The sequence below is a fragment of the Litoreibacter sp. JB4-2 genome (assembly GCF_055693445.1).
Genome location: NZ_CM146334.1, coordinates 1,800,692 through 1,857,405, shown reverse-complemented (window position 1 = coordinate 1,857,405; position 56,714 = coordinate 1,800,692). Strand labels below are relative to the sequence as shown.

Annotated in this window: 51 protein-coding genes, 1 tRNA gene and 1 pseudogene (2 of these 53 running past the window's edge); 20 read left to right on the top strand and 33 right to left on the bottom strand. The window is 58.6% G+C overall.

What is annotated here, in order from left to right:
* Positions 1–3,062, top strand: partial view of a hybrid sensor histidine kinase/response regulator gene (locus tag ACZ1G7_RS09235; protein ID WP_472663523.1) — the 3' portion only. Its footprint begins 268 nt before the window's first position; only the last 3,062 of its 3,330 coding nucleotides appear in the window; the start codon falls outside the window, past its left edge; it ends in the stop codon at positions 3,060–3,062.
* Positions 3,049–3,954: a response regulator gene (locus tag ACZ1G7_RS09230; RefSeq protein ID WP_472663522.1), complete on the top strand. Its 906-nt coding sequence runs from the start codon at positions 3,049–3,051 to the stop codon at positions 3,952–3,954. Before ACZ1G7_RS09235 ends, ACZ1G7_RS09230 begins: the two co-directional genes overlap by 14 nt.
* A gap of 863 nt (positions 3,955–4,817) precedes the next feature.
* On the opposite strand, the gene ACZ1G7_RS09225 is transcribed toward ACZ1G7_RS09230, so the two are convergent.
* From ACZ1G7_RS09225 to ACZ1G7_RS09185, 9 genes are all read right to left on the bottom strand, one after another.
* Positions 4,818–5,384 (bottom strand): hypothetical protein, encoded by a 567-nt coding sequence (locus ACZ1G7_RS09225; RefSeq protein ID WP_472663521.1) that lies wholly within the window; start codon positions 5,382–5,384, stop codon positions 4,818–4,820.
* A 221-nt stretch (positions 5,385–5,605) separates the two neighbouring features.
* Complete coding sequence (locus tag ACZ1G7_RS09220) at positions 5,606–6,787, bottom strand: VWA domain-containing protein (RefSeq protein ID WP_472663520.1); 1,182 nt, start codon at positions 6,785–6,787, stop codon at positions 5,606–5,608.
* A complete protein-coding gene (locus tag ACZ1G7_RS09215) occupies positions 6,780–9,002 on the bottom strand; it encodes a DUF5682 family protein (protein WP_472663519.1) in 2,223 nt (740 codons plus the stop codon). Before ACZ1G7_RS09215 ends, ACZ1G7_RS09220 begins: the two co-directional genes overlap by 8 nt.
* Complete coding sequence (locus ACZ1G7_RS09210; RefSeq protein ID WP_472663518.1) at positions 9,002–10,081, bottom strand: ATP-binding protein; 1,080 nt, start codon at positions 10,079–10,081, stop codon at positions 9,002–9,004. The genes ACZ1G7_RS09215 and ACZ1G7_RS09210 overlap by 1 nt, the downstream gene beginning before the upstream one ends.
* 11 nt (positions 10,082–10,092) lie before the next feature.
* Positions 10,093–11,448: a DUF5691 domain-containing protein gene (locus ACZ1G7_RS09205; RefSeq protein WP_472663517.1), complete on the bottom strand. Its 1,356-nt coding sequence runs from the start codon at positions 11,446–11,448 to the stop codon at positions 10,093–10,095.
* Positions 11,441–12,817, bottom strand: a complete 1,377-nt coding sequence (locus tag ACZ1G7_RS09200) for an SWIM zinc finger family protein (protein ID WP_472663516.1) — start codon at positions 12,815–12,817, stop codon at positions 11,441–11,443. Before ACZ1G7_RS09200 ends, ACZ1G7_RS09205 begins: the two co-directional genes overlap by 8 nt.
* Before the next feature lie 343 nt (positions 12,818–13,160).
* Positions 13,161–13,826: a hypothetical protein gene (locus ACZ1G7_RS09195; protein ID WP_472663515.1), complete on the bottom strand. Its 666-nt coding sequence runs from the start codon at positions 13,824–13,826 to the stop codon at positions 13,161–13,163.
* Positions 13,827–14,154: 328 nt separating this feature from the next.
* Positions 14,155–15,501 (bottom strand): ATP-binding cassette domain-containing protein, encoded by a 1,347-nt coding sequence (locus ACZ1G7_RS09190; RefSeq protein WP_472663514.1) that lies wholly within the window; start codon positions 15,499–15,501, stop codon positions 14,155–14,157.
* 753 nt (positions 15,502–16,254) lie between these two features.
* Positions 16,255–16,833, bottom strand: a complete 579-nt coding sequence (locus tag ACZ1G7_RS09185; protein WP_472663513.1) for a LuxR C-terminal-related transcriptional regulator — start codon at positions 16,831–16,833, stop codon at positions 16,255–16,257.
* Positions 16,834–16,883: 50 nt separating this feature from the next.
* Here ACZ1G7_RS09185 and ACZ1G7_RS09180 point away from each other — a divergent pair, with 50 nt between their 5' ends.
* From ACZ1G7_RS09180 to ACZ1G7_RS09165, 4 genes are all read left to right on the top strand, one after another.
* Positions 16,884–18,785 carry a sensor histidine kinase gene (locus tag ACZ1G7_RS09180; protein ID WP_472663512.1) on the top strand — a complete coding sequence of 634 codons (1,902 nt, stop codon included), beginning with the start codon at positions 16,884–16,886 and terminating at the stop codon, positions 18,783–18,785.
* Between the two features lie 297 nt (positions 18,786–19,082).
* A complete protein-coding gene (locus tag ACZ1G7_RS09175) occupies positions 19,083–20,672 on the top strand; it encodes a hypothetical protein (protein ID WP_472663511.1) in 1,590 nt (529 codons plus the stop codon).
* A 259-nt stretch (positions 20,673–20,931) separates the two neighbouring features.
* Entirely contained in the window at positions 20,932–21,384 is a 453-nt protein-coding gene (locus tag ACZ1G7_RS09170; protein ID WP_472663510.1) for a VPLPA-CTERM sorting domain-containing protein, read from the top strand.
* 211 nt (positions 21,385–21,595) lie between these two features.
* Complete coding sequence (locus ACZ1G7_RS09165; RefSeq protein ID WP_472663509.1) at positions 21,596–22,330, top strand: hypothetical protein; 735 nt, start codon at positions 21,596–21,598, stop codon at positions 22,328–22,330.
* Between the two features lie 156 nt (positions 22,331–22,486).
* On the opposite strand, the gene ACZ1G7_RS09160 is transcribed toward ACZ1G7_RS09165, so the two are convergent.
* A tRNA-Gln gene (locus ACZ1G7_RS09160) sits at positions 22,487–22,561 on the bottom strand.
* Between the two features lie 91 nt (positions 22,562–22,652).
* Between ACZ1G7_RS09160 and ACZ1G7_RS09155 the strand changes: the two are divergent.
* Positions 22,653–23,830, top strand: a pseudogene (locus ACZ1G7_RS09155) (BaiN/RdsA family NAD(P)/FAD-dependent oxidoreductase).
* A gap of 184 nt (positions 23,831–24,014) precedes the next feature.
* Here the strand turns inward: ACZ1G7_RS09155 and kdsA are convergent.
* The 5 genes from kdsA to ACZ1G7_RS09130 all read right to left on the bottom strand — a co-directional run bounded on the left by kdsA (position 24,015) and on the right by ACZ1G7_RS09130 (position 28,815).
* A complete protein-coding gene (gene kdsA / locus ACZ1G7_RS09150; RefSeq protein ID WP_472663508.1) occupies positions 24,015–24,848 on the bottom strand; it encodes a 3-deoxy-8-phosphooctulonate synthase in 834 nt (277 codons plus the stop codon).
* A gap of 12 nt (positions 24,849–24,860) precedes the next feature.
* On the bottom strand, positions 24,861–26,576 hold the full coding sequence (locus ACZ1G7_RS09145; RefSeq protein WP_472663507.1) for a KpsE/RkpR family capsule polysaccharide export protein: 1,716 nt from the start codon (positions 26,574–26,576) through the stop codon (positions 24,861–24,863).
* Positions 26,554–27,213 (bottom strand): ABC transporter ATP-binding protein, encoded by a 660-nt coding sequence (locus ACZ1G7_RS09140; protein ID WP_472663506.1) that lies wholly within the window; start codon positions 27,211–27,213, stop codon positions 26,554–26,556. The genes ACZ1G7_RS09145 and ACZ1G7_RS09140 overlap by 23 nt, the downstream gene beginning before the upstream one ends.
* Positions 27,214–27,458: 245 nt before the next feature.
* Positions 27,459–28,487 carry a permease gene (locus tag ACZ1G7_RS09135; protein WP_472663505.1) on the bottom strand — a complete coding sequence of 343 codons (1,029 nt, stop codon included), beginning with the start codon at positions 28,485–28,487 and terminating at the stop codon, positions 27,459–27,461.
* Positions 28,480–28,815, bottom strand: a complete 336-nt coding sequence (locus ACZ1G7_RS09130) for an ArsR/SmtB family transcription factor (protein ID WP_472663504.1) — start codon at positions 28,813–28,815, stop codon at positions 28,480–28,482. The genes ACZ1G7_RS09135 and ACZ1G7_RS09130 overlap by 8 nt, the downstream gene beginning before the upstream one ends.
* Positions 28,816–28,888: 73 nt before the next feature.
* On the opposite strand from ACZ1G7_RS09130, the gene ACZ1G7_RS09125 reads away from it, so the two are divergent.
* Both ACZ1G7_RS09125 and ACZ1G7_RS09120 read left to right on the top strand, forming a co-directional pair.
* On the top strand, positions 28,889–29,482 hold the full coding sequence (locus tag ACZ1G7_RS09125) for a uracil-DNA glycosylase family protein (RefSeq protein ID WP_472663503.1): 594 nt from the start codon (positions 28,889–28,891) through the stop codon (positions 29,480–29,482).
* Positions 29,483–29,511: 29 nt separating this feature from the next.
* A complete protein-coding gene (locus tag ACZ1G7_RS09120) occupies positions 29,512–30,243 on the top strand; it encodes an SseB family protein (RefSeq protein WP_472663704.1) in 732 nt (243 codons plus the stop codon).
* A 107-nt stretch (positions 30,244–30,350) separates the two neighbouring features.
* On the opposite strand, the gene ACZ1G7_RS09115 is transcribed toward ACZ1G7_RS09120, so the two are convergent.
* The 6 genes from ACZ1G7_RS09115 to ACZ1G7_RS09090 form a co-directional block, all read right to left on the bottom strand.
* Positions 30,351–31,280: a 2-hydroxyacid dehydrogenase gene (locus tag ACZ1G7_RS09115; protein WP_472663502.1), complete on the bottom strand. Its 930-nt coding sequence runs from the start codon at positions 31,278–31,280 to the stop codon at positions 30,351–30,353.
* Positions 31,281–31,287: 7 nt separating this feature from the next.
* The gene (gene rodA, locus ACZ1G7_RS09110) at positions 31,288–32,427 is read right to left on the bottom strand and encodes a rod shape-determining protein RodA (RefSeq protein ID WP_472663501.1); all 1,140 of its coding nucleotides are present in this window, start codon (positions 32,425–32,427) and stop codon (positions 31,288–31,290) included.
* On the bottom strand, positions 32,424–34,367 hold the full coding sequence (gene mrdA / locus ACZ1G7_RS09105) for a penicillin-binding protein 2 (RefSeq protein WP_472663500.1): 1,944 nt from the start codon (positions 34,365–34,367) through the stop codon (positions 32,424–32,426). The genes rodA and mrdA overlap by 4 nt, the downstream gene beginning before the upstream one ends.
* Positions 34,364–34,900: a hypothetical protein gene (locus tag ACZ1G7_RS09100; RefSeq protein WP_472663499.1), complete on the bottom strand. Its 537-nt coding sequence runs from the start codon at positions 34,898–34,900 to the stop codon at positions 34,364–34,366. The genes mrdA and ACZ1G7_RS09100 overlap by 4 nt, the downstream gene beginning before the upstream one ends.
* Positions 34,893–35,816, bottom strand: a complete 924-nt coding sequence (gene mreC, locus ACZ1G7_RS09095) for a rod shape-determining protein MreC (RefSeq protein ID WP_472663498.1) — start codon at positions 35,814–35,816, stop codon at positions 34,893–34,895. The genes ACZ1G7_RS09100 and mreC overlap by 8 nt, the downstream gene beginning before the upstream one ends.
* A 71-nt stretch (positions 35,817–35,887) precedes the next feature.
* Positions 35,888–36,925 (bottom strand): rod shape-determining protein, encoded by a 1,038-nt coding sequence (locus ACZ1G7_RS09090; RefSeq protein ID WP_472663497.1) that lies wholly within the window; start codon positions 36,923–36,925, stop codon positions 35,888–35,890.
* Positions 36,926–37,080: 155 nt separating this feature from the next.
* Between ACZ1G7_RS09090 and ACZ1G7_RS09085 the strand changes: the two genes are divergently transcribed.
* Positions 37,081–37,851, top strand: coding sequence for a 23S rRNA (adenine(2030)-N(6))-methyltransferase RlmJ (locus ACZ1G7_RS09085; RefSeq protein WP_472663496.1), 771 nt, complete (start codon positions 37,081–37,083; stop codon positions 37,849–37,851).
* Between the two features lie 155 nt (positions 37,852–38,006).
* On the opposite strand, the gene ACZ1G7_RS09080 is transcribed toward ACZ1G7_RS09085, so the two are convergent.
* Positions 38,007–39,563 carry a 2-isopropylmalate synthase gene (locus ACZ1G7_RS09080; protein ID WP_472663495.1) on the bottom strand — a complete coding sequence of 519 codons (1,557 nt, stop codon included), beginning with the start codon at positions 39,561–39,563 and terminating at the stop codon, positions 38,007–38,009.
* A gap of 212 nt (positions 39,564–39,775) precedes the next feature.
* On the opposite strand from ACZ1G7_RS09080, the gene ACZ1G7_RS09075 reads away from it, so the two are divergent.
* Together ACZ1G7_RS09075 and ACZ1G7_RS09070 are read left to right on the top strand one after the other, a co-directional pair.
* Positions 39,776–40,429: an SDR family oxidoreductase gene (locus tag ACZ1G7_RS09075; protein ID WP_472663494.1), complete on the top strand. Its 654-nt coding sequence runs from the start codon at positions 39,776–39,778 to the stop codon at positions 40,427–40,429.
* On the top strand, positions 40,423–41,949 hold the full coding sequence (locus ACZ1G7_RS09070; protein ID WP_472663493.1) for a cryptochrome/photolyase family protein: 1,527 nt from the start codon (positions 40,423–40,425) through the stop codon (positions 41,947–41,949). Before ACZ1G7_RS09075 ends, ACZ1G7_RS09070 begins: the two co-directional genes overlap by 7 nt.
* Before the next feature lie 17 nt (positions 41,950–41,966).
* On the opposite strand, the gene ACZ1G7_RS09065 is transcribed toward ACZ1G7_RS09070, so the two are convergent.
* Positions 41,967–43,379: an MORN repeat-containing protein gene (locus ACZ1G7_RS09065; protein ID WP_472663703.1), complete on the bottom strand. Its 1,413-nt coding sequence runs from the start codon at positions 43,377–43,379 to the stop codon at positions 41,967–41,969.
* 184 nt (positions 43,380–43,563) lie between these two features.
* Here ACZ1G7_RS09065 and ACZ1G7_RS09060 point away from each other — a divergent pair, with 184 nt between their 5' ends.
* Complete coding sequence (locus ACZ1G7_RS09060; RefSeq protein ID WP_472663492.1) at positions 43,564–45,222, top strand: NAD+ synthase; 1,659 nt, start codon at positions 43,564–43,566, stop codon at positions 45,220–45,222.
* 44 nt (positions 45,223–45,266) lie between these two features.
* Here the strand turns inward: ACZ1G7_RS09060 and ACZ1G7_RS09055 are convergent, their stop codons facing one another.
* Both ACZ1G7_RS09055 and ACZ1G7_RS09050 read right to left on the bottom strand, forming a co-directional pair.
* The gene (locus tag ACZ1G7_RS09055; protein ID WP_472663491.1) at positions 45,267–46,280 is read right to left on the bottom strand and encodes an alpha/beta hydrolase family protein; all 1,014 of its coding nucleotides are present in this window, start codon (positions 46,278–46,280) and stop codon (positions 45,267–45,269) included.
* 15 nt (positions 46,281–46,295) lie between these two features.
* Positions 46,296–46,673 carry a nuclear transport factor 2 family protein gene (locus ACZ1G7_RS09050; protein ID WP_472663490.1) on the bottom strand — a complete coding sequence of 126 codons (378 nt, stop codon included), beginning with the start codon at positions 46,671–46,673 and terminating at the stop codon, positions 46,296–46,298.
* Between the two features lie 100 nt (positions 46,674–46,773).
* Between ACZ1G7_RS09050 and ftrA the strand changes: the two genes are divergently transcribed.
* Positions 46,774–47,751 carry a transcriptional regulator FtrA gene (gene ftrA, locus ACZ1G7_RS09045; protein WP_472663489.1) on the top strand — a complete coding sequence of 326 codons (978 nt, stop codon included), beginning with the start codon at positions 46,774–46,776 and terminating at the stop codon, positions 47,749–47,751.
* Positions 47,752–47,769: 18 nt separating this feature from the next.
* Here ftrA and ACZ1G7_RS09040 read toward each other — a convergent pair whose 3' ends face one another.
* Positions 47,770–48,732 (bottom strand): acetyl-CoA carboxylase carboxyltransferase subunit alpha, encoded by a 963-nt coding sequence (locus ACZ1G7_RS09040; RefSeq protein WP_472663488.1) that lies wholly within the window; start codon positions 48,730–48,732, stop codon positions 47,770–47,772.
* Positions 48,733–48,854: 122 nt separating this feature from the next.
* On the opposite strand from ACZ1G7_RS09040, the gene ACZ1G7_RS09035 reads away from it, so the two are divergent.
* Positions 48,855–49,703, top strand: coding sequence for an AraC family transcriptional regulator (locus ACZ1G7_RS09035; protein WP_472663487.1), 849 nt, complete (start codon positions 48,855–48,857; stop codon positions 49,701–49,703).
* Positions 49,704–49,803: 100 nt separating this feature from the next.
* On the opposite strand, the gene ACZ1G7_RS09030 is transcribed toward ACZ1G7_RS09035, so the two are convergent.
* Both ACZ1G7_RS09030 and ACZ1G7_RS09025 read right to left on the bottom strand, forming a co-directional pair.
* Positions 49,804–50,763, bottom strand: a complete 960-nt coding sequence (locus ACZ1G7_RS09030; protein ID WP_472663486.1) for an L-malyl-CoA/beta-methylmalyl-CoA lyase — start codon at positions 50,761–50,763, stop codon at positions 49,804–49,806.
* Between the two features lie 111 nt (positions 50,764–50,874).
* The gene (locus ACZ1G7_RS09025) at positions 50,875–52,044 is read right to left on the bottom strand and encodes a MalY/PatB family protein (protein ID WP_472663485.1); all 1,170 of its coding nucleotides are present in this window, start codon (positions 52,042–52,044) and stop codon (positions 50,875–50,877) included.
* Between the two features lie 94 nt (positions 52,045–52,138).
* Between ACZ1G7_RS09025 and def (ACZ1G7_RS09020) the strand changes: the two genes are divergently transcribed.
* From def (ACZ1G7_RS09020) to ACZ1G7_RS09000, 5 genes are read left to right on the top strand one after another with little or no spacing between them, the layout of a single operon-like run.
* Positions 52,139–52,657 (top strand): peptide deformylase, encoded by a 519-nt coding sequence (def, locus tag ACZ1G7_RS09020; RefSeq protein ID WP_472663484.1) that lies wholly within the window; start codon positions 52,139–52,141, stop codon positions 52,655–52,657.
* A complete protein-coding gene (gene def, locus ACZ1G7_RS09015; protein ID WP_472663483.1) occupies positions 52,654–53,112 on the top strand; it encodes a peptide deformylase in 459 nt (152 codons plus the stop codon). The genes def (ACZ1G7_RS09020) and def (ACZ1G7_RS09015) overlap by 4 nt, the downstream gene beginning before the upstream one ends.
* Positions 53,109–53,600, top strand: a complete 492-nt coding sequence (def, locus tag ACZ1G7_RS09010) for a peptide deformylase (RefSeq protein WP_472663482.1) — start codon at positions 53,109–53,111, stop codon at positions 53,598–53,600. The genes def (ACZ1G7_RS09015) and def (ACZ1G7_RS09010) overlap by 4 nt, the downstream gene beginning before the upstream one ends.
* A 22-nt stretch (positions 53,601–53,622) precedes the next feature.
* Positions 53,623–54,522, top strand: a complete 900-nt coding sequence (gene fmt / locus ACZ1G7_RS09005; protein ID WP_472663481.1) for a methionyl-tRNA formyltransferase — start codon at positions 53,623–53,625, stop codon at positions 54,520–54,522.
* The gene (locus ACZ1G7_RS09000) at positions 54,522–54,761 is read left to right on the top strand and encodes a hypothetical protein (RefSeq protein ID WP_472663480.1); all 240 of its coding nucleotides are present in this window, start codon (positions 54,522–54,524) and stop codon (positions 54,759–54,761) included. The genes fmt and ACZ1G7_RS09000 overlap by 1 nt, the downstream gene beginning before the upstream one ends.
* A gap of 67 nt (positions 54,762–54,828) precedes the next feature.
* On the opposite strand, the gene ACZ1G7_RS08995 is transcribed toward ACZ1G7_RS09000, so the two are convergent.
* The 5 genes in view from ACZ1G7_RS08995 to ACZ1G7_RS08975 are tightly spaced (at most 17 nt apart) and all read right to left on the bottom strand, a layout consistent with a single transcriptional unit that may run on beyond the window.
* A complete protein-coding gene (locus ACZ1G7_RS08995) occupies positions 54,829–55,212 on the bottom strand; it encodes an NUDIX hydrolase (protein ID WP_472663479.1) in 384 nt (127 codons plus the stop codon).
* A 17-nt stretch (positions 55,213–55,229) separates the two neighbouring features.
* Positions 55,230–55,679 (bottom strand): ribonuclease HI, encoded by a 450-nt coding sequence (rnhA, locus tag ACZ1G7_RS08990; RefSeq protein ID WP_472663478.1) that lies wholly within the window; start codon positions 55,677–55,679, stop codon positions 55,230–55,232.
* Complete coding sequence (locus tag ACZ1G7_RS08985) at positions 55,672–56,262, bottom strand: class I SAM-dependent methyltransferase (RefSeq protein ID WP_472663477.1); 591 nt, start codon at positions 56,260–56,262, stop codon at positions 55,672–55,674. Before ACZ1G7_RS08985 ends, rnhA begins: the two co-directional genes overlap by 8 nt.
* Positions 56,259–56,696 (bottom strand): DUF3429 domain-containing protein, encoded by a 438-nt coding sequence (locus ACZ1G7_RS08980; RefSeq protein ID WP_472663476.1) that lies wholly within the window; start codon positions 56,694–56,696, stop codon positions 56,259–56,261. Before ACZ1G7_RS08980 ends, ACZ1G7_RS08985 begins: the two co-directional genes overlap by 4 nt.
* A protein-coding gene (locus ACZ1G7_RS08975) for a LysE family translocator (protein ID WP_472663475.1) crosses the window boundary here: on the bottom strand, positions 56,693–56,714 show its 3' portion. 593 nt of this gene lie beyond the right edge of the window; the window shows 22 of its 615 coding nt (coding positions 594–615); the start codon falls outside the window, past its right edge; its stop codon occupies positions 56,693–56,695. The genes ACZ1G7_RS08980 and ACZ1G7_RS08975 overlap by 4 nt, the downstream gene beginning before the upstream one ends.

Genomic DNA, 56,714 nt, shown 5'->3' with positions numbered 1-56,714 from the left:
TCTCTTACTATGCCGCGCGCTACGGGCTGGACATTGACCTCATGACCCGGGGGGCGGGCTTTGGCTATATTGGATCAACGCTGACATCTCTGATCTACGCGTCTTTCACCTTCATATTCTTCGCACTGGAGGCAGCGATCCTAGCTTTGGCGTTGGAATTCACTCTCGGGGTGCCGCTTTTCTTTGGCTATGTGGCAAGCTCTCTGGTGGTGATCCCGCTTGTGATCAACGGGTTTTCAAAGATCTCGACCTTTCAAACCTGGACCCAGCCGCTTTGGGTCCTTCTGCATATTCTGCCTTTCGTTTTTCTGGCCTTCGCAGGCTATGATATCGACAATTGGACATCGTTTTCCGGGCCAGAGGAAGCCTCCGACGCGTCCCGGCTTTTGATGTTTGGTGCGGCCTCGGGCGTGGTTTTCTCGCTCGTCGCGCAAATCGGGGAGCAAGTGGACTTCCTGCGGTTTCTGAAAGAACCCAAGACGACGTCAGAGAAACGCAAATGGTGGCTTGCCCTGCTTGCTGCGGGGCCCGGCTGGTCGATCCTGGGTGTGCTGAAGATGGTTGCGGGCTCCTACCTCGTCACGCTCGCCATTCGGGAGGGTGTGCCGAGTGAGGACGCCTCCGACCCGACCCGCATGTATCATGTGGCATTTGACCAGCTGATCAATTCGCCCTTCCTAGTGCTCGCGCTGACAGGGCTTTTCGTGATCTTGTCGCAGCTCAAGATTAACGTCACCAACGCCTATGCGGGATCAATCGCTTGGTCGAATTTCTTCTCGCGGCTGACCCACTCTCACCCGGGCCGCGTGGTCTGGCTGGTCTTCAACGTCTGCATCGCGCTGATGTTGATGGAGTTGGGCGTCTTCACCGGACTCGAGCATGTTTTGGGTGTCTATTCGCACGTCGCCGTTGCTTGGATTGGCGCCCTAGTTTCCGATCTGATTGTCAACAAACCGCTAGGCCTCAGCCCCAAAGGTATCGAGTTCCGGCGTGCTCACCTCTATGATATCAACCCAGTTGGCATCGGCTCTATGCTTGCTGCCTGCCTTTTGGCGTTCTTGTCCTACGGCGGCGTTTTTGGCCCGATGCTACAGGCTTTTTCCTCTTTCGTGGCGCTTGGATCGGCATTTGTGCTTGCCCCAATTCTCGCTTGGGCCACGCGGGGCAAATACTACATCGCGCGGCCCAGCGAAGACCTTATCCCCGAATTGCACTCCTGCACCGTATGCGAATTCCGCTTCGATGCCGAGGATATGGCAAATTGCCCCTTCCATGCTGGCCCGATTTGCTCGCTCTGCTGCACGTTGGAGACCGCGTGCCATGATGTGTGTAAGCCGCATGCAAGGATCGACTACGTCGTCAAGAACTGGTTATTTTCCTACCTTCCGGCCCAAGTTGCGCGCGCGCTGATGACGCGACACGCGCATTTCGTAATTGCAACAATTGTGATCTCACTGGCCTTCGGCGCTGTGCTTGGCCTCGTGCGCAACTTTGCAAATGCCCCCAATTTCGACGGCGTTCTGACGGTAATCTTTGGCACAGTCAGTATCGTTATTGGCATTTCTGTGTGGATGTACCTTCTCAGCGGTGAAAGCCGCCGAAATGCGACGGCGGAGGCAGAACGCCAGACTGAGCGCCTGCTAAAAGAAATCCGTGCCCATGAGCGCACCGACCGCGCTTTGCAACAAGCAAAGGACAAAGCTGAGGCGGCAAATCTAGCCAAGACGCGCTACATGTCAGGTCTCAGCCATGAGCTGCGCACGCCTTTAAATGCGATCTACGGTTTCGCTCAACTTCTCGAAAAAGACGCGGATCTGGAAAATTGGCGTCCCTCACTGACCAGCATCCGCCGCTCCAGCGAGCATCTTGCCGGGCTGATTGACGGTCTGCTTGATATCGCCCGGATCGAAGCCGGACGGCTGGAGATTATGCGTGACCAGATCAATCTGCGGGTCTTGCTGGCACAGGTGGCCTCGATCTTCGAGGAAGAGGCGCACAAAAAGAGCATCAATTTCGAACTGCGCACCGAAGGGCTTCTGCCAGCTTTCGTCCGCTCTGACGAAAAGCGCCTGCGCCAGATCATCATCAACCTGCTTTCAAACGCGATCCGCTACACCGAGGAAGGCGCGGTGACATTCAAGCTGACCTATCGCAACGAGGTCGCGATCATCGAAGTCGCCGACACTGGTATCGGCATCGCGCCTGAGCATATTGATCGCATCTGGCGCCCCTTTGAACGGGGGGAACGTCGTGACATCCAAGGCTCCGGACTTGGTCTAACAATCACCAAGCTGTTGGTCGAAATACTAGGGGGCGAAATCGACGTTGAAAGCGCAGTCGGCGTCGGTAGCACCTTCCGCGTCCGCCTGATGCTACCTTCCGTTACGCCAAGCGTATTCGACCCCGATACTATGGGACTCGAAATCAATGCCCTGCCCATCAACGGCTATGAGGGCCCGCGCAAAACGATTCTGGTGGTCGATGACGATTTCAACCACCTTGCGCTAGCTGAAAATTTCCTGACCAAATACGGCTTCGTCGTCCTCTGCGCTTCCTCTGTTGATATGGCGGAAACGATGTTGGGGGACGCGGTCCCAAACATCCTGCTGCTCGATATAGATATGCCAGGTCGCGATGGTTGGAGCTTCGCGCGCGACCTACGTGCGGGTCGCCACCAAAACACCCCCATCATCATGATCTCCGGCCACGCCAATGAGGAAGGTCTGCACCGCACCGAAATCGGTCTGCATGACGCGTTTTTCGCCAAACCCTACAATCTGGACGAGCTTCTTTTGCAAATTGCCGAGCTGCTCAAAGTCAAGCTGATCATCGACAAAAATCAGGCGGCTCCCGTCCTCAGAAGCCTCACTGGAAACGAGCGCAAGACCCTGCTTGATGCCGCAGAGATCGGCCATGCTAGCGCGCTTCGTGCAGCCCTTGATGATCTGCGAGTAGCAGGCGTTGGGCCGGTGTCGCTGATGCGCGCCCTCGATGCCTGTTTGGAACAATTCGACTTGGAGGGCCTCGCGCGCCTGCTTGAGGATCACCATGAAGACGCTTGAAACAGGGGATAAAAGCATCGCGCTCGTCGTCGACGACAACCCGGATTCTCTGGGGATGGTCTCAAGCGCGCTAGAGGCGCAAGGCATGACCGTATTGGTCGCGCGCGACGGACACTCGGCCATCAAGCTAACCCACCGGGTGCAGCCAGATGTCATCCTCATGGATGCTCTGATGCCCGATATCGACGGGTTCGAGACATGCCGCAGGCTCAAATCTGGGCCCAACCCGACCCTGGCTCCGATCATATTCATGACAGGGCTTTGTGATCAGGAACATGTGGTCAAAGGCCTGCAAGCGGGCGGCGTGGACTACATCACCAAACCTGTGGTGATAGAGGAAATGATTGCTCGCCTCAGCACCCACGTCGTAAACTCCCGCATGCTTCAAAGCGCACGAGAGGCGATTGACGCCTTTGAACGACCGGTCCTCGCTTTCGACGAGGGTGCAGAATTTGTCTGGGGCTCCAAGACCGCAATGAAATTATTGGAAAGCAGCGACTTTAACCTTAATTCCCCAGATTTATTGGCTTGGCTGCTCAACTGTGTCGCGCGGCCCGTCTCAGAGATCAGCCCACATATAGGCGATGGTGTCGTCGCTCACTTCATGGGGCTTTCCGCCACGCGGGAGATTTTGATCAAACTTGTTGTTGAAGATGGCCCCACCCGCGGCGATCTCTTGCAGAGCGCCTTCAACCTCACGGCGCGCGAGGCAGAGGTGTTGTACTGGCTCACACTCGGTAAAACCAATCGCGACATAAGTGCCATCCTCGCGCTAAGCGCGCGAACAGTGAACAAGCATCTTGAGCAGGTATTCCAGAAAATGGGCGTCGACAACCGCACATCCGCCGCAGTTCTTGCCGACCGCTTGCTCCACACACGCGCATCGTTTTAGAGCACGTCAAAACCAATTGTCGACCAACTTAAGCATCCGACAGTCAATCTATGAACCCAGTGTTGTTCGCCTAGGACGGGCCAAAAGAAACTAGCTGTTTATGTGTTGGATTAAATTGACGGCAGGTCGATCGAAAGGCTCCCTTTTCAAAAACAACACTTATTGTCTCAAGGCTCCTCGGGCGAGCACTTGCTTCTGAAGAGTAGCTTTTAAGCCAAAATGACCGACTCCAGCCCAGTCCGTCAACGCCCATGCGCCCGTCCGATCGCGCGTCGACTCTTTCGCCAATGTCCGCATGCGCAGGTGCTGTCCTTAAAATTCGCGAGCGCCGCTAAGGTCCGCTTTCCGCCCTGGGTGCCGAATCGAAGACCGACTGGCTGCACTGTTCTGGGGCAACTTTTCGAAACTAACAAATGGGCCACTTCTGTAAACGGAAGGCTCCCAAACTCACCCAAAATGATGAAATTTCCATTCTTGCCCGGCAAAATTGCCAACTCTCACCAGACGTCACATTAAGCGGTGGTTGGCTGTGCGCGCAGTTCCAAGCTAACCAGTCTCGACTACCAATTCCCTGTTTTTAGGGAATTTACAGGGAAAATTGCCGATTTGGCTGATATCCGACTCAATTGCCCAGCTTACTACAATAAAATCAGCGCCTTGGACGCGATTTCCCTAAGTTCGTTAGCAGGGAATTTTATTTTGATATCAGAGAATTAATAGGGACGATCAGGGAAGAATGACTGCACCTAGTCTTTTCAACACAGAGACATAGAGGATGACTTTCCTAAATTTTCAGAAGCCGTCATTCGAATGAAGTGCAACGAAGGTCTCCTGTGAGCCCGTTCCGACCATAACTGTCATACCTAAAGTTTGGTGGTTCGCCTTGTTGCTGCCTTTCGATAGGCACCAAGACCAAACAAACCACTGACGAGTAAAATTCCACCGGCTGGCAATGGAACAGTCGGCAGCTGTGGGGGGCCAGAATCGAATGGTCCATCACCACCATTCTCAATTGCACTGAAAAGTAGTGAGCCGGCTAAGTCAGTTGCCTGCAGCGCACCGAAGCGTTCAATCTCGGTGGGGCCGAACCCAAGTGTCAAAGAAAGCCTGCCTGGTAGTGGTGTGCTGTTGACTACATTGGCTGAAAAACTTGCGGACGTGATCTGGCCATCAACAACCGAGAACGCGTTATTTGTTACGCTGGTAGGGACAGTTAGGAACTGTACTGTATCCAACCCAAATGCGACGGAAGACACCGTGATCGCGGTGGCGGCCTGATCGTTGGTGTCGTCGGATAGGCCAGAAATTGTTCCGAAAACATCCACGAACCCATCCGAAAAGGAAAAGCCGAAATCCAAAGTTGCAGCGAAACTTGATGTAGCCGTTACGAATGCGATGCAAGCTGCACTTGCGAGCTTCAAAAGTTTCAAATGAGCATTCCTTCTGTTCCAAAATGTGAGAGAGTCGCGCGACGTTTCAAAAAATTAAAATTTTCGAACTGGGTGAGCTTAGCTTCTTTAAATCATTGAGTCCATTCAAGGTCAGGTTTGTCCCGCTTTTGGTGCATTGCGTGGCTATGGTTGCATCTTGGGGGTGACGGTCCTGGGTTTTGAGACAACACGCAGAAAGGTCTTCGATGGAAACCGGTGGATTATGGCGTGGGTTCGACCTCTCGGGAGATTGCTTTGATGTCTTCGGATGCGGCCCAGTTGTGAATGTCGTCGCGTCTGAGTGCTGTGGCCATGAGGTCGGGGAACTGATCGGGTGTGCAGGCAAAGACGGGTGCGCCAAGGGAGGCGATCTTGCCTGACAGAATCGGGTCGTAGAAGGGTTTGCCTTCGTCCGACAGCGCCAGCAGCACGATCACATTCACGCCCGAGGCGATCAGGCGCGCGACGCGGGCCACCAAGGCTTGAGCATCGCCGCCCTCATAGAGGTCCGTGATCAGGATCAAATGGGATTTTGAGGGGGCTTCGATCTTGTCTTCGCAATAGGCCACCGCTTGGTTGATATCAGTGCCGCCGCCCAGCTGGACCCCGAAGAGAACCTCGACGGGGTCCTCCAATTGTTCGGTCAGATCTAAAATGGCGGTGTCGAAACAGATCAGTTTGGCCTTCACCACCGGGAGGGACGCCATCACGGCTGAAAAGATCGAGGCATAGATGACCGAGCGCGCCATTGATCCCGATTGGTCGACGCAGAGGATCACCTCATCAAGGTCTACGATGCGCCGTTGCTTGCGCATGAAACCTACGAGCCTTTCGGGAATGACGGTTTGGTGCTGGGGCTGCCAGGTGTGCAGGTTTTTCTGGATCGTGCGGGGCCAATCGATGTCGGAAAACCGTGGGCGATTGGTGCGACGGGATTTGTCCAGCGCGCCGCGCAACGCCTCGGAGGTTTTGCGTTCAAGCCGTTCCATGAGCTCGGCCACGACTTTGGCGATGACAATTCGGGCGGTGTCTTTCGTCTTGGCGGGCATGACATTGCGCAAAGAAATCAGGTTTGCCACCAGGTCGATATCCGCCTCGACGGCTTGTAGGAATTCAGGCTCCATCAACATTTGCTGAAGGCCAAGGCGCTCGAACGCGTCTTTTTGGACCACCTGGACAACCGGGGATGGGAAGAATTCGCGAATGTCACCCATCCATTTGGAGACCGCCGGGGCAGAGCGTCCTAGCCCACCCTTTCGCCCGTTGCCTGGGCCGCCCGGATCACCATCTGGGCCGCCATAAAGCAGCGTGAGCGCGGCTGAGAGGCGTTGGTCGGATGGCTCGAGTTGATCCTCTTCGCCGCCAATGGCCAGGCGCCAGCGCCGTTCGCGTGGGTCATTCATGGCGTGCCCCTTTCGCGAGGAGGTCTTTGAGAAGGTCGAAATGCGCGGGCCAGAGTGCTTCGGCATGCTCGGAGAGGACCCGTCCGGTGCCGGAGGGTTTGCGCCCGAACAGGGTATCCAGCAGGCGTTGCCGTTCGGTTTTGTCCAAGCCGGAGAGCACCCGGCGCAAGAGCGGCAAATGCTCTGTGAAGGTCTCATCGTCTAATGCGATGAGCCAGGCGTCCACGCAATCGCGCAGGGTTTGATCATAGAGCAATCGTTGGCCTGCGCCCTCAAAGAAGCCTTCGAAGAAGGCGGCGGCATCGGCCACGGCAGTGCCCGGAGACAACATACGCCCCAGAAGTGCGGTGGCCGCATCTGGTGTGAGAATGTCGGCCTCATACAGCAGACGGGCGGCTGTCCCCATGACCAGGCGGGACGCTTTGTCATCATGGGCCAGTTTTCTGAGCGCCGCGGTCCAGCCGTCATTGAGCGCAGGGGTGAGGTCTGCCAGCTGGATTGCCCCATGGGCGCGGGTGACGATGCCGGCAAAGTCCCGGGCGGCCTCGGCATCGAGACTGCGCGCGGCGTATTGCAGTTGGAGCGCGCCTTGCGTGGCGATCCGCTCAAACAGGGCGCTGAGCTGTCCCAAATCGGTTTTGCGCGCTTTGCCGTAGCGGATGATATCCACCATGGCGTCGAGTGAACCCAAGAGCTCGCGGCAATCGCTGGTTTGAGCTGCGCGGAGATCAAGTCGCACGATGCCGCTGTCGGCGGCTTGGGGGAGTTGAGCAGTCAGGGCAATGAAGACCAGATCGGCCAGCTCGGGCAGTGCCGATGCTGCGGTCAGTTTTACGGTCAGGCGGCTTGAGGCGGCTTGCTCGATGCTGGTGCCGTAGACCAGGTTTTCGACCAGCTCGACGGCGTATTCCGGCTCCCAACGCAAGGTCCAGTTCTCGCGAAACGTGCCGCGTGAGCGTCCTACATCGCCGAGCTGGCCCCATGGCACGTCCAATGCGAGCAACCGGTGCAACAGCGTGGACCGAAACAGCCCGCTTTCAGAGCGCAGATCCAAAGAGAGGGGTTTTTCCAAGGCCTCTGGCTTTAGCCGCGCTTTTTTCTGTTGGCGTTGCAAATCTTCCAGAAGCGGTGCGGCAGGCACATTGTCGGGTATCGCGCCGACCTCATTGCCAAGGACAAGACGGGTTTCGATCATCTGCCACAGGATTGGATCGCCGTAGCACAGGCAGGCGATGGTGGCCTCTCGCAGTTCTTCGAAGCCGGGTCGCGGGCGACCGCGCACAGAGGCCAGCGAGGTGGCCAACCGTTCGGTTTCAATCAAGGAGGCCGTGGAGACGATCTGGCCTTCTTCGCGCAGAATTCGGGCGATGCGCACCACCCAGATCGTGGCTTGCTGGTGCCCTGGGTTGTCCCAGAGATGCTTGCACCAGCCCGGCGCTGCCACGCCCGCCCCATAGCCGCTGCCAAAGGACAGACGCGGTGAGGTCCAGGGGGCCCAAGTGGCGGTGATCTTTGCGCTGGGCGCGCCTTTCAAAAGCGCACGGTCATCTTTGAGCGAGTGTTTCGCCTGAAGCGCGGGGACGTGAAAGGCGCCACATATGATGGCAATCGGTCCCGTGGCAGCTTTGGCGGATTTCGCGATCTCGAGGCGCATATGGGCCTCGCGGGCGGCGTCGCGGTGCTTTAACGGGCCTTCGTTTTCGCGCAGGGCCGTCATGGCATCTGCCACGGCGGCAAAGATCGGACCGGGATCAGGGTTCTCCTCGATCACATCGCGCCACCAGCTTTCGCCGTCCTCATAGCCTGCGGCATGGGCCAAAGCGCCGATTGGATCACGCCTGATGCTGTCCGTCTCGGGCGCGTCTATGTCGGCGCTGTCTTCTGGGGCCGTTTCGGGCAAACGCCAGGCGACGGGAAGGTCAATGTAGCGCACGGGCACGCCTGCCGCGAGCGCCCAGCGGATGGCTTGGTACTCCGGTGAAAACACCGCGAAGGGCCAGAAGAATGCCTGTTCCGGCGCGTTCTTGGGATAGGCCAATTGAGCGACCGGAGGCACCATTGCATCATCGGCCAAAAGCGCCAGCTGATCGGACAGATCAATCGGTCCCTCGATCAGAACCTCTGCGGGCTGCAAGGCGTCTAGGGCCTCAACAACGCGGCGCGCCGAGCCTGGGCCATGGTGACGGATGCCAAGATATGTGATCTCGGCTGGCATTACAGCAGATCGGTCAGCACGCTGTAATAGTCGGAATAGTCCCGCCGGCTTTTCAAAACCGTTTCCAGATATTCTTCGAGAACGGCTTTGTCTTGAACGGGGTCTTTCACGATGGCGCCCAGAACTGTTGGGGCCAGGCCTTCGGCGGAGAGGTCTCCATCGGCGAAATAGGTCGCATGGGACAGACCGCCTACCATGACGGCGATGGCCTCGGCGGTTGAAAGCGTGGCCGAAGGAGATTTCAGAGTTGTCTTGCCATCCAGGGTCTCGCCGTGGCGCAACTCGCGGAAGATCGACAGAATCCGCGAGACTTCGGCTTGCACGTTCTTGGGCGCGGGAAGTTCGAGCGAGGCGGCCATTTCGCCCACGCGTTTTGTCACGATGGCGATTTCTTCGTCCATGTCATCGGGCAATGGCAAGACGACCACGTTGAAGCGGCGTTTCAAAGCCGCCGACAGGTCGTTTACCCCTTTGTCGCGATCATTGGCGGTGGCGATCACGTTGAAGCCGCGCGTGGCATAGACCGCCGAGTTGAGCTCGGGGATGGGCAGCATCTTTTCGGACAGAACCGTGATCAACGTGTCCTGCACATCCGAGCCCATGCGGGTCAATTCCTCGAGACGGCAGGTTTTCCCCGTTTCCATGGCGCGAAACAGGGGCGTGGGGACCAAGGCCTCGCGGTTGGGGCCTTTGGCCAGAAGTTCGGCGTAGTTCCACGAATAGCGAACCTGGTTTTCGTCCGTTCCGGCGGTACATTGGATGACCATGGTGGAATCGCCTGAGACGGCTGCGGCCAGATGCTCGGACACCCAGGATTTCGCAGTGCCTGGCACGCCCATAAGCAACAGCGCCCGGTCTGTGGCCAGGGTGGCGACGGCAGTTTCAATCAAACGGCGCTGGCCCACATATTTCGCAGAAATCTCGGTGCCGTCTGTGGCGCGCCCGCCCAGCAGATATGTCACGACCGCTTGCGGAGAGAGCATCCAGCCCTCTGGTTTCGGCGCATCATCGCCCGCCTTGAGGGCTGCAAGCTCGGCGGCATAGGTGTCCTCGGCGGGGAGGCGAAGCTTATCGGACATGTAATCTCCTGTCACAGCGCCGCATTCAGGCGCAAAATAGTAAGGCGTGGATCGACGCTCATGACACCGGCATCTAGCAAGCGCTGGAGCAGCGTTTGGGCTGTCTCGCGGGTGCTGATGAGGCCAAGATAGTGCAAAGCGTCGGCGATGAGATGGTCTTGGTTGCTTTGATTTTGGTCGCTTGCCAATTTCAGCAGTTCTGGCAGAGCTTTGACCTTCGCCATCATGCCAGGCTCAAGCATGGTTTCGGGGGCGGGGCACCAGGTCCGGGTCTCGGTGAAGCGCCAGTCATCGGTGAGCAGGACGTGCAGGCCGAATTGTGTTCGGCGCGCGGGCTCGAGGCGGTCCATGAGCGCTTGCGGCACCGATGATTTGTCCTCGATGATGCGTTCAATCAAGCGCTCGACATGGCTGTCTTTGCCAGAGACCGCGATGACATCTGCGAGCGCTTCGGTGGCGTGCCCAAGGTCCCACATCTCGATGACGTCATCCGCAGACACGTCCACAGCATTTGCGATATCCAGCAGAGAGACCTGTCCAAAGACTTTTTGACGGCGTTTGCGTTGGGCGTCGTTTTTCAGTTTGCGCGCGGAAATCGCTTTGCGGCGGGACAGAAAGCCTGCCCGGCTGATCTCGATGAAATCGAGCAGCTCTTGCGCCGCGTCGCCGCCCGAGCCTGCATCCTCGCCCAGCCGTGCGCGTTGCACGCGGATGAAATTCTTGACCTTCGCGGACCTGTCATTGGCAAAGCTTTCCAGCAGGTCTTTATCGGTTCCGGTCAAATGCGACCGCAGGCATTCGAGCAGTCGGAGCCGTTGATCCGCCGCGAGGGTCGGCGCAATCTCAGCGATCAGCGCGCGCGCGGCCTCCGGGTCAGTGCCATGTAGAGCGGTCAGTTCCCGGTGGCGCGAATGAGCCGGGAAGCTACCCCAGGCCTCGGCATTGAGGATATCATGTTGGTCTTGGCCTGCGGTATCTTCTAGCCAATCCAGCCAGGTGTCATAGGCGGGCGGTAGGTCTGTGTCGGTTCGCTTTGGCATCCAGTCCACGGGATTGACGCCATAGCCGCGCGACGCGATCAGGCGGACGAGATCACCTGCGGGCATAAGTTTTGCCTCGAGCGCACGGCGAAATTGTGGGCGTAGGGTTTCGGCCAAGGGGGGCAGAGCAAGCGCCGGGATTTCAGGGCGCAGGGTGATGTCTGATCCAGATGCAGGGCGCGTGGCGATGCGACTGAATTGCCCCGTAAGTGCCAAGAGCGCCAGATCGTCAAAGCCCTGCCACTCGGGCGGGCAGGCGTTTTCGGTCTTGCCACCGGTCATGAAGCACGCCTTCAGCGCGTCGATATCGCCCTGCAGCTTATCCATCTAAAGCCACGCGCCCCCATTTGGTCTGCCCAGACAACAAAGTCAGGCGGGTGCCGTCCCAAAGAGCGGCGGCCTTGTCCAACACCAATCCGGTGATGGCGTGGGGCGGGGCTTGGTCGATTGGAAGCTTCAACGCGCCATCAGCCGCTACCCACCAAGCGGTCCCGTTTTGCGTCACCGCAACGCGTCCGGCCGGCAACAAGACCGGCGCGAGATCGGCCCACGGTATCTGGGCCTCAAGACGCGCCGCATCGGCCAGAGGGGCAGGGCTTGCTTGGGGCCAATCGAGGGGCGCGCAGGTCGACCGCGTGTCGATCAGGGCGCGCAAGGGCGCTTGGCCCGGGTAAAACACCAGCTCGGCATCGAATTGGTCGCCATTTGCAAATGCCCCGGACCTGCGTCCCAGCGAGGCGGGGAAGAAGTCCAAAAGCAGCGCGTAGCGCGGACCGTCTGTGCCCAAATTCAGCAGCCAAGTGGACTGACTGACCAAATCATCGGGGCGTGTGGTGATCTGCTCGCCTGCAACTTCCCAGGTGCTTTTGACCCGAAAGGCGTCTGGATTGCTCAAGACGGATTCAGATGTCTCGGAGCTGGCAATGGCGCGTCTGATATCGGGTGATTTCGGGCTCGCCCGGTAGGCGCGGACCAAAATGATGAGCTTGCCCAACCCCACAATCAGGGCGTCCAGGCGATCCTCGCCGGGCAGGGCCATTAGGCGGCCGGGCAATTCGTCCAAGCGCCCCGCAAGGGCGCCTGCTTTGCCATCCACCATGCGCGCTGCAATCGCGCGGCAGCGGCCTGTTAGATCATTCAGTAACGCGCCCAACCCGCTGCGCAACTGGTCCTCGATCCACAGCTCAAGATCATCTGTGGCGCGCAGAATGGCGGCTTCGGTCTCCTCCGAGCGCTTTGCGGCTGCGGCTTCGCGCCGAGCTACGGCTTTGGAATCCTCTGGCGCGTCGGGCTCGGTCGCGCGGGCCAGCGAGATATCTTTGCCCTGGCTGGAGGGCGTTTCGGTTTTGGCAGGTGATGTTTTGCGCCGACGCCCCAGCCAATCCGTCACCCATTCGGGCACATCCGGAACGGCGCTAAATTCGGTTGGGCTTTCGGCGTATATCCACATCAGCGCCAAAGCATGTTTGCAGGGGAATTTCCGAGACGGGCAGGTGCATTTGCAGCCGTGATCTGACAGATCAAATACCGTGCGATACGGGTTCGCCCCCGAGCCCTGGCATTCGCCCCATACAAAATGCCCCGTGACATCGATCTGGCGCACTGGCCATTTGGCGGCTTTCGTCAGCTTTGACGCCGCTTTGAGCGAAGCCTGATCCGGAGCAAGCGCAGTGACGGTTTCGGTTGAGATAGCCATAGGGTGATGTTCGAATTGTTCGGCGGGATATAAACACATGCACCGTGACAGCAATATGGCATGGGGCAAGCAATTTGATCTAAGCCCCGCTGTGGGTTGTGGGCTGGGATTAGTTTTACAAAACCTAAGCGGGGGCTATTCGCGGCTGTGGAAAAATGGCGGCTTGGCGTCCATGCGTCACGCATGGGGTCAACCACGGATGACGGCTATGTGGAGGAAAGCGGACTATGCAAAGTGTTTGCGAATGGCAGGTCCGAGCCCAAACTGTTCCATGCTGCACTTTACATGAATGTCAGTTTTGGGAGCATCGCCACGGAATGCGACCATAAATTATTCACACTGATTAAGGTCCCATCATCGCACTGTCTAGGCCTCTTCTAAGGAATAATTCCCAAACCGCGAATACAAGCAAAGATAGAGGCACGAACACCGTCGGGAGGCCAATATTGGACAAAAAATGCACTAACACCGATAGAAGCAAAGCGTTGGAGACGGTCATCGAAAATACCTTGGTTTGATGCGAACTTATTCTATCCGTGCTGAAGAAGCGTCCTGCGTTCTTTGATAGATCATTCGCCCAGCTGCGACTCCAAAGCGACCATGTTGATATCGAAACGATAGCTACAAAAAATACAGCACCCGCAACTATTATAAAACTATTTTCCAAACACTCTACTTGTGCGTCTTCGTCGTACCAAATGCAAACACCAACATCTCTCAAGTCTTGTAACGACGGCCGAACTTTCAAAAATGAAACAGCCTCTTGTATCGAAAACAAAACAAACAATACAGCCCCAAATGTAAGAATGCATGAAAAGGAAAGGCTTGTCCATTTACCTAATGTTAAACTTTCTCGCAAAATTAGTCCCTCTTGATCATAAATCTTACCGGGAGAAAAAAGACAATGATACCAAACATATGGTAGCAGCCCGGCGAGTATAAAAAAGGCAGTAGAAAAATTTGAAATAAATAGTGGAAGGCCGACTGCAAGTAGTGCCATGGCGGACAACAGAAAGGGCGCCCTTGCCAATCGGATCGGATGGTCTGGAAGTTGGAAAACTCTATAAAGCCATGCAGAGAGTATTGCACACATGCCTAGGATATATAGAAGGACCGTCAATGTAACAAAGGATCTTTCGGGAGAAACCAAACCACTGATCTGGGTCATAGAATTATTTGCGATGGTGAGAGCCCCGGTACCGGCTATTAGCCAATGCAGTCGAAACCTGTATGCTGCGGGTTGTGAGCGAGCAAAGTCTAGTTCCCATTTCGATATTCTTTCCCATACACATCCCATCTAGATATTACCTCCAAAATTCTCGATTCAGTTGTAATTTTCAAAAAATTTCTTCGAGCTGCATCCTAATCGCTGAGTTAGACAAGTCTTCATGCGAAACAACTGATAGTCCACTCTTCTCTAATTCCTGCAGCAACGAGCTGGCTTTTTGCGTTTCCGGCGCCTTAACAAGCAGCCAACCGCCAAGATTGACTATCTGACAGCCTGCGAGTTCTATGGCACTCAAGTCAGCTTCCTCGCCGCTCAAAGCAAACCGAAAGAGCTTTCCATCAAACACAGAATTATGCACTTCGGCAGAAATTATTTTCTCGTCAGTGATGAGAATTACGTCATCAGAGAAGCGTTCTGAGTCTATCGCGTTGTGTGTAGAGAAGAGAATTGATGTCGTTCGAACTCGGCGTCGGGTTAGTCTATGCATGTCCATTAAGAAACGAACGCGGGCCTGCTCATCGAGTGGCGCTAGTGGTTCATCAAGTATCATAAGCTTCGGACGCAGTATACTGCCGCAAGCTAGAGAAATTCTAAGCCGTTCACCTGTGGAGAGTTGGTCCCACGTTCGACCTATTAAGGTCTCAAGCGAGTAACGATTGACTGTTAGGCTAACTGAAATTCTTCTAGTCTTCGGTCCGTGGCCCGCCGCGGCGGCGTATCCATACAGGGTAGTAAGGAGATCTGTCTCTAATCTTGGTGGACGCGCAGCCAAAAAGAATATATTTCGTCTCCGTAAGGCCCAATCGATTGTCTCCTTAACTTGATCATGTTTCGAGGTCTGGCTGTTCTCGTCAATATTTGGCATCAACACGTTTCCAGATGTAGGTGCTCGAATTCCAGCGGCAATTGTTAAGAGAGTTGTTTTCCCCGATCCATTTGGTCCGCAAAGGGCAACTAGCTTTCCAGTTTCAATCAATACATCAACGCTCCTCAAAACTGCGGTTGAATGACTAGTATTATGTTTTGTAAAGAACGAGATATCTTCCAAATGAAGGACGGTTTGAGAGCTGCTAATGCAAATATCGGATTTAATCTCAGATGGAGCCTCTGGCTTCAGTTTTGATGACAACAACCTTTCAAGAGTATTTTTATTTGGTCGCGCTTGAGAGGATGTCAGAATCTCCTTTAACACACCTAGGGAGTCGTCTGGCAACGATCTTGAATTAGGTGCAGAGAGCGGTCGCCAAAAATCATCAATTTTCTCGGCGAGTTCTTCTTCCACTAGCTCTATGGCGAGCTCGAGCGTAACCTCTTTGGCCTTAGCCGCGGATACTCCGGAGCAAATTAGTGAAATTGTTTCTTCTATAGCCTTCTCGACCGCCTCTCTTGAGGGCGCCTCTTGCATTACAATATTTTTGGAGAAAAATCCTAGTAGTCCAAACAGCTTGTCTTGCATTCAGTCAAACTCTCTCAAGAATCAATTTTTCGATGCCTTGATGCATGCGCCTTGGTCAATGTTACCAACAGTCACCTGAAAACGAGTAGACTTCAAGAGACCCCCATTGCGAAAAATAGTGATCTTAACTCAATCTAGCAAGGCGATCAATTTAAGGGTCGTACGGTCTATTTGTCTTGGCAAGGCCTTACGAGAATAGCATTGCAGACATTCAGGTTGCGAACATCAACGGCAGCTTTGTCCCGCATTGCGGACATTCGCCGCAGTAGCGCAATCTGATGTAGGGTGAACTTACAGATCGCGGACGAAGCCGCCGTTCCACATGCCGGAATTAACGTCCGCTATGCGCGTTTTGCGACAACATCGATACGCACCAAGGCGGAAAGGCAGACATACAAGCGCTGAATTTTGACCTCTAAGACGCGGATGCTTGAGGTGCCAAGCGCATGAACTACCAGATATTCCTTAGCAGCAGACCTAACCCTATCTGAAAATCTCATCACGAAACAGCGATAAGCCGATGCCTTCCCCGAAAGCTAGTGTCGGAGAGTTTTGCATTAGCTGACCTATGCAGCCTGACGCAGGCCTAATGTACTAAGTTACCCATCGCATATAGTCGAATAAGGGTATCAAAGTCAGGTCTGTCGGTCCCAGGATGGGGTGTTTCCCTCATTGCAACGGGGAGGTTAACATCGGAGGCTGATGGCGCAAGCAACAGCGTTAATCAAAACTCATTGAAACCTAGACGCGGAATTAAAGCAGCCCCTCTCGCAAAGCATAAGAAAGCAACTGAGCCATAGAATGAACGCCGAGTTTCGCCATCAATCGCGTCCGATGATTGTCGACAGTTTTTGGACTAAGGGACAGCCTATCGGCGATCTCCGCGTTGGTGTTGCCCTCGGCGATGAGATGAAGAATTTGACGCTCCCGCATCGTGATCTCGGGCCGCTCATCAAGGCTTTCCATAACACGAAGAACCGCTGGCGTAAAAGCACTTCCACCTTCGAGTATGAGCGAAAAACACCTGTGCATGTCGTCTGTCGGACAGCTCTTGAAAGCGATACCGTCCACACCCGCAGCAATCCATTCAGCCAAATGCCCACGTGCTGTCACACCAGTCACAAGGCAAACACGGGTTTCAGGAGACCATCTGCGCACTTCAACAAAGACCTCCATTCCGCGCGCCAATGGCATGTCGCTATCGAGCGTCAAAAAGTCAGGGGAATGCGTTTTGCACAATGTGATCGTTTCCAATCCATCATTCGCCTCGGCGACAAATTTGGTATGCGGGATCTCGGCCAGGATGTTCCGCAAGGCTGTACGAACAATCATGTGGTCATCTGCGAGCACAACAGTCCGATATTCAGTTGGGGTCCCAACCGGTGAATCCACAACGTATCCTAACTTTCTACACAAGTTGGATCGCGCTGATCCTGCTGTTGGTTTCATTCGCCGACATGAGCTCAGCGCGAGCAGATGAGATTAGGTTATCAGAAATCCCAATAGTCAACCTCCTAGAAGAATTAGACTATTTCGAGGCCGCGGGACGCACGCCTGAGGGGGCGACAACAATTGAGTTTACAATCGTAAACGACACCGCAGATGATGTCTTATGGCACTTTCGGACTGAGATGCTTAGTCCGCTTGCTTTCGAATTCCACTTTGAGCGTCAGGAAGCTCCAGTACTTCAGTCACCATTTAGATCCAGAACGCAAAAGTCGCATGCCAGTCAGGGACCAATTCTGAGTTCCGGGCTCATAGCGATGTCTACTGACGAGCGGGTCAAGGTTCGGGCCGTATTCGAAGCACCCCCAGGGCCGGAACTCTTTCCAATAAGCATTTTGTCCAAAGAACACTACGACTCTCAAAAACAACATCGGCTCTTGTCCCATGGTATGTTTTGGGGGGCGATGATGACCTTTGTTGTCCTTTTTCTGCTGTCGCCGAACTTTCTGTTGAATGCCGCGTCGAATTGGTTCGGTGTCTACCTTGCATCTATGGCACTTCTGACCCTGCACGCGCACGGCTACAGCTTGAACATCCCTTCCATCACGCCAGACAACTATTTTCTGGTGACCCGGATCCTCCACACCTGCGTCATGCTGTTCTACCTGCTGTTCATCCTGGCGTTCCTGAAGGCCAAGGACGCCTACCCAACCTTTTGGAAAGCGGTATGGGCTTTCATCATAATCGGAACGACGATTGCTGCTCTGGAACAGCTTCTTGCGAGTGAAGGGTTTCAGGCTATCGCAAATCTGGTTCCTCTGAGCTTTCTTATATTCGGGTTTTGCGGCGCCTATATTGCGGTGCGCGATCGGCTGCATGGGGCGCGGTTCTTTATGGCCGGTTTTGGACTGTTGGCCGTCGGCGGAGTGATCAATTTCTTCGCGAGCCTGCCCGGTTTTGCGCTTTGGAATGCCCCGATTGACCAGGTGACGCTTTTGATTCAAACGACCGACGCGCTTGTCTTTGGCGGGGCGATCCTGAATCAAATATATGGGCTTCGTCGTGCCCGCGATCACGCTGTAGACATCCAGCTGTCAGAAACGCAGCGCAGGCTTGAGCTGAGCAATGAACTTCTGGCCAAAGAGGGTGATCTGCGCAGAGCGCGCGACCTTGCAGAACATCATCGTGCAACCCTTGCCTCAACCAGCCATGACCTCAGGCAACCCATCGCCTCTTTGCGGTCATCTCTTGAAGTGGCCAAGGATCGATCTCCGCAGCTGGCCGAGGAACTGTCGGCAGGTGTCGAGTTTCTGGAACGCTTGCTAGGGCAGACACAAGCGAACACGCGATCGGGAACACACACGCAAGACGCCACTGACTCTCTTGATCAAATTGAAGCCGTCGACTTGCAAGTCATATTGCAGAATGCGCAACGCATGTTCGCGCCGGAGGCGGCCCAAAAAGGCATTGACCTAAAAATTGTCGATACTTCTGTGTCGGTTCATGTGCCTACGATTGATCTGATCCGGATCGTGTCCAACCTGACATCGAACGCGGTGAACTATACATCCTCCGGCACTGTAGTCATCGGTGTACGAAGACGCGCCGGAGCTGCGGCCATAGAGGTTTGGGACACGGGTGACGGCATACCGTCAGATCAGCTTGAAGGCGTCCTGCAACCCTATGTCAGAGGGTCAACATCAGGCATGTCTGCAGGCGAAGGATTGGGGCTCGCCATCGTGAAAGAGTTAACTGATCAAAACAACTTGACGCTAAAGGTACGCAGCACGCCCGGTAGGGGAAGTGTTTTCATCGTGGACGGGCTTGTCGTCGCCTGAACCTCCATCCTGCTGATTGCCTTCCGCTTCAATCGATCTGATAACCGGCAGGTGTCCACACTTGGGAACACCGCCCGATATGAGGTGTTTACCCCATAGGAATACCCCACAGACTGGTTAACTTGCCTCACAAGGGCGCACACTCCGTGCGATATTTTAAGAGGTACACCCATGTCAAATTATCCGTTTCGCACCATATCGGCGGCAACAGCACTCTGCCTAATCAGCACCACGTCCTCCGCAGCTGTATTTCAAATCGGAGGTGATCTGAGCACTCTTTCAACGACAGACCAAAACATGTTCGACGATCAGATCGGCGCAATCGCGTATCAACCGCAAGATCTGACGATTGTGGATACCGGGATTTTGCCGACCAAGGTTATTGGTGAGGTCAAACAGATTTCCAACAAATTAGCAGTCGACGCATACGATACCGCAAAAGCCCTATATGACACGGCAGCCAAGGCTAGGGCTCTTTGCAATGGAATTCCAATTTGTCTAGATTTCGCCCCCGATTTACCTGCCTTTCCGGGCAGTCGTCCACCTTCGACTCTCAAGGATGGGACCCAACTCACCATTTCAAATGTCGGTGTCAAATTCGGTCTTGGGGGCGAGTTCAACGTGGGCGAAGGCAAGGTTTCTGCGTCGCAGGAATTCCAGTCGAATTTCACCGTGGACAAGGACAACTTCGAGGCAGGTGACGTGCTGACAATCGGCACCTCCGCGGACTTTGGCACTGCTTCGCTGAGCAGCGAATTGGGCGGTGTTGATGGCAAAATCGAACAGATTGTCAGCCTAAGCTCAACGGCGAAGCTTGAGAGCTACGTCCTTGGTGCCGAGCTGGCCAATGACACATTTATCGACGTAGATCTCAATGATGATCGTACAACTATCGTCGGATTTGAGCTGGATGATCAAACCGTTGAGCTGACAGGACTTGGCCAAACCTTACCGATTGAGGTTCCAGCCGGCGTTGGCTACGAATTTAGAGTACCGTTCCCTGTCCCCAAAAGCCCGGTAAAAGTTAGTGTTGCTGATGTGGCAGTTTTTCTCCCGGACATGGACATTGAAAATGCCACCGGCCTGTCCAGCATAGGGCCTTTCGATGTGTTGACTGCCGTTGAAACCTCTCGCAAAGCTGACGGTGATAGGACCGGTGCTGGTCTTTTTTCACCGACATTTTCTCCTACGGGCGGAGTACTTCCAGAAGACTTCCTAAAATTTGATGTCGACGTTGATGTCGTCACTGTCACCAAGGGCGTGGCACTGGGCGCACAGATAGGGGTCCCAGGGGTTGCAAATGTGTCTGCAGATCTCCTTGACCTTGATGCGGGCGGTTTTTTCTCGCTAGGGCAGGATCAACGGTTCGAAACCAAAGAAATCTTTGTGACATTGAACTTTAGCAAACCAACAGAGGTCGAAACCTCTCCTGGCTCAGGCATCTTCGAGACCGTTTCCTCAAAGACAGTAGTTTTGGGCACAGAGGTCGAGATCAAACATCCTGGTGGCGATCTTGAGGTTACTCCGGAATATTCGATGGGTACGAATTCCTACTTTAACCGAACCCTAATGACGTTAAGCCCGGCCATAACACTGGCCTTGGGGCAGTTCGATATTGGAGGGGCACTCGGACTTGCTTTGCCGGGCAATTTGAGTGGCTTTACATTGTTTGAAGAGGTATTCGAGCCAATCGACACTTTTGAACTTGGCGATATCTTCAACGAAACCTTTAGCCTGTCTAACTTCGATACGAAACTCGGTTCGGCGTTCTCGCTGACGGCAAATCCAGGGGTCGCGATTTCAGCAGTGCCTCTGCCCACGACCCTGCCTCTGCTGGTCGGTGGCCTTGGTCTGCTGGGCGCCCTGCAGCGCCGCAGGAAGCACTAGCCTGATCCAAAAGATGGGCATGAAGCGCCCGCGGATATGAAACAAGAGGCGCCAAGTCTGTCTTGGCACCTTTTTTGTATCAAGCGCATGGGCCAAGTGCCTTTGCCTGAGAACGCAAGCATCTCAGGGCAACCTGCGCTCAGACCAAGATTGCGACGGGTCTGACATCGGCCCGGTTCGGAAAATTGAGGTATTCCCCTCATATGGAAAGATCACCAAACAGGTTAATTTTTCCATCTATGTTTGTGGAGAGAGTAACATGTATATCAAATCAATGTTGGCATCAGCAGCGCTGGCCATGTCAGCAGCAACAACGGCACAGGCCGCAGTGGTGGATTTCCAGGGCACAACCTACGATGTGACGTCGATAACTACATCTTTCACGGATGCCAGCGCGATTTTGACGGCGCAGGTGTGGTGGGGCAACTTTAGTATTGCGCAATTTTTTGCGAAGGAAGCGGCCCTTCTGCCAGTACCGTTTTACGCGGTCGCTTCGCCCGGTAGAAAACCTGTGGACGTCGTCGTATTTGACACTCCAGCCAATACCTTTGTCGAAGCCCCCAGCTTCCCGCTTGACGCTGTTCGGACCTTTGCGGTCGCAACCGCTATACCACCAGTACCCGCTGTCCCGCTTCCCGCCGGCGGATTGCTGCTTTTGACGAGCCTCTGCGGCATTGCGGCATTCAAACGCAGAAAAAACCGCGCAACATAACCAAAGGTCGCGCGGTCAACTCTGGCGGCAGGTTATCTAGTGCGTGGGCTCCTGCCCAAGAGGCGTCGGTCAGCCCCGACGCCTCTTTCGTTCATATCGCCGAAGCTTTGTCTTGTAAGCTCCTCTCTTTGCATCGCGGCGAACGACAAATGCGCCGCGCCCTTCTGTCATGCAACGGGTTGGACTACTTCGAGCTCCATCACGCTCCGGTTTGAAGACAAAGGCAGGTCGAGCTAAGGCTGGCTGGAAGACGCACAGTCAGAACAGATCGTTGCTTGCAGGAAAAATCGTCGATGAAGTGGGGGAGCCCCTTACCCCATCCCAAACCAAGAAGGCAGGCAAGCGATATCGCTACTATGTCTCGCGCCACAAGATCGAAGCGCGCAAACCTATCGGCCAGGGTTCAGGCTGGCGTCTTCCGGCGGGGCAGTTTGAAGACATTATTGCCAACGCGATCCTTTTGCATCTGGAAGATGCGGCAAAGACGCAGATGCCACCTGAGCCATTCTGCAAGGATGATATAGACCCCTTTCAGCTAGTCCAACGCGTCAGCGTGACGGACGGATCAATCGCTATCGAACTGAATGCGACAGGCGCAGCGACTATCTACATTCCCTTCACCATGCAGAGGAGGGGCGTAGAGACGAAGCTCATCATCGCGGACCAATCACGAGACCCTGACGCCAAACTGATTGCCAATATCGCGCAAGCTTTGAAATGGTACGACCTACTCAAAACGGGTCAGAGCTTTGACCAGATCGCAAGAGATACCGGTACGTCAAAACGCCGGGTCCAACAAATGATCCATCTGGCATTCCTGGCACCCGACATCATTCGTGATGTCTTGAATGGCCGCCAGTCTCTTGGCTTCACCTCTGATTGGTGCCTGCGCCATGAGATTCCCAGCGTTTGGCAAGACCAGCGGACACTCATTAAACACCTCTAACTCGTATCGCCGAATTGGTCGACTGAGACAGTCGCGACATTTGCGTTGGATTTTGCGCTACTGTGCAGTCTCAGAGAGATCGCGCACCAGGTAACCTGCGGACAACACGCGTCAATTATTCGACACGTCTCGCATCAGCTGTTTTTAAGTGGTGGTTGGCTGGGGTGGTAGGATTCGAACCTACGATCTCCTGTACCAAAAACAGTTGCCCTACCGCTAGGCCACACCCCAATACTGGAGCGTGACTTAATCTGGCTCGGGTCGCACTTCAACCCTAAAATCGTTCCTTGCGGCTCGGAATTGGTCCGTTTAGGCGCTAGGCATGAAATTTGATGTAACAATCATTGGGGCCGGGGCGGCGGGCATGTTCTGTGCCATCGAGGCGGCGCGGCGTGGGAGGCGGGTTGTGGTTGTCGATCATGCCCGAAAGCCGGGTGAAAAGATCAGGATTTCCGGCGGTGGACGGTGCAATTTTACCAACCTTCACATCGCGCCTGAGAAATTCTTGTCGCGCAATCCGCGCTTCGCCCTGTCGGCGCTGAAGCGGTACACACAATGGGATTTCATTGAACGCGTTGATCGCGCTGGGATCGCGTGGCACGAGAAAACGCTTGGGCAATTATTCTGTGACGGCTCGGCGCAACAGATCATTGATATGCTCTTAGATGACATGGCGGAGGCGGGGGCGGAGCTGTTGCTGGGCACGGAGGTTGCGTCTGTGGGGCCTTCGCATGACGGTGGTTACGTGGTTGCGACGTCTAAAGGCAATTTGCAGTCCGCGTCGCTGGTTGTTGCGACCGGCGGCAAGTCGATCCCGAAAATGGGTGCGAGCGGGTTTGGATATCAGGTGGCCCAGCAATTCGGGGTGCCGCTAGAGGAAACACGTGCGGGGTTGGTGCCTTTGACGTTTGATCCACGGTTTCTGACCAAGACCAAATCCTTGCCGGGGGTGTCGACGCGCTCAGAAGTGCGGGGGGCGGGGCCAGCTTCGCGGAAGGGCTGCTTTTCACGCATCGGGGATTGTCGGGGCCGTCTATTTTGCAGGTGTCGTCTTACTGGCGGGAGGGGGACAGCCTGACGGTTGATCTGGCGCAGGGGCAGGATATCCTGGCGGCGTTGACGGAGGATCGGCGCGGGTTTGGGAGGTTGTCGATCAAGAACGCTTTGGCGCGGCATTTGCCGGAGAAGCTGGCGGCGCTGATCGTGGCGGAGGCGGGGGTTGACGGCAATCTGGCTGATCAAAGCAAGGCGGCGCTTCAGAAGCTGGCGGAGGTGACGCATGGCTGGCGGGTGAAGCCTGCGGGATCGGAGGGGTACCGGACGGCTGAGGTGACCTTGGGCGGCGTCAGCTGTGATGCTTTGGAGGCGCGGACGATGGAGGTGAAATCCCAGCCAGGGCTGTATTTCATCGGTGAGGTCGTTGACGTGACGGGCTGGCTTGGCGGGTATAATTTTCAATGGGCCTGGTCATCGGGATGGGCGGCTGGGCAGGTCGTTTGAGCGGCGCCCCGCATGCGGGGAATCTGATAAGATATTGATCTGAAACCAGTTCTGAAATTTTTTAACTATTTGGAAAGGGTCGGGTAGGGGTCTTTGATGCCGCCCCAGACGCAGACCTATTGGGGGCCAGCCCCCAAACCCCCGGAATATTTTTGAAACAATGAAGGTGGTGGGGCCGGGTCGCTTAGACGCGGCAAGGGGTTTCTTTGGCCAGTCGGTCGAAATCCATCAAGGATTTGACAAGTGCGGCCATCTGATCGAGCGGGATCATGTTGGGCCCGTCTGAGGGCGCGTTATCGGGGTCTTCATGGGTTTCGATGAAGACGCCTGCGATGCCCAAAGACACGGCGGCGCGCGCCATAACAGGGGCAAATTCGCGTTGCCCGCCCGATGAGCCGCCTTGCCCGCCCGGCTGCTGCACGGAATGCGTCGCATCCATGATCACCGGGTAACCGGTCTTGGCCATGGTTGGCAGGGACCGGAAGTCGGCGACAAGCGTGTTATAGCCAAAGGAAGCGCCGCGTTCGGTCAGCATGATGCGTTCATTGCCAGTGCTTTCGACTTTGGCAATGACATTGGGCATGTCCCAAGGCGCTAGAAACTGGCCCTTTTTGATATTCACTACGGCCCCTGTTTTCCCGGCGGCAACAAGCAGATCGGTCTGGCGCGACAGGAAGGCCGGGATTTGCATCACATCCACCGCATTGGCGACGGCGGCGCAGTGTTCGGGCGCGTGGACATCGGTCAGGACCGGGCAGCCGATGGTTTCGCGCACGTCGGCCAGAACCTGCAGGCCTTCTTCCAGCCCCAAGCCGCGTTTGCCCGAAAGCGAGGTGCGGTTGGCCTTGTCATAGCTGGCTTTGAACACATAGCCCGCACCTGCAGCCACGCAGGCGGCAGCCATGGTTTCGGCAATCATCAACGCGTGGTCGCGCGTTTCAAGCTGGCAGGGGCCAGCGATGACGGTCAAGGGCAGGTCGTTGGAGGCCTGCACCTTGCCAAAAGAGACGGTTTTCATGTGGCGTGTCGCCTATACCTGTTCGCGTAGGATCGAAGATGTCAGCGACACCATCAGGTAGATGCCCGAGAAGATCAAGAACGCCAGGATCGTATTTTCGAATTTGCGCGGATATGTCGGCTCGTCGGGGGCCACGGGGCTGACGGCGACGGAGAGGTAGCGCACCTGGCGGTTGGCTTCCAATCGGGCCGCTTCAAACGCGGCTTCGGCCTGAGCGAGCAGGCCCTGACGGACCTCCAGATCGGCCTGAGCCACCAGAAGTTCGCCCGAGATACGTGCCAGCGAGCCTGATTGCGCGTTGCTTTCTGTCAGCTGCGCGCGCTTCTCGTCGATCAGTTTTTCCAGCTCTGCGATCTTGTTCTGCGAGGCGGACACCTTGGCTTCATTGGGCCGTTGGTTGGCCAGAAACTGTTGCAGGGAGATGCGTTCGGTCAACAGCTCGGATTCGAGCTGGGTGATCTGGCCGAACACGGCCTGCACTTCGCTTTCTGGGCTCAAGACGCCGAGCTTTTCTTGAATTTCAACGATCCGGTCCTGCGCCGCGATCATCTTCTGTTCCGCCTCTTTGCGGCTTTGATCGGCCCCATCCATCTGGTCGCCGCGCTTGCGGGCGGTCAGCTGGTCAACCTGTTCTTCTGCATATTGGATCAGTTGTTTGGAAAACAGCGCGCTGGTTTCAGGATCGGCGGCGATCACCTCCATCTTGATGATGCCTTCGGTCGGGTCGTAGCCAATCTTCACGCTTTTGGCGAATTTCTTATATGCTGCCTCCTGCGAGGCTTCGGGGTCCAGCTTTTGGATCGGATCGATACTGGGTTGGCTGAAATGTTCGCGGAAGCCTTCATCCGCGTCGAGGCGCAGCATCGCGTCGCGCGATTGCAAATAGCCTTGCACGGTGATCAGATCCTGACTGCTGGCCAGCGGAGAGCCGGACAGAATCCCGCCGCCCAAGCCGCCGCCACCAGCGGAATCTGCTGCCTGGATGACGAATTCGGATTTCGTGCCATACATCGGCGTGGCGACGCCGTAGAAGTAATAACCCGCAATCGCTGTGGGCAGCAGGACAAAGACCATCAGCCGCGCGACAAGAAGCATGGCGCGCTTGCGGCGACGCCGCGCAATATCGCGCTGGATATTCATCACCTCTTGCGCCTGTTCGGAGGCGGCGGAAACCTCGGTTGATGGCAATTGCGGCTCTCGCACCTGCGGGGAGAGCGCGCGGCCCTGCTGGGGCACTGCGGCGGGGACCGTTGCCGGTTGCGCCGCAGGTTGGGTTGCCGCATCCGCGCCGGACTGTGACTGCGCATCAGAGAGCACCAATTCCAGCATATTGGCGCGTTTGAACGGGTCGATCCCTTTGGCGCGCAACTGCCGCACCGCGTCATAGTCGGAACTGGGCGTGAGGCCCTGACGCTGCGCCACCCGGCGCGCCATGCGCAATTGACGCCCGGTCAGACCTTCGCGTTTGATCGCGTCGATATCGCCTGCGGGCATTGTCGGCGCCGCATCGGGTTTGGCGGCGGATTTTTTGGGGAAGGTCTGCGCCCCGAACCCGTCATCTGTGGTGGGCAGGAACAGGCTTTCAGCCGGGTTGCCAGTGTCGGGCTGCGCTTGTGCACCGGTTTTGGCCTGCGTATTGGCCGCCGTTTGAGGCCCGGCCTCGGACACTGGTGCCGGGCCCGCCTTGCGCTTGATGCGAAACTTTTTAGCTTTGGGTTTCGTACTCATAGAGCCTCTTGGCCTCTTCTAAAGTGTCGAACATATGCAGTTTGCCATTCAACAGCACGCCCGCAGAGCGACAGAATTTTTCCAGCGTTTCCGCCTGATGGCTGACCACCACCAAGGTGGCCGTTTTCAACCGGTCGCGCAGGATCGTGCCCGCCTTGCGGTTAAATTCGACATCGGTAGTGGACGGCATCCCCTCGTCGATGAGATAGATGTCAAACTCCAGCGCCAGCATCAACGCGAAGGTGAACCGCGCCCGCATCCCTTGCGAATATGTGCCGACGGGCATGTCGAAATATTCCTTCAACCCGCACAGATGACGGCAGAACGCCTCAATGTAATCCGGGTCGAGCGAATAGAGCCGCGCGATGTAGCGGCAGTTTTCGGTGGCCGTGTGCTTGGGCACCACCCCGCCCATGAATCCCAGCGGGAAGGAGATGCGCGACGTGCGCACGATTTCGCCCTCATCGGGTTTTTCGAGCCCGGCCATCATATTGATGACCGTGGTTTTGCCGGTGCCGTTGGGGGCCAGAATGCCGATGGAATGGCCCAGCTCCACGCGGAAGGAAGCGCGATCAAGGATCACCTTGCGCTGCGTGCCCGTCCAGAAGGACTTGCTGACCTCCCTAAATTCGATCATCTCGGCGTGCCCGATCTTTGAGTGCCCCGTTTGCCCGCGATCTTTGCGCCGCTTCGGGTGACATTGCGCGCCAATGGCCCGCTGCCCTGTTATGGCCGACCGGAGCCCCACAATTCAATGATATCCGCGTAAAGAAGCGATGAATTTACCAAGTTTGGGCGCGATTTCGCCTTAAATCCGGAAACAATGCGCGAAATTTGCGGTGAAACTGCCGGGATTGTTTCCAGATTGGCAAGAATTTGCGGCTAAGCCAGCAGGTTCCAGACCACGCCCGCAGCGACCGCGCCCACAAATGCCAGCCCCAGATAGGCCGCGAACACCCGCGGCTTGACCAGCGCCCAGACCGCAATGGCCGCCGGGATCGAGCTGACCCCGCCCGCGATCATGAAGGACATCGCGGCTCCGTTGCTCATGCCCTGCGCCAGAAGCGCGTCAACCAGGGGCACCGCCGCGTAGCCGTTCAGATAGGCCGGGGCGCCGACCAGCGCGCCCAACACGATCGGCTCCATGCCCGCCCCGCCCAATACGGTTGCCACCCATTCGGCCGGCACGTAACGCAGCATCAGGCTTTCGATCAGGTAGGCCAGCAATAGCCACTTGCCGAGGAAAAGTGCGTTTTCCAGCACCGTGTCGCGGAACACTTCGCGCCGGGCCGGGTCGCGCCAAAAGGACCAGACGGGCGTGCCTGAAAACGGCGAGCCGCAGCCGCAGCACCCGCCTTGCGATACCTCCCGCAGCGGACTGGAAAATAACGCTGAGCCGGACAAAGCCTTCACCACCAGACCACCAAACACCCCAAGGCTAACGGCGGCGGCGGTTTTGGCAATTGCAAATTCAAACCCCAACGTCCCGGAGGTGATCAAAAACATCGCCGGGTCCATCAACGGGGAGGCCAGCCAAAACGCCATCACTGCTGACAATGGCGCGCCTGCCACCAGCAGGGCGGCGATGAAAGGGATCACTTCGCAGGAACAAAACGGTGACAGCCCGCCCAAAAGTGCCGCCAAGCCGATCATGCGCATCTCACGGCCCTGAAAAGCTTTTGCGACGACGGCCTCGGCACCTGTCGCCTTCAAATAGCCAATCGCGAGCACGGCAAAACTGATGAAGATCAGCGTATGCCCAAAGGCCGACGCGGTGAATGTCAGCGTAGGCCACAGCTGTGCGGGGTCAAAGACCAGCAAAAGCAGCGGGATCAACGCGATGACGACCCAAATCTTCGAAATGGACCGGATCCGGCCGCTGAAGGAGGGGGCTTGGGTCACATCAGCCATGGTCAGGTCCTTTTTCAACATCGGCGCAACATTCGGCCATCAAGAAGTCGTTGAGCCGTTTGAACGTCCCGTAATCGGCCGCGGCACAAATGATCGACCGGCCATGCCGCGTCTGTCGTATCAACCCCGCCTGCACGAGAATTTTCAGATGATGCGTCAGGTTGGCGCCTGAAATGCCCGTTGCGTCGCCCAGAACGCCAATGCTCATCCCCTGATCACCCGCGCGGGTCAGATGGCGCAGCAACTGCAAGCGCTGCTCGGAGCCCAGAGCGGCATAGGCGCTGGCGGCTTCAACAAGGGACAGGTCTGGCTGATCAAATGATTTCATATTTCTAATATTGTAGAAATATAAAAAAATGCAAGTCCTGTTATTGGCGCGCGTTTGCGCTATCCTCAAACCCATGGTTCTTTCCGAATTGAAACAACAGCTTGCGGGCTGCAAAATCTGCGCCGACCGCTTTGCCCAAACGCATACCGGCCACGCCCCGCGCCCGGTCGTGTGGTTCGATGCGCCCGCAAAGATTCTCATCGCAGGGCAGGCCCCCGGCGCGCGCGTCCATGAAAGCGGCAAGCCCTTCACGGACCCGTCGGGCGACCGGCTGCGCGATTGGTTGGGATTGGATGAGACCATTTTTTACGACAGATCCAAGCTCGCCATCGTGCCGATGGGCTTTTGCTTTCCGGGCTACACTGCCAGCGGGTCCGACCTGCCGCCGCCCACGATCTGCGCCAAAACATGGCGCGCGCAGATCATCGATGCGCTGCCCAATATCCGGTTGACCGTGCTGGTCGGCGGCTATGCGCAAAAATGGCATCTGGGGCACAGATCCTCGGTCACGGACACGGTCGCCGATTGGCAAAACCACGCGCCACATATATTTCCCTTGCCGCACCCGTCCTGGCGCAATACCGCATGGATCAAACGCAACCCGTGGTTTGAGACGGACACGCTGCCCGCGCTCAAAACCGCCGTGCAAGAGGCCTTGCAAACGTGACCACCCCGCTCGATCAAGCCCATGCCAAAATGGATCATTCCGATGCAGACCGGCTGCAATTTTATGAACGCCTCGCCGATGCCGAGCTGTTCTTGTTGCTGGACGCTGATCCCGAAGGCGATCAGATTACGCCGCGGCTATTCCCAGTCGAAGATCAGACGCTGGTGCTGGCCTTTGACCGCGAAGACCGGCTGGCAGATTTCGCAGGCGCGGCCCCCTATGCCGCCTTGTCGGGGCGCATCCTGGCCGAAATGTTGTCTGCGCAATCTTTAGGGCTTGGTCTCAATCTGGAGGTCGCGCCATCGGCCATTGTCCTGCCTTCCGATGCAATGACATGGCTGCACCAGACGCTGGGCACGGCCCCTGAAAATGTCGATGCAAAACCGTCCGAGCTGCACCCACCAAAAGACCTGCCCGAAACTGTGCTGACCGGGCTGGATACGAAATTGGCACTGACCGCAGGGCTCGCGCGCAGCGCCTATCTCTGCGCGGTGACCTATGAAGGTGGCGCTCAGTCGCATATGCTGGCCTTCGTCGATGCGGTGCCGGGGGCCGAAAATGCGCTCGCACAAGCCGTGAATGAAGCGTTGGTCTTCAGCGGTATTGAGGCCGGCGCGCTCGACGTTGCATTTTTCTCAGCCAGCGATCCGATGGCCGCAAAGCTGGCCAAGACAGGTCTGCGTTTTGACTTACCTGAGCCCCCAAAGGCGCAAACCTTAGCAGCCCCCGGACGTGATCCCAACAAACCACCCCGGCTGTGATTTTCATTGTTTCAAAAATATTCTGAGGTTTGCCCGCGCGGCTCGGAGCAAAGCTCCGAAAGAGCGCAAAACATACTGCGCGGCGCAGCCGCCCTTTGGATCACGCGTCAATAGCCCAGCGTACGGTCCACGAGATGTAGGAACGGCTCGCCCGCTTCGCCACGCCGGATATTGTCGGCAATGACCTCGCTCGCGGTCACCGCACGGGTCTCCGATGCGATATGCGGTGTCACGGTCACTTTGGGATGGGCCCAAAACGGGTGGTCCGCGGGCAAAGGTTCGACCCGAAACACATCCAGCGTGGCATGCGACAGCTGCCCGCTCTCCAAGGCGGCCAAAAGCGCGTCATCATCGATCAGCGGGCCGCGCCCGGGGTTGATCACCACCGCGCCGGGCGCGAGTTTTTCCAGTGTGGCGGCGTCCAGAATGTTCTGCGTCGCTGGCGTCTCAGGCAGCAGCAGAACAACCATATCGGCGCCCTGCAATGCATCACCCAACCCCGCCTCGCCCGCGTGACAGGTGACGCCCGGCACTGATTTCTGGCTGCGCGCCCAGCCATGCACGTCAAAATTTAGCGCAGCCAATTGTGCGGCGCAGGCTTGCCCCAAGGCGCCCAAGCCCAGAACCGCAACTTTGCGCTCACGCGCCAGCGGCGGCGCGCCAAGGCGCCAATGCCCGTCCTGGCCCAGAATATGCGCGTCCATGCCCAGATGATGGCGCAGCACATGGCCCGTCACCCATTCGACCATGCCCTCGGTCAGCCCGTGATCGACCATGCGGCAGAGCGGCTGGGTCAGGGTCGTATTGCTGACAATCGCCTCGACCCCGGCCCAAAGGCCCAGCACGGCCTTTGTGTTCGTGTAGGGCCGCAAATCGGCAACCGCCCCGTCGGGTGTGAAGATCATGTAATCGACCTCCGCCGGCGGGAACTCCCGTCGCAAATCGCACTCCAGATCGGCGGCCGCAAAGGCGCGGCGCAGATGCGGGGCATAGGTGTCCCAATCCGCGTCTTTGGCGGAGAACAGAACATTGATCATGGGCAGATTACCTCGGGCGGTGTACATGGGCCGATTGCACCAGACCGAAGCCCAGCATCAACACCAGCATGGCGGAGCCGCCATAGCTGACCAGCGGCAGTGGCACCCCTACCACGGGCGCCAGCCCCATCACCATGGACATATTGACGGCGAAAAACAAAAAGAAGGTCAGCGCGATGCCAAGGGTCAGAAGGGAGGCAAACCGGTCCCGGTTGGTCAGCGCGGAGACGATGCAAAACACGATCACCAGCATATAGAGCGTCAGCAGGGACAGCCCGCCAAGGAAGCCGAATTCCTCGGCCAGGGTGGTGAAGATGAAGTCGGTATGCTTCTCGGGCAGGAAGTTCAACCGGGACTGGGTGCCTTGCATATAGCCGCGCCCGGTCCAGCCGCCCGAGCCCAGCGCGATTTTGGACTGGGTGATGTGGTAGCCCGCGCCCAGCGGGTCGGATGACGGGTCCAGAAACGTGTCGATGCGGCGGTATTGGTAGTCTTTGAGCAGCTGCCATTCCGTCCCGCGCGACCGGAACACGGCGCCCACAACGCCTACGGCCGCGCCGATCACGGCGGCAAAATATAGCCAGCTGACGCCGGCAAAAAACATCAACCCGCCGCCGCCAAAGACCAGCAGCAACGCGGTGCCCAGATCGGGTTGGCGCAAGGTCAGGTAGGTGGGCAGGATGATGATCAAAACCGGGATGATCACCCAGATCGGCCGGGAGATTTTCTTGACGTCGAGCCAGTCATAATAGGCCGCCAAAAACGCGACCAAGGTGATTTTGGTCAGCTCGGAGGGTTGCAGTCGCATGAAGCCCAGATCAATCCAGCGCTGCGCGCCCATGCCGGTGGCGCCGAAAAACTCGACGGCGACCAGCAAAAGCACGGAGATCACATAGGCCAGCCCTGCCATATTGCGCAAAAACCAGACAGGCATCATGGCGACGATGAACATTACGGCAAGGCCCAGCCCGAAGCGCTTCATCTGCGGTTCCGCCCATGGGCTGAGGGAGCCCCCGGCGACAGAATAGAGCATCAGGAAACCGACGCTCGCAATCGCGATCAACAGCAGCGTAATCGGCCAATTCAGATAGAGCAGCTTGGACGGGCCCGTTGGCACCGCTTTGTGGTTATAGGCGAGATATGTCATGCCTCAGACACCACTTTCGGGCCATCATCGGGATCGCTGATCGGAAGTTCTTCCAACGCGGATTCGATGCGTGCGCGCTGCGCGGCCGGGTAAGCAGACAAGGGTGGCATGCCGCCATTTTGTGCGGCCAGAATGATGTCGCGCGCGATGGGGGCCGCGGCGCGTGAGCCGCCGCCGCCATGTTCCACCACAACCGAGATCGCGTATTTCGGCTTGTCGTAAGGCGCAAACCCCACAAAGAGCGCGTGATCGCGCCGTTCCCATGGCAGGTCTTCATTGCGAAACACGCCCGCGCGGCGTTCAGCGGCGGTGATGTTGCGCACCTGGCTGGTACCGGTTTTGCCCGCCATGCGTTGCGTTTTGTCGTCAATCCGGGTGCTAAAGGCGGTGCCGCGCTGTTCATTGCTGACGGCAAACATCGCGTCGCGGATGTGGTTCAGGGCAGAGGTCGAAATGCCCAAAGGCTGCCCGCTCAGGCTCGGCTCATCAACATCGTTGACGGCGCGCACCAGACGCGGGCTGACGGCGCGCCCGGTGGCCATGCGCGCGGTCATGACGGCCAGTTGCAAGGGCGAGGCCAAAACGAAACCTTGCCCGATTGAAGCGTTGAGGCTGTCACCGATCAACCAGTCTTCGCCGCGATTGGCCGCTTTCCAGGCACGCGTCGGCATCAGGCCGGAGGCCACGGCAGACATAGGCACAGGGTGGCGTTCCCCCAGTCCCAATTTGCGGGCCATTTCTGAAATTCGGTCAACACCGACGCGCTGCGCCATGTCGTAATAGTAAACGTCGCAAGACTGTTTGAGCGAATTGCGTAGATCCATCTGCCCATGCCCGCCGCGTTTCCAGCAATGGAACCGGCGGCCCGACACGGTGGTATGGCCCGGGCAATAAACCGTCTCACCGGGGGAGACGAATCCGCCTTCCAACGCAGCAAGCGCCACCACCATTTTAAAGGTCGAGCCGGGGGGATATGTTCCCTGCACGGCCTTGTTGGCGAGGGGGCGGTATTTGTTTTCAGTCAGTTCGGCGTAGTCGGCCACGGAAATGCCGCGCACAAATTTGTTTGGATCAAAGGCCGGGGCCGATCCAATCGCCATCAGATCGCCATTTGTCACGTCGATGACCACGGCGGCGGCGCTTTCGCCCGACAGGCGCGCTTGGACGAAATTTTGCAGCCGTGTGTCGATGCTGAGCCTGACGGTTTCGCCTTTTGTGGCCTCATCGCGGCCCAGTTCGCGCATCACGCGGCCATAGGCGTTGACCTCGACCCGTTTAGTGCCGGCCTTGCCGCGCAACGCGTCTTCAAGCTTGGTTTCGATCCCGGTTTTTCCCAGCTGGAATTTCGGGATTTGCAGCACCGGATCAGGGTTTTCGAGCTTGCTGAGATCGTAATCCGAGACGGGGCCGACATAGCCCACGATATGGGCATAATCATCACCGCGCGGATAGAAACGGCTGAGGCCAAATTCCGGCGTGATGCCGGGCAGGGCGGGCGCGTTGACGGCAACCTGGCTGACATCTTGCCAGCTGAGCCGGTCGGCCACTGTAATTGGTACGAGACGGGAGCGTTTCGACATTTCCTCAAGGATTTTGTCGATATCTTCGCGGTTGAGCGGGATCAGCCTGCTGAGATTGACGAGCGTGGCCTCTGGGTCATCGACCTCATCGCGCATGATGGTCACGCGGTAATTTTGTTCATTGCCCGCGATCAGCAGTCCGTTGCGGTCAAAAATCTGGCCGCGTGCAGGCGGCAAGAGCCTGATATTGATACGGTTTTCTTCGGCAAGCAGGCGAAACTGGTCGGCCTCATCAACCTGCAACTGGCGCATGCGCCCTGCCAAAATGGTGGCAAAGGTCGCCATGCCGACGCCCAGGATCAAACCGCGCCTGCTGACAGCGCCGAGGCTTTCCTCAGTGTCTTTTGGATTGCGTCTCATGCCAACACGCTCCCGTCCAGCTCACTTGGTTTGGGGCGGCGCACCCGCAACGCGAAGACGCAAAACGCCATCACGAACGGGTAGGCGATGACAGTGACCACAACATGCAGCAGGTTGGTGGCCAACCCGGCATGCTGCACGCCCACGATGGTTAAAAGCAGCGCATTACTGGTCACAATCGCGGTGAAGGCCACCCCCGCAATGCCAATTTCGACGACAGGCGAGATCTCGGTCGAGCCTTCGGCTTTGCGGCGCATGAATTCATAGCCCAGCAGCGACAGCGCGGGCCAAAGACCGATGGGGCGCAGGAACAGCAGATCGGCGATCAGATGCACCAGCACGATCATGCCCACCGGCGCCCATTGCGGGCGGCGCATGATCCACACGGCGGTGATGCAGAACAGCAGGTCAGGGCCGGGGATGCTGCGCGGCTCGGTCGTGAGCGGCAGCATTTTGAGGAAGATCAGCACCGCGCAGATCAGCAGAAACAGCGCGCGGTAGAGCAGCCTGCGCAGGGTGATCGGGTCAACCATCGCTCGCCTCCGCCTCATTTTGCGCAGTGTCTTCAGGGGCGGGCTCCGCGGCCAGCTCATCGGGGGCGATCAGGCCGCCGGTTGTGGCAATTTCAGGCGCGACCGGGGTGCGCAACACCCGCAGAAATTCGAGGCGGCCATAGTCAGCAGCCAGTTTCACCCGAAGCCGCCCGCCGGGCCCTTGGGCGATTTGGCCCACCAGAATATCGGCCGGGAATACCTTGCCGTCGCCGCTGGTCACGACGCGGTCGCCGGGCCGCACGTCCTCCAGGTTGGAGGCCACATCGACGGGTGGGGCCAACGTGTTGTCACCAATCAGCAACGCATTTTGCCCCGAAGGCTGGATCGTCACCGGCACCCGGCTGTTGGTGTCGGTTAGCAAGATCACCCGCGAGGTTTGATCGCCGACGCCGGAGATGCGCCCGACCAGCCCGAGCCCGTCCATCGTGGCCCAGCCGTCGCGGATGCCGTCGCGCGCGCCGACATTCAGCAGCACCGAGCGGCGGAAGGGCGAGCCATTGTCGGTCAGCACCACCCCGGTCACGAAGGTCAGCTGCGCGTTCAGCCGCACCTTGTTCAAATCCAGCAGCCGCGCGTTTTCCTGCCCCAGCTGGATCGCGGCCTCGTGCCAAGATTTCATCTGCTGCAATTCGCGGCGAAGTTCCTGATTTTGCTCATAGATGCGGGCGTAGGACTGGAAATCCTCGACCATACGGGTGAAGCGTGTGACCGGCACCAAGGCCCAGTCAAAGGAGGGCACGATCTGGTCCACCAAGGCGGACCGGAACCGCTCTACCCGCGGATTGTCGATGCGCCACAGCGCGAAGAAACACAGCAGCACAAAGACCATCGTTCCGATCAGAACGCGTCTGACCGGGCGGGTGTATTCCTCTTGTGACTGCCTGTCTCTTGCCAAAACGCTCACCTCCGGCAATCGCCGGGCTACAGTCTAGACCATTCGCGCCCCGCCGCGAAGGGCCGCGTCGATCAACTTTCGTAATCAATCACGTGGCGCAGCTGCTTTTCGTATTCCAGCGCCTTGCCGGTGCCCAATGCCACGCAGTTCAGGCTTTCATCGGCGACCGAAATGGCCAGCCCGGTCTGTTCACGCAGCGCCAAATCCAGCTCACCCAGCAGCGCGCCGCCGCCGGTCAGCATCACACCCCGGTCCACGATATCGGCCGCCAGATCGGGCGGGGTCGCTTCTAGGGCGGTCATCACCGCTTCGCAGATTTGCTGCACCGGCTCCGCCAAAGCTTCGGCGACTTGGGCTTGATTGATTTCTGTCTCTTTCGGCACGCCATTGAGCAGATCGCGGCCGCGAATTTGCATCGAGGCCCCGCGCCCGTCATCTGGCATCCGTGCGGTCCCGATGGAGGTCTTGATCCGCTCCGCCGTGCTTTCGCCGACCAGAATGTTGTGATGGCGCCGCAAATAGCTGACCAACGCCTCATCCATGCGGTCGCCGCCGACCCGCACGGACCGCGCATACACAATGTCGCCCAGCGACAGCACTGCCACCTCGGTGGTCCCGCCGCCAATATCGACAACCATGTTGCCGGTCGGATCGGTGATCGGCATGCCTGCGCCAATGGCGGCGGCAATCGGTTCAGCGATCAGACCCGCTTTGCGCGCGCCCGCACCCAACACGGATTGCCGGATCGCGCGTTTTTCAACGGGCGTCGCGCCATGCGGCACGCAGACAATGATCTTGGGTTTGGTGAAGGTGGAGCGTTTATGGACCTTGCGGATGAAATGTTTGATCATCTCTTCCGCCGTGTCGAAATCGGCAATAACGCCTTCGCGCATCGGGCGGATCGCTTCAATACTGCCCGGCGTGCGGCCCAGCATCAGCTTGGCGTCTTCGCCCACGGCCAGTACTTCCTTGCGGCCATTCTTGGTGTGATACGCCACGACGGACGGCTCGTTCAGCACCACGCCCCGGCCTTTGACATAGACCAGCGTGTTTGCGGTGCCGAGGTCAATCGCCATGTCAGACGAGAAGATGCTCGATAGAAAACCCATGTGCTGCTTATTCCTGCTCACTACATTTTGCCCCGGCGACTCGTCAGCCACCAAGCCTCGACAGCCCTTATAGAAAAGGGCAGGGCAAGGTTAAAGAGAGCCTAACACGCAAAAGGCGCTATTCCGCGCAGCTTTCCTGAGATACACCGGCCCAAATGCTGTCGTATCAACATATTTATCACGCCGGAAACCCGGCCGACGTGCACAAACACGCGCTGTTGGCGTCAATGCTTGACTACCTGACGCGCAAAGACAAGCCGCTGAGCTATCTCGAAACCCATTCCGGGCGCGGGCTGTATCAGCTTGATGCGGAAGCGGCCCTGAAAACGGGCGAGGCTGCTGCGGGCATCGGTGCGCTGCAAGCGAAACTGCGTGCTGATCACCCTTATATCCGTGCTTTGGATCACATCCGCGCCGCCCACGGGCCAAATGCCTATCCCGGCTCGCCGCTGCTGGCGTCCACGCTGTTGCGCAAGGGCGACCGCCTGCACTTGGCCGAGCTGCACCCGCAAGAATATGACGCCCTGTCAGAGGTGATGGTTCACAAGGCCAAATGCCACCATCAGGACGGGTTCGAGATGGCCCATAAGGTCTGCCCGCCGGACCCCCGCCGCGGCGTGTTATTGATTGACCCCAGCTATGAGATCAAATCGGACTATGAGACGATCCCGACCCAAATCCTGAAGCTGCACCGCAAATGGAACGTGGGCGTGATCGCGCTGTGGTATCCGATCCTGGATGGCGGCGCGCATGTCCCAATGGTGGGCAAACTGGAGAGCGCAGGTCTGCCCGGCGCGCTGCGCCACGAGGTCAGCTTCCCGCCCGTGCGCGAAGGCCACCGGATGGTCGGGTCGGGAATGTTCATCATAAACGCGCCATATGGCACAGCTGAGGCCACAGAGACATTGTCCGCCGCCTTCGCGTGAGCTTCATTGTTTCAAAAATATTCCCTCCGGAGGAGGACGAAACAGGTCTGCGAGCGCAGCAAATAAGGTTCGAGCTCACCTTAGCAAGAGGCGCCCGTAGAAAAAGCGCGCGCGGAACGCGCGCTCCTTAGGATCAGTTGGGGGGATCAGTTGGATCAACCTGCGTCTTTGTAGGACACTTCGGGCGTGTCACCGCCGGATTTTTCGCGCCGCACCAGAAGCCGGTTCAAAGCGTCGATATAGGCCCGTACGGAGGCCACAACCGTGTCCACATCCGCGGATTGGCCCGTGGCGATTTTGCCGTCTTCCTCCAGGCGGACGGACACAGTTGCCTGCGCGTCGGTCCCTTCGGTCACCGCGCTCACCTGATACAGCTGCAATCGGGCGGAATGCGAAAACAGCGCTTTCACCGCGTTGAACGCCGCATCGACCGGCCCGTCGCCCACTTGGCTGGTCGACAGCTCTTCGCCATCGACGCTGAGGGTCATTTCAGCGCGTTTCTCCAGATCCATGCCGCAGGACACTTTCATGGCTTTCAGCTGGATGCGGTCCTCTACATCTGAGCCCACCTGCATCAGCGCGATCAGGTCCTCGTCATAGACCTCCTTCTTCTGGTCGGCCAAGGCCTTGAACCGCACGAAGACGTCTTTCAACTGGTTGTCGCCCAGCTCATATCCCAGATCGGACAATTTCGACCGCAACGCCGCGCGGCCCGAATGTTTGCCCAACACCAGATTGGTCTCTGTCAGGCCCACATCCTCGGGGCGCATGATCTCGAACGTCTCGGCGTTTTTCAGCATGCCGTCCTGATGGATGCCGCTTTCATGCGCGAAGGCGTTTTTGCCGACGATGGCCTTGTTAAACTGCACTGCAAAGCCCGACACGGACGCCACCCGGCGCGAAATATTCATCAGTTTGGTCGTGTCGATGCCGGTGGTGAAGGGGATGATGTCGTGGCGCACCTTCATGGCCATCACGACTTCTTCCAGTGCGGTGTTGCCGGCGCGTTCGCCCAGCCCGTTGATCGTGCATTCGATCTGACGCGCGCCGCCTTCGACAGCCGCCAGGGAGTTCGCCGTGGCCATCCCCAGATCATTGTGACAATGCGTGGCGAAGATCACCTCGTCACCGCCCGGCACCTCCGCAATCAGGCGCCGGATCAGGTCCGCGCTTTCATTTGGCGCGGTGTAGCCGACCGTGTCGGGGATGTTGATCGTGGTGGCGCCCGCCTTGATGGCGATCTCGACGGTGCGGCACAGGTAGTCCCATTCGGTGCGCGTTGCGTCCATCGGCGACCATTGCACGTTGTCGCAGAGGTTGCGGGCGTGGCTGACGGTTTCGTGGATCTTGTCGGCCATCTCATCCTTGGTCAGGTTCGGGATGGCGCGGTGCAGGGGCGAGGTGCCGATGAAGGTGTGAATGCGCGGCTGACGCGCGTGTTTCACGGCCTCCCAGCAGCGGTCGATATCCTTGAAATTGGCGCGCGCCAACCCGCAGATCACGGCGTTTTGCGACTGCTGCGCGATGGCGCTGACGGCCTCAAAATCGCCTTCGGAGGCGATCGGGAAGCCCGCCTCGATGATATCGACGCCCATGTCGTCCAGCAGCCCCGCGATCTCCAGCTTCTCATCATGGCTCATGGTGGCACCGGGGGATTGCTCGCCGTCGCGCAAGGTGGTGTCGAAAATCACAACACGGTTTTTATCTGTCATTGGTTCGGTCTCTTAGCTTGGTTTTGGAGAGGTCCGGCGCTGGTCTGCACTGAGCGGCACGCGCCGGAAGGCACGCTCAGCGCAGGCTAAGAAGCAGTAGGGCGTTACGCCGCGTATGCTGGACCGTCATCATGGAGGGCATATTACAAAGCGCGCCCCAAAAGAAAAGCCTTTTCATTGACACAGGCAGGCGGCGCAATATGTCCGCCCCCATGAGCAGACATTTGATTATCGGCGCCTCGGGCGGGATCGGGACGGCTGTGGCGCGGGCCCTGCCGGGCGAAGTTGTGACGCTGTCGCGCAGCGCGGACGGGTTGGACGTCACCGACGAGGGCAGCATCGCGCATCACTTTGCCGGGCTCGACGGGCAATTCGACACTGTTTTTGTGGCCACAGGGTCGTTGACCGCGGGCGGGGAGCCGGAACGCGCGATCAAGGAACTGAAACCGGCCACGCTGGCGCAGCAATTTGCCGTCAACGCGATGGGCCCGGCGCTGGTGCTGAAACATGCGGTCCCGTTTTTGCCGCGTGACCGGCGGGCCGTGTTTGCCGCGCTTTCAGCCAGGGTGGGCAGCATTGGCGACAACAATATCGGTGGCTGGCACAGCTACCGCGCCTCGAAAGCTGCGTTGAACCAGCTGGTCCACGGCGCCGCGATTGAGCTGGGGCGCACGCATAAACACGCGATCTGCGTGGCGCTGCACCCGGGGACGGTGGAGACGCCGTTCACCGCGAAATATGCGGGGCATCACAAGACCGTTCCTGCAAGCGAGGCCGCGCAAAATCTGATCGCGGTGATGGACGGGCTCAGCACGGACCAGACCGGGCAATTTTTTGACTACGCAGGCAAAGCGATCCCATGGTGACGCTTGTCTTGGTGCTAGGCGACCAGTTGACGCCGACGCTTTCGGCGCTCGAAAATGCAGACAAAGACACGGACATCGTGGTCATGGCAGAGGTCGCGGATGAGGCGTCCTACGTGCCGCATCATCCCAAAAAGATCGCCTTCATCTTCGCAGCCATGCGCAAGTTTGCCGCCAGATTGCAAAGCGAAGGCTGGCAGGTTGCTTATTCGAAACTGGATGACGAAGGCAATACAGGCTCCATCACCGGGGAGTTGATCCGCCGCGCCGAGGAATTTGGCGCAAAGGAGGTCATCGCGACCGAGCCGGGGGAGTGGCGACTGATCGCGGCGCTGAATGACGCACCCTTGAAAGTCACACAGCTTCAAGACGACCGTTTCATCGCGTCGCACAAAGAATTCGAAGACTGGGCCGAGGGCCGCAAAGAGCTGCGTATGGAATGGTTCTACCGCGACATGCGCCGCAAAACCGGGTTGCTGATGGATGGGGACAAGCCGGTCGAGGGCAAGTGGAATTTCGACCATGACAACCGCAAAGCCGCGCCCAAATCGATCAATTACACCGGGCCGATGGAATCCACACCGGATGACACAGTTGAAGAGGTATTGGCGCTTGTAGAAGCCAAGTTCGGCAAGAATTTCGGGGAGCTGACGCCGTTCTGGTACGCTACCGATGCCGAGCAGGCCCAGCGTCAGCTTTCCCGCTGGATCACCTATGCGCTACCGCATTTTGGCGATTTTCAAGATGCGATGATGAATGACGAAAAGTTCCTCTACCATTCGATCATCAGCTTTTACATCAATGCCGGGCTGCTCGACCCACTAGACGTTTGCCGACAGGTCGAACAGGCCTACACAGACGGCCATGCCCCGATCAACGCGGTGGAGGGTTTCATTCGCCAGATCATTGGCTGGCGCGAATATATGCGCGGCATCTATTTCCTTGAGGGGCCCGATTACACCAGCCGCAACGTTCTGGGCCACGACCGCAAATTGCCTGCCGCCTTCTGGGGCGCTGAGACCAAGATGAACTGCATCGCCAAAACCGTCAGCCAAACGCGGGAGGAGGCCTACGCGCACCACATCCAACGCCTGATGGTCACCGGCAATTTCGCGCTGCTGGCGGGGATCGATCCGCATGAGGTGCATGAATGGTATCTCGCGGTTTACGCGGACGCCTATGAATGGGTGGAGGCGCCGAACGTCATCGGGATGAGCCAGTTTGCCGATGGCGGCATTGTCGGGTCAAAACCCTATGTCAGCTCCGGCGCCTATATCGACCGGATGTCGGACTACTGCAAAAGCTGCGCCTATAAGGTCAAGGACAAGACCGGTGCGGATGCCTGCCCGTTCAACCTGCTCTATTGGGATTTCCTGATCCGGCACCGCGACCGGTTCTCAAAAAACGCGCGGATGGGAAATATGTACCGCACCTGGGACCGGATGGGTGACGAACGCAAAGACACCGTGCTGGCCGATGCCAAAACGTGGCTGGACCGGCTCGACGCGGGCGAGACGGTCTAGGGTCAGGACGCTAGAGTTTACTGAGTGTCTGCCTCTGACGCAGTATCCTCGGCGCCCTCAGCGGCGGGTTCTGGGTCGGGCTTGGTGAGCAATCCCTGCTCCCAGCCGCCGCTGGTTTCGGGGCCGTCCTTGTAGCGCATAACCCCGCGGCCCGAGCGCTGGCCGTTGACCAGTTCACCCTCATAAACATCGCCGGTGGCGTAGGTCTCAACCCCGGTGCCGGTGATCTGGTCGGCAACCCAATCGCCGTCATAGCTATAGCCGGTGGGCCGGACCAGCTTGCCTTGACCATGGCGCTTGCCATCCACAAAACCGCCCTCATAGACGGAGCCGTCAGCATAGGTGGCCACGCCTTCGCCCTGTTGCAGGCCCGCGACCCATGTGCCGTCATAGATATAGCCGTCGGGATAGGTCATTTTGCCCTGACCCTCGATCTTGGCGTTCACGAAGCTGCCCTCATAGACCATACCGGCGGCGAAACGCGCGACGGCCTGACCTTCGTTGACGCCGTTAACCCAGCCGCCTTCATAGGTGGCGCCGTCGGGGTAGGTCATCTTGCCGGTGCCATGGGGCACGTCATTGACCAGACTGCCGACATAGACCGTGCCTTCGGGATAGGTGATTTGCCCCTCGCCAGAGATGCGGCCCGCCACCCAGGTGCCGGTATAGCTAAACCCGTCCACGCGGGTCAGCGTGCCCTGGCCCTCGCGCAGATCGGCTTTGAAGCCGCCCTCATAGACGTCGCCATTGGCGTAGGTGCGCTTGCCCTGTCCTTCACGCGCGCCGTCAACAAACGCGCCCTCATACAGGTCGCCATTGGCCATGGTCAGCGTACCTTGCCCATGGTTTTGATCCGCTTTCCAGCCGCCCACATAGGTCAGCCCGTCGGGCATCACCAAGGCGCCTTCGCCCTCGCGCTTGCCGTCTTTCATGCCGCCCTGATAGGTGCCGCCTCCCGGAAAGCTGATCTTGCCCTTGCCGTCCTTGACGCCGGCGACCCATTGGCCCTCATAGCGGTAGCCATTTGGGCTGAGCAGCAGGCCGGTGCCGTGGTACTGCCCGTTGCGGAATTCACCCTCATAGCGGGTGCCGTTGGACAGGTTGGCGATGCCGCGCCCGTTTATTTCGCCGTCGGACCAGTCGCCCTCATAGGTGCCGCCATCTGCCAGGATGATCTTGCCGAACCCGTCGGGCTTGCCGGCCAGAAACTGGCCTTCGTAAAGCGCGCCATTGGGGTAGCGGGCGACGCCTTGGCCCTTGATCTCCCCATCGACCCAATTGCCGGTATATTCGTACCCGCTGGGCAGGGTGAAGGTGCCTTGGCCGTGGCGTTTGCCCTCCTTGAACGCGCCGGAATAGATGCCGCCATCGTCATATTGCTTGGTGCCGTTTTCCTGCGCCGCCGCCGGGGCTGGAATGGCGCTCGCCATTGCAAGCGACAAAATGGCCGCAAATGTCAGTCTGACTGTCACGCGAATATCCTCAGAGCTGCCCTATTTTTAATTGCCGCAAATGTACCGGAGCCCGCCCCCTGTGACAAGCGGCTGCACGGGTTGCCCTTTCCCTCAAGCCACTCTCTGCTAGAACATGCTCAAACAGACGTGAAAGACGCATATGACAAAGACGTTTCGCCTTACGATTGCGCAGTTGAACCCCACCCTGGGCGATTTTGCGGGCAATGCCGCCAAGGCGCGTGACGCGTGGGCGCTGGCCAAGGAAGCTGGCGCGCAGATGCTGGCGCTGCCGGAGATGTTCATGACCGGCTACCAGGTGCAGGATTTGGCGATGAAGCCCGCCTTTACCAAGCACGCGATGCAGGTGGTCGACGCGCTGGCGGCGGACTGCGCCGACGGCCCCGCGATTGGGATCGGGCATCCGATGCTGCAGGACGGCACGCTGTACAACGCCTATTCGATTCTGCGGGACGGCAAGGTTGCCACCCGCGTGCTGAAGCACGAGCTGCCCAATTTCAATGTGTTCGATGAGAAGCGCGTCTATGAGCGCGGCCCGATTCAGGGCCCCTACGCCATCGACCCTTTGCGCATCGGGACGCCCATTTGCGAAGACGCGTGGCATGAGGACGTGTCGGAGACCCTGGCCGAAAGCGGGGCGGAGATTTTACTGGTGCCCAACGGCTCCCCCTATTTTCGCAATAAGCACGACATTCGCGTTGGTCACATGGTCGCGCGCGTTGTCGAAACCGGCCTGCCGCTGGTCTACCTGAACATGGTGGGCGGGCAGGATGATCAGGTGTTTGACGGCTGCTCCTTCGTTTTGAACCCCGGCGGGGAGCTGGCGATGCAATTGCCTGCCTTTGACGAGGCGGTCGTGCATGTCGATTTCGAGCAGACCGATCAGGGCTGGCGCGCCCTGCCGGGTGAGAAGGTTGTGTACCCGGATGAGTGGGAGCTGGACTACCGCATGATGGTCGAAAGTCTGCGCGACTATATGGGCAAGACGGGGTTCAAAAAGGTGCTGCTGGGCATGTCCGGCGGCATCGATTCCGCGCTGGTTGCCACCATCGCCTGTGACGCGCTGGGCGCCGATAATGTGCGCTGCGTGATGCTGCCATCGGAATACACCTCGACCCATTCGCTTGAAGACGCGTCGGAATGCGCGAACGCCCTTGGCGCGCGGATCGACACGGTGCCAATCGCGGGCCCACGGGAAGCTGTAACGCAAGCGCTTGCGCCGCTGATGGCAGGCACGGAGCCGGACGTGACCGAAGAAAACATTCAGTCCCGGCTGCGGGGTCTGATGCTGATGGCGCTCAGCAACAAGTTCGGCGAAATGCTGCTGACCACAGGGAACAAATCCGAGGTCGCGGTCGGCTACGCGACGATCTACGGCGACATGTCGGGCGGCTATAACCCGATCAAGGACCTTTATAAGATGCGGGTTTTCGAGACCTGCCGCTGGCGCAACGCCAATCACCGCGCTTGGATGGCGGGGCCAGAGGGTGAGGTCATTCCGCAGCGCATCATCGACAAACCCCCATCGGCGGAGCTGCGCCCTGACCAAAAGGACGAAGATAGCCTGCCGCCTTATGAGGTGCTGGACGATATCCTCGACCGCTTGGTCGATCAGGATCAATCCGTGGCGGAGGTGGTCGCCGCGGGCCACAAACGTGAAACGGTCAAGAAGATCGAGCACCTGATCTACATCAGCGAATACAAACGCTTCCAATCCGCCCCCGGCGGGCGCCTGACCAACCGCGCCTTCTGGCTCGACCGGCGCTACCCGATTGTGAACCGGTGGCGCGACGAAAGTTAGCGCCCGCGCGATAGAGGCACGGGCGATAGGTACAGGCGCTTGGTTTAGAGGCCCAGATCGCGCGCGATTGCATCCACGATCGCCGCGTGCACGGCTTGACGATCTGTCCCGGCGGGGTCGGTGCAGACGGGGTCATCCTCTTCCTCCGCCAAGATCGCCTCGGCGGCTGGTTTGCAAACCGGCATAGCCGTGAAGTGAAACCCGGGCGCAACGCGTGCGACAGTTGCATCCGACAAAAGCGCCGCCAATCCGCTTGCGTCGAAATTGGTTGCCAGCAGCCGGTCATCCGCCGCGCCCAGCCCGATCAGGGTGACATGTTCGACCAACCCTGCGACGTCCTGCTGCGTCAGCCCCCATGCTAAGCCCGGATCAATCGCGGCCACATGGGTGATGCGGCTATCGGCGTAAGATGCGTTCCACGTCGCGGGGTCGATGCCCGGCAGATCCACCGTGTCCGACATCAAAACATCGCAGGCATTCATCGCGTCCATGTAGGTCTCGCACGCTTCGACAAGCCCTGCGTGATTGCCCAAAACTCCGCCCATCGAAAGCGCCGTCCAGCCGCCATAGGAAAACCCGGCTGCCATGACGCGGGACGCATCAATACGACCGGTGAATTCGGGGGCAGCTTGCAGCCAATCAAGGGCAGCTGACAGGTCGGCCACGCGGGCCCAATGCGCGACCCCTTTGGTCATGTCGAAATCGCCCCAGGTCGAATTTGGGTGATTCACTGACATCACAATCGCACCGCGTGCCGCCAAGGCCTCAGCCAGCCAGGCCTGCGCGCGGAATGTCCCGCCCATGCCGTGGCTGAACACCACAACAGGGTGCGTGCCTTGGGCCACGTCCGCGCCGAGTGCCGCGTTTTGACCCACAAAAACAGGGTTGTCGGCATAGAGCATCTGTTCGCCGCCACCCCCGTTCGGATACCAAATCGAGGCGGCGGCGGATGTTTGATGGTTTGGCATAGGGATGTCCACCAATGTCAGGCCCGCCGGTTCCGCTGCGGCGCTGGATATGGTGAGGGAGAGCGAGATCGCCAAAAGGGTCGTTTTCATAGTCCAAATCCTGTTCTAAGCGCTTGTTTTCCGTTCGAGATGCCAAATCTTTGAGACGATCTGCCAGCCGTCTTCGCCAAGCACAAAGCCAAGGTGGTCGACAAAGACGCTGTCATGCGCGCGCAGACGGATTTTGACTGTGGCACTGATCGGTGACAGGTAGTCGATCATCAGGATTTCCTCCTCCCGCGCCTGGCCCTTGCTTTGCGGCGAGGTTCGGCCAGCCACGTCGCGGCTGAAACTGTCGATAGGTTCGACAAAAACCTTGCCCTCATCGGCGTCAAACAGGCTCGATTGGGGGTGAAAGACGGCGTTCAGCTTCTCTGTGTCGCATCCGTAAAGCGCGTCGAAATAGGTTTGCACGGCGGTGAGCAGGGCGTTGGTGTTTTCCATGTGATCTGTCCTTTCAGTGTGTTGTCTTGGGGGACCTTGCCACCTGCTGCCCAGATCTGGTATTGGCATATTTGACAATGAACGTTCGGATTCTGCCAACATGAGTATTTCGCCACCAAAGACCCCCGATGGACCCCTTGTTTGCGCGGTCGGATATGACGGGCTGTGCACTTTTGAATTTGGTATTGCGGTGGAATTGTTCGGCCTGCCGCGCCCGGAATTCGACGCGTGGTACAGGTTCCGCGTCGTGCAATCGGAACCCGGACCGATGCGCGCCATTGGCGGCATCACCTTGCAGGCGGAAGATGATTTGTCGGTGCTGCAACAGGCCAGTCTGATCATCGTACCGGGCTGGCGCAACGCGGCAGCACCGGTGCCAGAGGCGCTGTGTCACGCGCTTCGCGACGCGCATGATCGGGGCGCACGCATCGCATCCATCTGCTCTGGCGTTTTTGTTCTTGCGGCGGCTGGCCTGCTGGACGGCAAATCCGCAACCACGCATTGGCGTTACACCGACCAGCTGACGCAGCGATACCCAGCAATCAATGTGGACCCGGATGTTTTGTTTGTTGAGGCGGACCGCGTCTTCACCTCAGCCGGGTCTGCGGCGGGCTTGGATTTGGGGTTACATATCATTCGCGCGGATTACGGCGCGAAGGCGGCGGCGCAGGTTGCAAGGCGATTGGTTCTGCCCGCCCAGCGCGACGGCGGACAGCGGCAGTTCATCCCCCGCCCGGAACCCAAAGCGCGCGTGGGGTCGGGCATCGCGTCGCTACAAGACCAAATTCGCGGCGCGCTTGACGAAGCCTGGCCGATTGAACGTATGGCGCAATCGGCGGCGACCAGCATCAGAACGCTGGCGCGCCGCTTTGCTGAGGAAACGGGCAGCACGCCGCTCAACTGGCTGACAGGGGAGCGCGTGACCCGCGCCGCGGAGCTTTTGGAAAGCGGCGGCGTGCCGATGGGCGATATCTGGAGCGCTTGCGGCTTTGGCTCGCCCGAAACCTTTCGGCGGGAGTTCAAAAAGAAGATGGGCGTGCCGCCCACGCGCTACCGCGACAGGCTGGGCGCCGTTTGAGCTCGTGAAGTTGCGGTTCTAGGCCGCCAGGCCCTTGCTGCCCAAACCAAGATATTTCTTGCGGCGGTCTTGTTTCAACGCCTTGGGGTCGAGCTTGGAGAGGTCTTTGAGCATATCGGCGATCTTCTCGCCGACGGCCTCGATCACCTCCGCGCGGGCACGTTGCGCGCCGCCGACAGGTTCGGGGATGATGGCGTCGCACACACCCAGTTTGTGCAGGTCTTGCGCGGTCAGGCGCAGGGCTTCGGCCGCCTCGCGCATTTTCTCAGCGTCTTTCCACAGGATCGAGGCGCAGCCTTCGGGCGAGATGACCGAATAGATCGAATGTTCCAGCATGGCCACGCGGTTGGCGGTGGCGAATGCGACGGCCCCGCCGGAGCCACCCTCGCCAATGATGACGGAGATCAGCGGCACGCCAAGCTCAAGGCATTTTTGGGTGGAGCGCGCGATGGCCTCGGACTGGCCGCGTTCTTCCGCGCCCTTGCCGGGATAGGCACCGGGCGTGTCGACCAGCGTAACAACAGGCAGGTTAAAGCGGTTGGCCAGATCCATCAGGCGGATCGCTTTGCGATACCCTTCGGGCCGCGCCATGCCGAAATTGCGCTCGATCCGGGTTTTGGTGTCATGGCCTTTCTCATGGCCGATCACCACCAAAGGCGTGCCGCCCAGACGCGCCAACCCGCCCATGACGGAATGGTCATCGGCGAAATTGCGGTCGCCTGCCAACGGCGTGTATTCGTCAAACAGCGCCTCGATATAGTCTTTGCAATGCGGCCGGTCGGGGTGACGGGCGACCTGACATTTGCGCCAAGGCGTGAGGTTCTTGTAGAGATCAGCCATCATTTTGATGGCCTTTTCGTCCAGCGCGGAGGCCTCTTTCTCGATATCCATGTCCTCGTTCTGGCGGGCCATGGCGCGCAGCTCTTCGGCCTTGCCTTCGATATCGGCAAGCGGCTTTTCAAAATCGAGGTAGTTGGTCATCGCGAGGTCTTCCCTTTTCGTTGACCCTATATGGCGTTTTGTTTGGACGGGTACAACTCCGCAAGATTTGTGAATGGGACCCGTGTCATGTCAGTCTTGGAACGAACGGAAAGAGAGTACGCATGATGCCCAAACCAAGTGAGGTCTACGAAAAACGCCTGTTGCGCGTGTTGGCCTATATTCATGACAACCCGGATGGGGATTTGTCCCTGGACACATTGGCCGATGTTGCGGCGATGAGCCGGTTTCATTGGCACCGGGTGTTTTCCGGCATGATGGGCAAGACGATTGCGCAGGTGACACGCGAAATTCGCATGCACCGCGCGGCCTGCTGGCTGGTGCAAAAGCCGTGGCCGGTGGCGGAGGTGGCCAAACGTGTGGGCTACCCGAATGTGGGCAGCTTTACGCGGGTGTTTGGCGAAGAATACGGGCTCTCCCCCGTGGCGTTCCGCAACCGTGGCGATCTGACCGGGTCGCTGCCCAAACCTCAAAGCGGAGATTTTCCTATGTACCCTGTTGATATTGAAACACATGAAGACCGCCCAATGGCCGCGCTGGAGCATCGCGGCAGCTATCTGGAGATTGGCGAGCAATTTCAGAAAGCCGGCACGATCTTTACCACCCGTGATCTGTGGGCGGATGCGCGCGGCATGGTGGGGCTGTATTACGACGATCCCAATTCCGTGGCCGAACCGGATTTGCGGTCCCATGCGGGGATCGTTCTGGCCGAAGGCGCGGCTGTGCCCGACGGCATGGGGCCGTTGGTCGCGCAAGGCGGGCGCTTTGCGGTGCTGCATTTCACCGGGCCTTATGCCGGGCTGAAGGCGGCTTATGACTATCTATACGGTCAGTATATTCCCGAGCAGGGGCTGGAGCTGCGCGATGCGCCTGCGATGGAGATTTATTTGAATGGTCCGCAGGATACGCCGCCCGATGAGCTGAAAACCGAGGTCTGCGCGCCGATTGCTTGAGGATTTGCGCCGCGCTTTCGCGCGTCGCGACGCTGGGGAGGCTCTGCCTCCCCAGACCCCACCGGAATATTTTTGAAACAATGAAGAGGGAGTGGGGTGCCTAGGAGGCCGTGATCATTTCATATTGCGAGACGATGACTTCGGCCTGTTTTATCGAGGCGATATCGACGAGACGGCCTTTGTAAACAGTGGCGCCCTCGCCATTGGCTTTGGCCTGTTCCATCGCCGCCAGGATTTCGCGCGCCTCAGAGACTTGCGCCTCGGACGGGGTGAAGACCTCATTGGCGAGCGCGATTTGTTTGGGGTGGATCGCCCATTTGCCAACCATGCCCAGCGTGGCGGAGCGGCGGGCCTGGGCGCGGAAGCCCTCATCATCGGAAAAATCGCCAAAGGGGCCATCGACCGGCAACACGCCGTGGGTGCGGCAGGCCGCGACGATGGCGGCCTGCGCCCAGTGCCATGGGTCCGACCAGTGCTTTTCGCCGTCACGCGCCATATAGTAGTTTTCCTGCGTGCCGCCGATGCCGGTGGTTTGCATGCCCATGGAGGCGGCAAAATCGGCCGCGCCGAGGCTCATCGCTTGCAAGCGGGGGGAACTGGCGGCGATTTCTTCCACATGGGCGATGCCGGCGGCGCTTTCGATGATCACTTCGAGCGCGACTGGTTTGGTGCGCAGCTTTGCGGCTTCCACGGCGGTGATCAGTGCGTCAACGGCGTAAATGTCGCCCGCGCAGCCGACCTTCGGGATCATGAATTGGTCGATCCTGTCGCCAGCTCGTTCCAGAATATCGACGATGTCGCGGTACCAATAGGGCGTGTCGAGCCCGTTGATGCGCACGGAGAGGTGCTTGTTGCCCCAATCGACGTCATTGATCGCTTCAATGATGTTTTTGCGGGCTTGGTCTTTGTCGGTCGGCGCGACGCTGTCTTCGAGATCGAGATTGATGACATCCGCCTCGGACGCGGCCATTTTTTCGAACAAGGCGACGCGGGAGCCGGGGCCAAACAGCTGGCAGCGGTTTGGGCGGGCGGCGGGCGTGGGTTGCAGGCGGAAACTCATGGCGAGACCTCGAAAGCAAGGAAATTACGAATTCGTCACGATGAGGATTAGGATATTGCGCAAGGGGGTGCAAGCGCTGCGGCGCGGCATTGGACGCCGCGCCGCGATATTTTATTGCAGGTCGCCAAAGGCGCGGGTCATGCGGGCGACGGCGTCCTCAACTTGCGCGCGCGGGGCCGCGATGTTGAAACGCAGGAAATCATTCCCGCCCTTGCCGAATGTGGGCCCGGCATTGACCGCGATTTTGGCGTCTTGCGCCACGCGGTCGGTGAACTCGGACATCGCCATGCCGGTGCCAGAAAAATCGACCCAGGCCAGATAGGTGGATTCCAGGTTCATGGAGCTGAGGCCCGGGATCGCGTTGATGCCGGCGTCAAAGATCCGCTTGTTTTCCTCGATATAGGCGACGCAGTCATCGACCCATTTGGCCCCCTCGGGCGAATAGGCGGCGGTCGTCATGAACAGGCCGAAGCTGTTCGGGCTCATCCCCAAAGCGGCTATGCGGGCGGCGAAACGCGCGCGCAGATCGGGATCTTCGATGATCACATTGCCGGTGTGGGAGCCTGCGATATTGAAGGTCTTGGTCGTCGCCGTCATCATCACCAGCCGGTCGGTGATGCCGTCGATTTTGGCCATTGGCGTGTGCGTGTGCCCGGTGAAGACAAGGTCGTGGTGAATCTCATCCGAGACCAGGATCAGGTCGTGACGCTTGGCGAAGGCTGCGACAGCTTGCAGCTCGGCCACAGACCAGACGCGCCCGCCCGGGTTGTGCGGCGAGCACAGGATCAGCATCGTCTCGGACCCAGTCATCAGCGCGTCATAGGCGTCGAAATCCATCTCGTAGCGGCCGTTTTGTTGGACCATTTCGCATTCCACCACCTGCCTGCCCGCGGCTTTGATGACCTTGGCGAAGGCGTGATAGACCGGCGTGAACAGCACCACACCGTCGCCCGGCTTTGTGAAGGCGTCGAGGCACATTGCGGTGCCGTTGACGAGGCCATGGGTGGTGAAGATCCAGTCCGGGTTGACGGGCCAGCCGTGGCGTTCTGTCATCCACCAGTTGATCGCGGCGCGGTATTTGCTCTCGTCGCCGAAATAGCCGTAAACGCCGTGATCGACCATGTCTTGGACGGCCTGTTTGATGACCGGTGCGGCCTCAAATTCCATGTCGGCCACCCACATCGAGATGCCTTCGTCGGGGGAGACGCCGTAAAGCGCCTCCATGGCGTCCCATTTCACACAATGGGTGTTGCGGCGATCGGGGGGGCTGTCAAAACTCATGGGGAGGACTCCTTGCTTTGCTGCAACGTAGCGGGGTCGTGCGCGGCTGCAAGAGAGATTGCGCAAACTGGCATGGTGGCCTAAATCACATTTTATGATTTTGCCCATTCTGATACACCCCGATCCGCGCCTGAAGAAGGTGGCAGCACCCGTGGCCGACAGCTCGGACGATTTGCGCGCATTGGCCGCGAACATGCTGGAGACGATGTATGACGCGCCGGGCATTGGGCTGGCCGCCCCGCAAGTGGGCGTGATGGACCGGATGGTCGTTGTGGATTGTGTCAAAGAAGAAGGCGAAGCCGCGCGGCCTTTGGTGATGGTGAACCCGGAGGTCGTTGAAGCCTCCGAGAAGCAGAGCGTTTACGAGGAAGGGTGCCTGTCGATCCCCGACCAATACGCCGAAGTGACCCGCCCGGCGGAGGTGACCGTCACCTGGATGGATGAAAACGGCGACGCCAAGAGAGAGACGTTTGACGGGCTGTGGGCGACCTGCGTGCAGCATGAGATCGACCATCTCAACGGCAAGCTGTTCATCGACTACCTCAAGCCCCTGAAACGCCAGCTGATCACGCGCAAGATGGTCAAGCTGAAGCGCGAAAGGGCGCGGGCTTGATTCAGCCGCTTGTTCTGCATCCCGATGCGCGGCTGCGGGCCTTATGTGCGCCGGTCTTGGCCGTAGATGACGGGGTGCGCGCGCTGGTGACGGACCTGTTTGATACGATGTATCAGGCGATGGGGCGCGGCTTGGCGGCGCCGCAGATAGGCGTCTTGTCGCGCGCTTTTGTGATGGATGCGGGGTGGAAGGCCGGGGCGGCGACGCCGATGGCCTTTATCAACCCGGAAATCTTGTGGGCCTCGCCAGAGATGCAGGTGAATGAGGAGGGGTGTCTGTCCATCCCTGAAATGCCAGTTTCCGTGACCCGCCCGGCGCGGATTGAAGTGATGTGGCTTGACGCAGATGGTGCGCAGCAACGCGGCGCGTTTGACGGGTTTGAGGCGGCCTGCATTTGCCATGAGGTCGACCATTTGGACGGGCGGTTGATTTTGGATCATGAGGCGGCGGCATGAGGGACTATGTAATGTGGCCCGACAAGCGGTTGCGCCAAGTAGCGGAGCCCGTCGACGCGATCACCGATGAGACCCGTGCGCTGTGGGACGAGATGATCGCCAAGATGGATGCGATGCCCGGCGTCGGGTTGGCGGCGGTACAGCTGGGCGTGATGCAGCGGCTTTGCGTGGTCGATGCCTCAACCGAGCGCGGCAAGGCGATACGCATGGCCAACCCGGAGGTGCTGTTCAGCTCTGAGCAGCCGCGTGTGCATGAAGAGGGCAGCCCGAACCTGCCGGGCGTCTGGGCCAAGGTGGAACGCCCGCGCGCAGTGACGGTGCGGTTTATGGATCAGAACGGCGTCTATGACCGGCGCGAATTTGTGGGCCTGTGGGCGACCTCGTTGCAGCACCAGATCGACCATTTGAACGGCAAGATGTTTTTCGACCGCCTCAGCAAGGTCAAGCGCGACATGCTGTTGAAAAAAGCAAAGAAGCTGGCGCGATGAAGCTCAAGTCGGAGATGTGCAGATGAAAATCGTGTTTATGGGCACGCCGGAGTTTTCGGTCGCCGCGCTGGACGCGCTGGTGACGGCGGGCCATGAGATCTGCGCGGTCTATTCGCAGCCGCCGCGCCCGGCGGGCCGGGGCAAGAAGCTGCGGCCATCCGCCGTGCATGCGCGGGCCGATGCCTTGGGGCTGGAGGTGCGCCACCCGGTCTCTTTGAAAACGGCGGAGGCGCAGGCGGACTTTGCCGCGCTGGGGGCCGAGATTGCTGTGGTCGTAGCCTATGGTTTGATCCTGCCGCAGGCGATTTTGGACGCACCGGCGCGGGGGTGTTTGAACATTCACGCCTCGCTTTTGCCGCGCTGGCGCGGGGCGGCGCCGATCCACCGCGCGATCATGGCGGGCGACGCTGAGACGGGCGTGTGCATCATGCAGATGGATGCCGGGCTGGACACAGGCGCGGTCCTGTCGCGGGCCGCTGTGCCGATTGGCGCGCAGGAAACGACGGGCGAATTGCATGACCGCCTGGCGGCGCTGGGGGCGGAACAAATAGTCGCGACCCTGTCGCAGCTTGATGATTTGGAGGCTGAGGCGCAGCCTGAGGATGGCATCACCTACGCCGCCAAGATCGATAAGGCGGAGGCGCGGGTCGACTGGTCTTTGCCTGCAATTGAGGTGGACCGGCTCATTCGCGGTCTTTCGCCTTTTCCGGGCGCGTGGTGTGAAATCGAGGGCGCGCGGGTTAAGCTTTTGGCCTCAAGAGTTGTTGCAGGGGAAGGGACCCCGGGAACAGTTTTGGACGGGTTGACGATTGCCTGCGGCAGCGGCGTGGTGGCGGTGACGCGGGCGCAGCGTGCCGGGAAATCCGTGCAGGATGCCGAGGCGTTTCTGGCCGGTTTCGCGATGCCTGAAAGGATCAACTGATGGGGTTTTTCGCCTTTTTCGGCGCGATGATGATCGCGGGGATCATTGGCTACGCGTCGGAGAAAACCGGGTTCACGCATAACGGGTTTTTGCCCTCGATCATCATTGCGGTGGGCGGCGCGGTCTTGTTTTTCATGGTGCGGGTGATGTTTGGGATCAGTTTTGGCCCGCCCGGGGTGGACGCGATTGTCAGCGCGGTTGGGGCGTTGATTTTGGTGCCGACGCATTATCGAAAGTAAGGGCATTACCGCAACTAAGGGACGGGGAGCCGCTGGGCTGCGCCTGCGCCCCTCCCACCGTCCCCTTTTAGCCGTTTAGGTTTTCGGCAATCCAATTCAACGCGTTTTGAAACGGGTCCGCAAAACCGTCCGCCGGGGCGTCGAGCGGGTGCCAAAAGAATTTGAATAGATGCCCGCCGTCATCTTGGCAAAAATGCTGCCATCTGTCGCGAACTGGTGGCGCGACGCGGCAAAGGGCGAAATGCCAAATCTCAGCTTCCCGAATTGCATCACTTTTACCGATGACAATGGCCGATTTGGTCTCCAGCCCGCTTTCTTCAAACAGCTCACGCGCGGCGGCGCGGGCGGGGTTTTCGCCCGGCTCAACCGTGCCTTTGACGATTTGCAACCCCGCCAAAGGATGCGCAAACGCCGCAATGCGCAAGGGCGCGCCGTCGGGGTGCAGTGCCACCGGGCAGGCTTTGTGGATCACGGCTTGTAGGGCGCCATACCGGCGCGGGCCAGCTCATCGGCGCGTTCATTTTCGGGGTGCCCCGCATGGCCCTTGACCCATTCCCATGTCACGTCGTGGCGGTCGCGGGCGGCGTCGAGCCGCTTCCACAGATCGATATTCTTGATCTCCCCGCCCTTCTTCTTCCAGCCTTTCGACTTCCAGCCATAGATCCATTTGGTGATGCCGTCTTTGACATAGGCGCTGTCGGTCACGACTGTCAGCGTGGACGGTTTTTGCAGCGTTTCCAAGGCGTTGATGGCCGCCAAAAGCTCCATCCGGTTGTTGGTGGTTTGCGCTTCCCCGCCATTGAGCTCGCGTTCTTTGACCACGGTGTCGCCTTCGCGCGCGATCAGGATCGCGCCCCAGCCGCCCGGTCCGGGGTTGCCGGAACAGGCGCCGTCTGTGTAGGCAAACAGCTCAGCCATCGGACAGGATAATCGCAAATGGCGCGACCTCGCCCGACAGCCCGGCTTCTTGGCCTTCGCGGGTCGTGCACGGTGTGAAGCCTGCCTCCGTGAGGTAGGTTTTCAGCTCATCCAGCGTGTAATAGGCGTAGAGCCTGCCGATCGTGTCGCGCTTGTCGTCCTCGCCCAGCTTCATGCCGATATGGAAAATCCCGCCGGGTTTCAGAGCGCGTTTGATCGCGGCCAGATGCCGCCCCATGTCAGATTTGGGCGCATGCAGCAGTGAGAAATTGGCCCAGATGCCATCATAGGTTCCCTCCGCGTCCAGATCGTCAAACACGGCCTTGCGCGCGTCGAGCTTGTATTTGGTTCGCGCAATTTGCACCATTTGGATGGAGGCGTCCCAGGCGTCTACCTCCAGCCCCGCATCGCGCATCATGGCCGCCGAATTGCCCGGCCCGCAGCCCAGATCCAGCGCGCGGCCGCCTTCGGGCATGGCGTCGATAAAGGCCTGCAAATCCTGATCGGGCGTGTCTTTGGAGACCATGTCCAGATATTGCCGCGCGCGGGCGTCGTAGACAGCGATGGTGCGTGTGTCGCTCATGCGAATTGTCCAATCAACAAACAGGCCAGCACGATGGCGGTGAGGAGCGTGCGGAGTTTAAGCCACCAGGGCGGCGTCAGGCCCCAATTGGCGAATTGCATATCGCAGGCGAAGACCAGAATGAAGCCCACGATAACGGCTGATGTGGCTTGGCCTTCGCCGCCGCCGATGGTGAAAAACGCCCAAAGCGCGGGGATCACAGAGACTGCGTAGGGCAGGGCACGGTCGGATTTGACAGCAAAGCCCCACAAGACGCCGGACATGAAACACAAGATGACGGTTCCATAGGCGATCAGCACATAGGGCGCGTTGAACCGCGCGCCAAGCAGGTTGACCGTGGCGTCCGACAGCGCCGGGACCAAGATGCCAAGCGCGGCCCAAAGGAAAGGCAGCAGACCGGCAAGACCAAGAAAGAGCGGCGCGCGGGGGATCATGCGCGTTCAAATGCCAGC

Bases quoted from the DNA above. Each gene is read 5' to 3' on its own strand.
- ACZ1G7_RS09230 (WP_472663522.1), top strand. From the start codon at position 3,049: ATGAAGACGCTTGAAACAGGGGATAAAAGCATCGCGCTCGTCGTCGAC.
- ACZ1G7_RS09220 (WP_472663520.1), bottom strand. From the start codon at position 6,787: ATGAATGACCCACGCGAACGGCGCTGGCGCCTGGCCATTGGCGGCGAA.
- ACZ1G7_RS09215 (WP_472663519.1), bottom strand. From the start codon at position 9,002: ATGCCAGCCGAGATCACATATCTTGGCATCCGTCACCATGGCCCAGGC.
- ACZ1G7_RS09210 (WP_472663518.1), bottom strand. From the start codon at position 10,081: ATGTCCGATAAGCTTCGCCTCCCCGCCGAGGACACCTATGCCGCCGAG.
- ACZ1G7_RS09205 (WP_472663517.1), bottom strand. From the start codon at position 11,448: ATGGATAAGCTGCAGGGCGATATCGACGCGCTGAAGGCGTGCTTCATG.
- ACZ1G7_RS09200 (WP_472663516.1), bottom strand. From the start codon at position 12,817: ATGGCTATCTCAACCGAAACCGTCACTGCGCTTGCTCCGGATCAGGCT.
- ACZ1G7_RS09190 (WP_472663514.1), bottom strand. From the start codon at position 15,501: ATGCAAGACAAGCTGTTTGGACTACTAGGATTTTTCTCCAAAAATATT.
- ACZ1G7_RS09185 (WP_472663513.1), bottom strand. From the start codon at position 16,833: ATGATTGTTCGTACAGCCTTGCGGAACATCCTGGCCGAGATCCCGCAT.
- ACZ1G7_RS09175 (WP_472663511.1), top strand. From the start codon at position 19,083: ATGTTCGACGATCAGATCGGCGCAATCGCGTATCAACCGCAAGATCTG.
- ACZ1G7_RS09170 (WP_472663510.1), top strand. From the start codon at position 20,932: ATGTATATCAAATCAATGTTGGCATCAGCAGCGCTGGCCATGTCAGCA.
- kdsA (WP_472663508.1), bottom strand. From the start codon at position 24,848: ATGAAAACCGTCTCTTTTGGCAAGGTGCAGGCCTCCAACGACCTGCCC.
- ACZ1G7_RS09145 (WP_472663507.1), bottom strand. From the start codon at position 26,576: ATGAGTACGAAACCCAAAGCTAAAAAGTTTCGCATCAAGCGCAAGGCG.
- ACZ1G7_RS09140 (WP_472663506.1), bottom strand. From the start codon at position 27,213: ATGATCGAATTTAGGGAGGTCAGCAAGTCCTTCTGGACGGGCACGCAG.
- ACZ1G7_RS09135 (WP_472663505.1), bottom strand. From the start codon at position 28,487: ATGGCTGATGTGACCCAAGCCCCCTCCTTCAGCGGCCGGATCCGGTCC.
- ACZ1G7_RS09130 (WP_472663504.1), bottom strand. From the start codon at position 28,815: ATGAAATCATTTGATCAGCCAGACCTGTCCCTTGTTGAAGCCGCCAGC.
- ACZ1G7_RS09125 (WP_472663503.1), top strand. From the start codon at position 28,889: ATGGTTCTTTCCGAATTGAAACAACAGCTTGCGGGCTGCAAAATCTGC.
- ACZ1G7_RS09120 (WP_472663704.1), top strand. From the start codon at position 29,512: ATGGATCATTCCGATGCAGACCGGCTGCAATTTTATGAACGCCTCGCC.
- ACZ1G7_RS09115 (WP_472663502.1), bottom strand. From the start codon at position 31,280: ATGATCAATGTTCTGTTCTCCGCCAAAGACGCGGATTGGGACACCTAT.
- rodA (WP_472663501.1), bottom strand. From the start codon at position 32,427: ATGACATATCTCGCCTATAACCACAAAGCGGTGCCAACGGGCCCGTCC.
- mrdA (WP_472663500.1), bottom strand. From the start codon at position 34,367: ATGAGACGCAATCCAAAAGACACTGAGGAAAGCCTCGGCGCTGTCAGC.
- ACZ1G7_RS09100 (WP_472663499.1), bottom strand. From the start codon at position 34,900: ATGGTTGACCCGATCACCCTGCGCAGGCTGCTCTACCGCGCGCTGTTT.
- ACZ1G7_RS09090 (WP_472663497.1), bottom strand. From the start codon at position 36,925: ATGGGTTTTCTATCGAGCATCTTCTCGTCTGACATGGCGATTGACCTC.
- ACZ1G7_RS09085 (WP_472663496.1), top strand. From the start codon at position 37,081: ATGCTGTCGTATCAACATATTTATCACGCCGGAAACCCGGCCGACGTG.
- ACZ1G7_RS09080 (WP_472663495.1), bottom strand. From the start codon at position 39,563: ATGACAGATAAAAACCGTGTTGTGATTTTCGACACCACCTTGCGCGAC.
- ACZ1G7_RS09075 (WP_472663494.1), top strand. From the start codon at position 39,776: ATGAGCAGACATTTGATTATCGGCGCCTCGGGCGGGATCGGGACGGCT.
- ACZ1G7_RS09070 (WP_472663493.1), top strand. From the start codon at position 40,423: ATGGTGACGCTTGTCTTGGTGCTAGGCGACCAGTTGACGCCGACGCTT.
- ACZ1G7_RS09065 (WP_472663703.1), bottom strand. From the start codon at position 43,379: ATGGCGAGCGCCATTCCAGCCCCGGCGGCGGCGCAGGAAAACGGCACC.
- ACZ1G7_RS09060 (WP_472663492.1), top strand. From the start codon at position 43,564: ATGACAAAGACGTTTCGCCTTACGATTGCGCAGTTGAACCCCACCCTG.
- ACZ1G7_RS09055 (WP_472663491.1), bottom strand. From the start codon at position 46,280: ATGAAAACGACCCTTTTGGCGATCTCGCTCTCCCTCACCATATCCAGC.
- ACZ1G7_RS09050 (WP_472663490.1), bottom strand. From the start codon at position 46,673: ATGGAAAACACCAACGCCCTGCTCACCGCCGTGCAAACCTATTTCGAC.
- ftrA (WP_472663489.1), top strand. From the start codon at position 46,774: ATGAGTATTTCGCCACCAAAGACCCCCGATGGACCCCTTGTTTGCGCG.
- ACZ1G7_RS09040 (WP_472663488.1), bottom strand. From the start codon at position 48,732: ATGACCAACTACCTCGATTTTGAAAAGCCGCTTGCCGATATCGAAGGC.
- ACZ1G7_RS09035 (WP_472663487.1), top strand. From the start codon at position 48,855: ATGATGCCCAAACCAAGTGAGGTCTACGAAAAACGCCTGTTGCGCGTG.
- ACZ1G7_RS09030 (WP_472663486.1), bottom strand. From the start codon at position 50,763: ATGAGTTTCCGCCTGCAACCCACGCCCGCCGCCCGCCCAAACCGCTGC.
- ACZ1G7_RS09025 (WP_472663485.1), bottom strand. From the start codon at position 52,044: ATGAGTTTTGACAGCCCCCCCGATCGCCGCAACACCCATTGTGTGAAA.
- def (WP_472663484.1), top strand. From the start codon at position 52,139: ATGATTTTGCCCATTCTGATACACCCCGATCCGCGCCTGAAGAAGGTG.
- def (WP_472663482.1), top strand. From the start codon at position 53,109: ATGAGGGACTATGTAATGTGGCCCGACAAGCGGTTGCGCCAAGTAGCG.
- fmt (WP_472663481.1), top strand. From the start codon at position 53,623: ATGAAAATCGTGTTTATGGGCACGCCGGAGTTTTCGGTCGCCGCGCTG.
- ACZ1G7_RS09000 (WP_472663480.1), top strand. From the start codon at position 54,522: ATGGGGTTTTTCGCCTTTTTCGGCGCGATGATGATCGCGGGGATCATT.
- rnhA (WP_472663478.1), bottom strand. From the start codon at position 55,679: ATGGCTGAGCTGTTTGCCTACACAGACGGCGCCTGTTCCGGCAACCCC.
- ACZ1G7_RS08985 (WP_472663477.1), bottom strand. From the start codon at position 56,262: ATGAGCGACACACGCACCATCGCTGTCTACGACGCCCGCGCGCGGCAA.
- ACZ1G7_RS08980 (WP_472663476.1), bottom strand. From the start codon at position 56,696: ATGATCCCCCGCGCGCCGCTCTTTCTTGGTCTTGCCGGTCTGCTGCCT.